Annotated in this window: 58 protein-coding genes and 1 pseudogene; 22 read left to right on the top strand and 37 right to left on the bottom strand. The window is 69.6% G+C overall.

Annotation, left to right across the window (positions count from 1 at the left end; all coding sequences use genetic code 11):
- The coding region (locus tag AB0O34_RS18685) for a glycoside hydrolase family 15 protein (protein WP_363916793.1) at window positions 1–561 on the top strand (561 nt) is incomplete at its 5' end.
- On the opposite strand, the gene AB0O34_RS18690 is transcribed toward AB0O34_RS18685, so the two are convergent.
- On the bottom strand, window positions 558–1,463 hold the full coding sequence (locus AB0O34_RS18690) for a hypothetical protein (protein WP_363916795.1): 906 nt from the start codon (window positions 1,461–1,463) through the stop codon (window positions 558–560). The two genes, AB0O34_RS18685 and AB0O34_RS18690, sit on opposite strands and share 4 nt — an antisense overlap.
- Window positions 1,464–1,504: 41 nt before the next feature.
- Window positions 1,505–2,431, bottom strand: coding sequence for an LD-carboxypeptidase (locus tag AB0O34_RS18695; RefSeq protein ID WP_363916797.1), 927 nt, complete (start codon window positions 2,429–2,431; stop codon window positions 1,505–1,507).
- Between the two features lie 185 nt (window positions 2,432–2,616).
- Here AB0O34_RS18695 and AB0O34_RS18700 point away from each other — a divergent pair, with 185 nt between their 5' ends.
- The gene (locus AB0O34_RS18700) at window positions 2,617–3,501 is read left to right on the top strand and encodes a sulfotransferase (protein WP_363916799.1); all 885 of its coding nucleotides are present in this window, start codon (window positions 2,617–2,619) and stop codon (window positions 3,499–3,501) included.
- A 13-nt stretch (window positions 3,502–3,514) separates the two neighbouring features.
- Here AB0O34_RS18700 and AB0O34_RS18705 read toward each other — a convergent pair whose 3' ends face one another.
- From AB0O34_RS18705 to AB0O34_RS18720, 4 genes are all read right to left on the bottom strand, one after another.
- A complete protein-coding gene (locus AB0O34_RS18705) occupies window positions 3,515–5,392 on the bottom strand; it encodes an ABC transporter ATP-binding protein (RefSeq protein ID WP_363916801.1) in 1,878 nt (625 codons plus the stop codon).
- Window positions 5,393–5,604: 212 nt separating this feature from the next.
- Complete coding sequence (locus AB0O34_RS18710) at window positions 5,605–6,522, bottom strand: enoyl-CoA hydratase/isomerase family protein (RefSeq protein ID WP_363916803.1); 918 nt, start codon at window positions 6,520–6,522, stop codon at window positions 5,605–5,607.
- Window positions 6,523–6,662: 140 nt separating this feature from the next.
- A complete protein-coding gene (locus AB0O34_RS18715) occupies window positions 6,663–6,878 on the bottom strand; it encodes a helix-turn-helix domain-containing protein (protein WP_093173121.1) in 216 nt (71 codons plus the stop codon).
- A gap of 114 nt (window positions 6,879–6,992) precedes the next feature.
- A complete protein-coding gene (locus AB0O34_RS18720; RefSeq protein WP_363916805.1) occupies window positions 6,993–8,591 on the bottom strand; it encodes an ABC-F family ATP-binding cassette domain-containing protein in 1,599 nt (532 codons plus the stop codon).
- Between the two features lie 198 nt (window positions 8,592–8,789).
- On the opposite strand from AB0O34_RS18720, the gene AB0O34_RS18725 reads away from it, so the two are divergent.
- Both AB0O34_RS18725 and AB0O34_RS18730 read left to right on the top strand, forming a co-directional pair.
- Entirely contained in the window at window positions 8,790–9,200 is a 411-nt protein-coding gene (locus tag AB0O34_RS18725) for a metalloregulator ArsR/SmtB family transcription factor (RefSeq protein ID WP_363916807.1), read from the top strand.
- The gene (locus tag AB0O34_RS18730; protein ID WP_363916809.1) at window positions 9,197–9,577 is read left to right on the top strand and encodes a VOC family protein; all 381 of its coding nucleotides are present in this window, start codon (window positions 9,197–9,199) and stop codon (window positions 9,575–9,577) included. The genes AB0O34_RS18725 and AB0O34_RS18730 overlap by 4 nt, the downstream gene beginning before the upstream one ends.
- A gap of 100 nt (window positions 9,578–9,677) precedes the next feature.
- Here AB0O34_RS18730 and AB0O34_RS18735 read toward each other — a convergent pair whose 3' ends face one another.
- The gene (locus tag AB0O34_RS18735; RefSeq protein ID WP_363916811.1) at window positions 9,678–10,337 is read right to left on the bottom strand and encodes an acVLRF1 family peptidyl-tRNA hydrolase; all 660 of its coding nucleotides are present in this window, start codon (window positions 10,335–10,337) and stop codon (window positions 9,678–9,680) included.
- A gap of 274 nt (window positions 10,338–10,611) precedes the next feature.
- Between AB0O34_RS18735 and AB0O34_RS18740 the strand changes: the two genes are divergently transcribed.
- On the top strand, window positions 10,612–11,805 hold the full coding sequence (locus tag AB0O34_RS18740) for an EAL domain-containing protein (protein ID WP_363916813.1): 1,194 nt from the start codon (window positions 10,612–10,614) through the stop codon (window positions 11,803–11,805).
- A 703-nt stretch (window positions 11,806–12,508) separates the two neighbouring features.
- A complete protein-coding gene (locus tag AB0O34_RS18745; protein ID WP_363916815.1) occupies window positions 12,509–13,162 on the top strand; it encodes a hypothetical protein in 654 nt (217 codons plus the stop codon).
- Between the two features lie 196 nt (window positions 13,163–13,358).
- On the opposite strand, the gene AB0O34_RS18750 is transcribed toward AB0O34_RS18745, so the two are convergent.
- The 5 genes from AB0O34_RS18750 to AB0O34_RS18770 form a co-directional block, all read right to left on the bottom strand.
- Complete coding sequence (locus AB0O34_RS18750; protein WP_363916817.1) at window positions 13,359–13,775, bottom strand: NUDIX domain-containing protein; 417 nt, start codon at window positions 13,773–13,775, stop codon at window positions 13,359–13,361.
- Window positions 13,776–13,914: 139 nt separating this feature from the next.
- Window positions 13,915–14,745 (bottom strand): SDR family oxidoreductase, encoded by an 831-nt coding sequence (locus AB0O34_RS18755; RefSeq protein ID WP_363916819.1) that lies wholly within the window; start codon window positions 14,743–14,745, stop codon window positions 13,915–13,917.
- 256 nt (window positions 14,746–15,001) lie between these two features.
- Window positions 15,002–15,457: a hypothetical protein gene (locus tag AB0O34_RS18760; protein ID WP_363916821.1), complete on the bottom strand. Its 456-nt coding sequence runs from the start codon at window positions 15,455–15,457 to the stop codon at window positions 15,002–15,004.
- A 99-nt stretch (window positions 15,458–15,556) separates the two neighbouring features.
- A complete protein-coding gene (locus tag AB0O34_RS18765; RefSeq protein ID WP_363916823.1) occupies window positions 15,557–16,030 on the bottom strand; it encodes a hypothetical protein in 474 nt (157 codons plus the stop codon).
- Between the two features lie 63 nt (window positions 16,031–16,093).
- Complete coding sequence (locus tag AB0O34_RS18770) at window positions 16,094–16,531, bottom strand: ATP-binding protein (protein WP_363916825.1); 438 nt, start codon at window positions 16,529–16,531, stop codon at window positions 16,094–16,096.
- A 227-nt stretch (window positions 16,532–16,758) separates the two neighbouring features.
- On the opposite strand from AB0O34_RS18770, the gene AB0O34_RS18775 reads away from it, so the two are divergent.
- Complete coding sequence (locus AB0O34_RS18775) at window positions 16,759–17,586, top strand: helix-turn-helix transcriptional regulator (protein WP_363916827.1); 828 nt, start codon at window positions 16,759–16,761, stop codon at window positions 17,584–17,586.
- The gene (locus tag AB0O34_RS18780) at window positions 17,577–17,777 is read left to right on the top strand and encodes a DUF397 domain-containing protein (protein ID WP_363916829.1); all 201 of its coding nucleotides are present in this window, start codon (window positions 17,577–17,579) and stop codon (window positions 17,775–17,777) included. The genes AB0O34_RS18775 and AB0O34_RS18780 overlap by 10 nt, the downstream gene beginning before the upstream one ends.
- 212 nt (window positions 17,778–17,989) lie before the next feature.
- Here AB0O34_RS18780 and AB0O34_RS18785 read toward each other — a convergent pair.
- The 8 genes and pseudogenes from AB0O34_RS18785 to AB0O34_RS18820 form a co-directional block, all read right to left on the bottom strand.
- Window positions 17,990–18,247: pseudogene (locus AB0O34_RS18785) on the bottom strand (hypothetical protein); the annotation flags it as partial.
- Window positions 18,216–18,821: a response regulator transcription factor gene (locus tag AB0O34_RS18790; RefSeq protein WP_363916831.1), complete on the bottom strand. Its 606-nt coding sequence runs from the start codon at window positions 18,819–18,821 to the stop codon at window positions 18,216–18,218. The gene AB0O34_RS18790 and the pseudogene AB0O34_RS18785, both read right to left, overlap by 32 nt.
- 32 nt (window positions 18,822–18,853) lie before the next feature.
- Entirely contained in the window at window positions 18,854–19,999 is a 1,146-nt protein-coding gene (locus AB0O34_RS18795) for a sensor histidine kinase (protein WP_363916833.1), read from the bottom strand.
- A 2-nt stretch (window positions 20,000–20,001) separates the two neighbouring features.
- Window positions 20,002–20,739 carry an ABC transporter permease gene (locus tag AB0O34_RS18800; protein WP_363916835.1) on the bottom strand — a complete coding sequence of 246 codons (738 nt, stop codon included), beginning with the start codon at window positions 20,737–20,739 and terminating at the stop codon, window positions 20,002–20,004.
- 3 nt (window positions 20,740–20,742) lie between these two features.
- The gene (locus AB0O34_RS18805) at window positions 20,743–21,579 is read right to left on the bottom strand and encodes an ABC transporter ATP-binding protein (RefSeq protein ID WP_363916837.1); all 837 of its coding nucleotides are present in this window, start codon (window positions 21,577–21,579) and stop codon (window positions 20,743–20,745) included.
- Between the two features lie 490 nt (window positions 21,580–22,069).
- The gene (gene hisG, locus AB0O34_RS18810) at window positions 22,070–22,915 is read right to left on the bottom strand and encodes an ATP phosphoribosyltransferase (protein WP_363916839.1); all 846 of its coding nucleotides are present in this window, start codon (window positions 22,913–22,915) and stop codon (window positions 22,070–22,072) included.
- 63 nt (window positions 22,916–22,978) lie between these two features.
- Window positions 22,979–23,242 carry a phosphoribosyl-ATP diphosphatase gene (locus AB0O34_RS18815; RefSeq protein ID WP_248961442.1) on the bottom strand — a complete coding sequence of 88 codons (264 nt, stop codon included), beginning with the start codon at window positions 23,240–23,242 and terminating at the stop codon, window positions 22,979–22,981.
- Window positions 23,243–23,372: 130 nt separating this feature from the next.
- Window positions 23,373–24,047: a helix-turn-helix domain-containing protein gene (locus tag AB0O34_RS18820; protein WP_363916841.1), complete on the bottom strand. Its 675-nt coding sequence runs from the start codon at window positions 24,045–24,047 to the stop codon at window positions 23,373–23,375.
- Between AB0O34_RS18820 and AB0O34_RS18825 the strand changes: the two genes are divergently transcribed.
- From AB0O34_RS18825 to AB0O34_RS18835, 3 genes are all read left to right on the top strand, one after another.
- Entirely contained in the window at window positions 24,020–24,370 is a 351-nt protein-coding gene (locus AB0O34_RS18825) for an SDR family NAD(P)-dependent oxidoreductase (RefSeq protein WP_363916843.1), read from the top strand. The two genes, AB0O34_RS18820 and AB0O34_RS18825, sit on opposite strands and share 28 nt — an antisense overlap.
- A gap of 95 nt (window positions 24,371–24,465) precedes the next feature.
- The gene (locus tag AB0O34_RS18830) at window positions 24,466–24,651 is read left to right on the top strand and encodes a hypothetical protein (RefSeq protein WP_363916845.1); all 186 of its coding nucleotides are present in this window, start codon (window positions 24,466–24,468) and stop codon (window positions 24,649–24,651) included.
- Window positions 24,652–24,870: 219 nt separating this feature from the next.
- On the top strand, window positions 24,871–25,125 hold the full coding sequence (locus AB0O34_RS18835; protein ID WP_363916847.1) for a hypothetical protein: 255 nt from the start codon (window positions 24,871–24,873) through the stop codon (window positions 25,123–25,125).
- A gap of 282 nt (window positions 25,126–25,407) precedes the next feature.
- Here the strand turns inward: AB0O34_RS18835 and AB0O34_RS18840 are convergent, their stop codons facing one another.
- Both AB0O34_RS18840 and AB0O34_RS18845 read right to left on the bottom strand, forming a co-directional pair.
- Window positions 25,408–25,629 carry a helix-turn-helix transcriptional regulator gene (locus tag AB0O34_RS18840; RefSeq protein WP_046086987.1) on the bottom strand — a complete coding sequence of 74 codons (222 nt, stop codon included), beginning with the start codon at window positions 25,627–25,629 and terminating at the stop codon, window positions 25,408–25,410.
- Complete coding sequence (locus tag AB0O34_RS18845; protein WP_363916850.1) at window positions 25,629–26,114, bottom strand: DUF2975 domain-containing protein; 486 nt, start codon at window positions 26,112–26,114, stop codon at window positions 25,629–25,631. Before AB0O34_RS18845 ends, AB0O34_RS18840 begins: the two co-directional genes overlap by 1 nt.
- A 641-nt stretch (window positions 26,115–26,755) precedes the next feature.
- Here AB0O34_RS18845 and sigK point away from each other — a divergent pair.
- From sigK to AB0O34_RS18865, 4 genes are all read left to right on the top strand, one after another.
- Window positions 26,756–27,346, top strand: a complete 591-nt coding sequence (sigK, locus tag AB0O34_RS18850) for an ECF RNA polymerase sigma factor SigK (protein ID WP_363916852.1) — start codon at window positions 26,756–26,758, stop codon at window positions 27,344–27,346.
- Window positions 27,343–28,110, top strand: a complete 768-nt coding sequence (locus AB0O34_RS18855; RefSeq protein ID WP_363916854.1) for an anti-sigma factor — start codon at window positions 27,343–27,345, stop codon at window positions 28,108–28,110. Before sigK ends, AB0O34_RS18855 begins: the two co-directional genes overlap by 4 nt.
- Before the next feature lie 61 nt (window positions 28,111–28,171).
- Window positions 28,172–29,782, top strand: a complete 1,611-nt coding sequence (locus tag AB0O34_RS18860) for a molybdopterin-dependent oxidoreductase (RefSeq protein WP_363916856.1) — start codon at window positions 28,172–28,174, stop codon at window positions 29,780–29,782.
- Between the two features lie 286 nt (window positions 29,783–30,068).
- Entirely contained in the window at window positions 30,069–30,710 is a 642-nt protein-coding gene (locus AB0O34_RS18865; protein WP_363916858.1) for a fasciclin domain-containing protein, read from the top strand.
- 173 nt (window positions 30,711–30,883) lie between these two features.
- Here the strand turns inward: AB0O34_RS18865 and AB0O34_RS18870 are convergent, their stop codons facing one another.
- The gene (locus AB0O34_RS18870; RefSeq protein WP_363916900.1) at window positions 30,884–33,367 is read right to left on the bottom strand and encodes a glycoside hydrolase family 2 protein; all 2,484 of its coding nucleotides are present in this window, start codon (window positions 33,365–33,367) and stop codon (window positions 30,884–30,886) included.
- Between the two features lie 350 nt (window positions 33,368–33,717).
- Between AB0O34_RS18870 and AB0O34_RS18875 the strand changes: the two genes are divergently transcribed.
- On the top strand, window positions 33,718–34,734 hold the full coding sequence (locus AB0O34_RS18875) for a LacI family DNA-binding transcriptional regulator (RefSeq protein ID WP_363916860.1): 1,017 nt from the start codon (window positions 33,718–33,720) through the stop codon (window positions 34,732–34,734).
- A gap of 140 nt (window positions 34,735–34,874) precedes the next feature.
- Here AB0O34_RS18875 and AB0O34_RS18880 read toward each other — a convergent pair whose 3' ends face one another.
- The 11 genes from AB0O34_RS18880 to AB0O34_RS18930 all read right to left on the bottom strand — a co-directional run bounded on the left by AB0O34_RS18880 (window position 34,875) and on the right by AB0O34_RS18930 (window position 45,857).
- Entirely contained in the window at window positions 34,875–36,545 is a 1,671-nt protein-coding gene (locus tag AB0O34_RS18880) for a DEAD/DEAH box helicase (RefSeq protein ID WP_363916862.1), read from the bottom strand.
- A gap of 342 nt (window positions 36,546–36,887) precedes the next feature.
- Window positions 36,888–37,250, bottom strand: coding sequence for a metal-sulfur cluster assembly factor (locus tag AB0O34_RS18885; RefSeq protein ID WP_358552435.1), 363 nt, complete (start codon window positions 37,248–37,250; stop codon window positions 36,888–36,890).
- A gap of 88 nt (window positions 37,251–37,338) precedes the next feature.
- Window positions 37,339–37,776 carry a Fe-S cluster assembly sulfur transfer protein SufU gene (gene sufU, locus AB0O34_RS18890; protein WP_358552437.1) on the bottom strand — a complete coding sequence of 146 codons (438 nt, stop codon included), beginning with the start codon at window positions 37,774–37,776 and terminating at the stop codon, window positions 37,339–37,341.
- A 3-nt stretch (window positions 37,777–37,779) separates the two neighbouring features.
- Window positions 37,780–39,042, bottom strand: coding sequence for a cysteine desulfurase (locus tag AB0O34_RS18895; protein ID WP_363916865.1), 1,263 nt, complete (start codon window positions 39,040–39,042; stop codon window positions 37,780–37,782).
- A complete protein-coding gene (gene sufC / locus AB0O34_RS18900; protein WP_363916867.1) occupies window positions 39,039–39,785 on the bottom strand; it encodes a Fe-S cluster assembly ATPase SufC in 747 nt (248 codons plus the stop codon). Before sufC ends, AB0O34_RS18895 begins: the two co-directional genes overlap by 4 nt.
- The gene (locus AB0O34_RS18905) at window positions 39,786–40,124 is read right to left on the bottom strand and encodes a non-heme iron oxygenase ferredoxin subunit (protein WP_363916869.1); all 339 of its coding nucleotides are present in this window, start codon (window positions 40,122–40,124) and stop codon (window positions 39,786–39,788) included.
- Window positions 40,121–41,242, bottom strand: a complete 1,122-nt coding sequence (sufD, locus tag AB0O34_RS18910) for a Fe-S cluster assembly protein SufD (RefSeq protein WP_363916871.1) — start codon at window positions 41,240–41,242, stop codon at window positions 40,121–40,123. The genes AB0O34_RS18905 and sufD overlap by 4 nt, the downstream gene beginning before the upstream one ends.
- Window positions 41,243–41,244: 2 nt before the next feature.
- Window positions 41,245–42,657 (bottom strand): Fe-S cluster assembly protein SufB, encoded by a 1,413-nt coding sequence (gene sufB / locus AB0O34_RS18915; protein WP_363916873.1) that lies wholly within the window; start codon window positions 42,655–42,657, stop codon window positions 41,245–41,247.
- Window positions 42,654–43,430, bottom strand: a complete 777-nt coding sequence (locus tag AB0O34_RS18920; RefSeq protein ID WP_363916875.1) for a winged helix-turn-helix transcriptional regulator — start codon at window positions 43,428–43,430, stop codon at window positions 42,654–42,656. The genes sufB and AB0O34_RS18920 overlap by 4 nt, the downstream gene beginning before the upstream one ends.
- A 104-nt stretch (window positions 43,431–43,534) precedes the next feature.
- Window positions 43,535–44,896 carry a multidrug effflux MFS transporter gene (locus tag AB0O34_RS18925; RefSeq protein ID WP_363916877.1) on the bottom strand — a complete coding sequence of 454 codons (1,362 nt, stop codon included), beginning with the start codon at window positions 44,894–44,896 and terminating at the stop codon, window positions 43,535–43,537.
- A gap of 181 nt (window positions 44,897–45,077) precedes the next feature.
- The gene (locus tag AB0O34_RS18930; protein ID WP_363916879.1) at window positions 45,078–45,857 is read right to left on the bottom strand and encodes a VOC family protein; all 780 of its coding nucleotides are present in this window, start codon (window positions 45,855–45,857) and stop codon (window positions 45,078–45,080) included.
- 264 nt (window positions 45,858–46,121) lie between these two features.
- Between AB0O34_RS18930 and AB0O34_RS18935 the strand changes: the two genes are divergently transcribed.
- The 3 genes from AB0O34_RS18935 to AB0O34_RS18945 all read left to right on the top strand — a co-directional run bounded on the left by AB0O34_RS18935 (window position 46,122) and on the right by AB0O34_RS18945 (window position 48,861).
- Window positions 46,122–47,036, top strand: coding sequence for an ABC transporter ATP-binding protein (locus tag AB0O34_RS18935; RefSeq protein ID WP_363916881.1), 915 nt, complete (start codon window positions 46,122–46,124; stop codon window positions 47,034–47,036).
- Between the two features lie 70 nt (window positions 47,037–47,106).
- A complete protein-coding gene (locus AB0O34_RS18940; RefSeq protein WP_363916883.1) occupies window positions 47,107–47,874 on the top strand; it encodes an ABC transporter permease in 768 nt (255 codons plus the stop codon).
- Window positions 47,875–47,949: 75 nt separating this feature from the next.
- Window positions 47,950–48,861 carry an EamA family transporter gene (locus AB0O34_RS18945; RefSeq protein ID WP_363916885.1) on the top strand — a complete coding sequence of 304 codons (912 nt, stop codon included), beginning with the start codon at window positions 47,950–47,952 and terminating at the stop codon, window positions 48,859–48,861.
- Here the strand turns inward: AB0O34_RS18945 and AB0O34_RS18950 are convergent, their stop codons facing one another.
- The gene (locus AB0O34_RS18950; RefSeq protein WP_363916887.1) at window positions 48,862–50,751 is read right to left on the bottom strand and encodes a DUF4118 domain-containing protein; all 1,890 of its coding nucleotides are present in this window, start codon (window positions 50,749–50,751) and stop codon (window positions 48,862–48,864) included.
- Window positions 50,752–50,943: 192 nt separating this feature from the next.
- Here AB0O34_RS18950 and AB0O34_RS18955 point away from each other — a divergent pair, with 192 nt between their 5' ends.
- Window positions 50,944–51,588 (top strand): response regulator transcription factor, encoded by a 645-nt coding sequence (locus tag AB0O34_RS18955; protein WP_363916889.1) that lies wholly within the window; start codon window positions 50,944–50,946, stop codon window positions 51,586–51,588.
- A 7-nt stretch (window positions 51,589–51,595) separates the two neighbouring features.
- Here the strand turns inward: AB0O34_RS18955 and AB0O34_RS18960 are convergent, their stop codons facing one another.
- Complete coding sequence (locus tag AB0O34_RS18960; protein WP_363916891.1) at window positions 51,596–51,988, bottom strand: response regulator; 393 nt, start codon at window positions 51,986–51,988, stop codon at window positions 51,596–51,598.
- Window positions 51,989–52,159: 171 nt separating this feature from the next.
- On the opposite strand from AB0O34_RS18960, the gene AB0O34_RS18965 reads away from it, so the two are divergent.
- On the top strand, window positions 52,160–52,675 hold the full coding sequence (locus tag AB0O34_RS18965) for an ATP-binding protein (RefSeq protein ID WP_363916894.1): 516 nt from the start codon (window positions 52,160–52,162) through the stop codon (window positions 52,673–52,675).
- A 337-nt stretch (window positions 52,676–53,012) separates the two neighbouring features.
- Here AB0O34_RS18965 and AB0O34_RS18970 read toward each other — a convergent pair whose 3' ends face one another.
- Window positions 53,013–53,507 carry a carbonic anhydrase gene (locus AB0O34_RS18970; protein ID WP_363916896.1) on the bottom strand — a complete coding sequence of 165 codons (495 nt, stop codon included), beginning with the start codon at window positions 53,505–53,507 and terminating at the stop codon, window positions 53,013–53,015.
- Window positions 53,508–53,649: 142 nt separating this feature from the next.
- Between AB0O34_RS18970 and AB0O34_RS18975 the strand changes: the two genes are divergently transcribed.
- The gene (locus AB0O34_RS18975) at window positions 53,650–54,537 is read left to right on the top strand and encodes a TIGR03854 family LLM class F420-dependent oxidoreductase (protein ID WP_363916898.1); all 888 of its coding nucleotides are present in this window, start codon (window positions 53,650–53,652) and stop codon (window positions 54,535–54,537) included.
- Window positions 54,538–54,591 lie beyond the last annotated feature (54 nt).

Below are 54,591 nucleotides of genomic sequence, written 5' to 3' on the forward strand. Positions count from 1 at the left end.
GAGGTGGACCACGCCGAAGACCGCCGGGAGATAGACGATCGTCGTGACGGCGGAGTCATCCACGCCGAGGTGATGGAGAAGGGCTTCGACCCGGTCAGGAACACCTTCACCCAGTCGTACGGCTCGCGCGAGCTGGACGCCTCCCTGCTGCTGATCCCGCAGACCGGCTTCCTGCCCGCCACCGACCCCCGTGTGGTCGGCACCATCGACGCCATCGAGCGCGAGCTGATGTCCGACGACTTCGTGCTGCGTTACCCGATCGCGCAGACCAACTCCGTCGACGGCCTCGTGGGCGGGGAGGGCGCGTTCCTGGCGTGCAGCTTCTGGCTGGCCGAGGCGCGGGCCATGGTGGGCAGGCGGCCGGAGGCGGTCGAGCTGTTCGAGAAGCTGCTGTCGCTGCGCAACGACGTCGGCCTGCTGGCCGAGGAGTACGACCCGCGCTACGGCCGCCTGGTGGGCAACTTCCCGCAGGCCTTCAGCCACGTCCCGCTCATCCACACCGCCCACACGCTGTCGCGGGCAAGCTGCATCCCCCGCTACGCCGAGCTTCTCGGCGACTAGCGTCCCTGGGCGAGGTCGGCGAGCAGTCGGGCGAACTCGGGGGGCGGGGCGACGACGAGGCGGCGCTGGCCGTCCTGGATGACCAGGTCGGCCTGGATGCGGGTCAGCCGCCCGTGGTTCCACCAGTAGACGTGCGGGCTGAGGCCGTCCTCACGCGAGCGGTACTCCCGGTGGGCGAGCATCCACAGCCGTTCGATGGCGCGCATCACCGAGAGCCCGTCTATGGGGTGCACGACCATCTCCCCGGGGTGGGGGAAGGCGACCATGAGGCCGTCGGGCGAGACCAGCAGATAGTCCTGGATCCGGCGCAGGTGCACGGCCGCGCTCACCGTCGACCCCGTCATGATCCAGGCCGGGGTGCCGTCGAGGTCGGCGCGCTCGGCGGACAGCTTCTCGTCCGCCAGCACGTTCTCCGCCCCGAGGTCCAGCGCCTCGGCCGGTGTGACCGGCCAGCAGAAGGCCTCCTCGGGCCGCACGGGACGGCCGGACACCGTGAGGACCTCGACCAGGTCGGAGCCGACGTGGCGGCCGATCAGCCGGGACGGGTCGTCCTCCAGGCTGTCGGCGAGCACGACGCGCGTGCGGAGCAGCGGGCGGATCTGGGCGAGGTCGCACACGTCGGGCAGGTCGTCGCCGCGGGCGATCGTACGGGCGAGGTGGTCGGACACCAGCGTGGGCCAGTCCTCGCGGGAGCGCCGCCTGGCCTCGCGGCGCAGCCCGGTGAGCCGCACCGTGATGTCCCGGGGCCCCGACAGGAGCAGGGCCGAACCGTCGGCCTCGAACGCGTGGTCGTAGCCGAGGCTGTCGGCCACGAGCGCCAGAAGCGAGTCGAGGTCCACGTCTTCGATCGGGCGCCGTTGCGCGTCGGCCCGCCGGTTCCGGTATCGCCTGAACAAGCCCACGCAAGGCTCCCTACTGACAGCTGTCTTCCCCCGGACCAGCGCTACAGTGCCGTAGCAGGGTCGCGGAACAGGCAAGTCAAAGAGCACGATTCGGTATCAATGACCGCGTCTGCTCCCATCCATGCGGTGAACTGTGGGGTTCCGTGGCCGATGGGCACCCCGGCGATCATCGGGACCTCCAGCGGCGCCAGCCGCTCGATCAGCACGCCCGTCGGGTCCCCGCAGTCGACCCACGAGGCGAGGACGATGCCGAGGGCGCCCTTCAGGCATCCGGCCTGGAGCAGCTGGGTGAGCATGCGGTCGATGCGGTACGGCGCCTCGCCGACGTCCTCCAGCAGCACGATGTGCCCCTCGGCCCGCAGGGCGTACGGGGTGCCGCACAGGGCCGCGAGCAGCGACAGGTTGCCCCCGGTGAGCGGGCCCTCGGCGTGGCCGGGCACGATCACCTGGTCGCCGGCGACCGGGGCGGGCATCTCCGTCTCGAACAGCGACGAGACCAGGTGGGCGAGCGAGGCCTTCTCGGGCCCTTCGTCGTCGCTCAGCGTCTGGCAGGCCGGCATCGGCCCGAAGCAGCTCGCCACGCCCAGCCGTACGGCGAACGCCTGGTGCAGGGCGGTGACGTCGCTGGACCCGAGCAGGATCTTGGGTCGGGCGGCCTCCATGGCGGCCCAGTCGAGCAGGCCGAGCAGGCGGGTGGCGCCGTAGCCGCCGCGCGCGCAGATCACCGCCCGCACGTCCGGGTCGCACCACGCCTCCTGCAGGTCGGCAGCCCTGCCCGCGTCGGAGCCCGCGAGGTAACCCCGCCGGTTGAGCACCCTCGGCATGACGACGACGTCCAGCCCCATCTCGGTGAGGACCTGGCGTCCCCGTGCCAGGCGCACCGGGTCGACCGGCCCCGAGGGCGCGACGACGGCCACCCGGTCGCCGCGGCGCAACCGGGACGGGATCCAGAGCCGGTGGCTGGTCATCGGGACGCTCCGCGAAGGCCGGCCGGCGAGTGGCGCGGCCCCGGTTTACGGACGGCGAAAATCCCCGAATCGGATGAAACACCTGCCGCGATGAGTAGTCTTACCCAGGTGACGCCATGTGCCACCGACGGGCGGGGCGTGGCCGATTCGTTCACCTCGCAAAGGGTGTCAGACTGTCCTCACTTATGCGACCCCCGACCCACATTCTCGTGGTCAACGGCATCAAGGTCCGTAGGCCGGTGTTCGTGCTCGGCGCCCCGCACTCCGGCGCGGACCTTCTCGCGCGTGCCCTCAAACGCTCCCCCGGCTTCCATCTGACCATGGGCAGGGCTGCGGTCGCGCACGTCGTGTACGCGTTCGCGCGCCGGCCCTCGATCATGCGCAGGAAGGGCGGCGGCGCCGTCCGGGTGCTCCGCGACGCGCTCGCCGAGGCCTGGCAGATCGTCCCCGGCGCCTGCGCCGAGTGCCCGGCCGCGTGCCGGGAGGCCGGCGCCGTCACCGGGCCGGGCCCGTGCGCCTCCCCCGGCACCGTCGTCAGGTTCGGCGACGCCAACCCCGACCTGCTGTACAGCGCGCCGGTGCTGCTCCAGGCGTTCCCCGACGCCCGGTTCGTCCAGCTCATCCGCGACGGCAGGGACGTCGCCGCCGACATGCTGGCCGACCGCGCCTCCATGAGCTGGTCGCGCCCGAGCATGCTCAGCGACGAGACCGAGTTCCCCAACCCGTTCCTCGGGGTCAACTCGAGCGAGCACCGCGACAAGTGGACGGTGATGGAGCCCGCAGGCAAGTGCGCCCTGCGCTGGCGCAGCGCCGTCCGCCTCAGCGCGGCCCTCCGCCAGGAGATCCCCCGCGACCAGCTCCTCACCGTGCGCTACGAGGACATGGCCGCCTCCCCCGGCGAGACGATCGCGGCGATCTCCGGCTTCCTGGAGACCCGGGTCTCCAAGGTGGCCCTGTACGGCACGACCGCCCCCAAGGTGGGCGCGTGGCGTGCCCGTCTCAGGCCGGACGACGCCACGCTGGTGGAGAAGATCGCCAAGGACGAGCTGACCCGGCTGGGCTACATCTGAGGCCCGCCCGGGGTCACCTCTGCTGCTGCTCGAACTGCGTGCGGTAGAGCTCGGCGTAGGCGCCCCTGGCGGCGAGCAGCTCGTCGTGGCCGCCGCGCTCGACCACGTGCCCGTCCTGCACGACCAGGATCGTGTCGGCCTCGCGGATCGTGGAGAGCCGGTGGGCGATCACCAGTGAGGTTCTGCCCGCGAGCGCGGTCTTGAGCGCCCGCTGGACGGCGGCCTCCGACTCGGAGTCCAGGTGCGCGGTCGCCTCGTCGAGCACGACGACGTGCGGCGCCTTCAAAAGCAGCCGCGCGAGCGCGACCCGCTGCTTCTCTCCCCCCGACAACCGGTAGCCGCGGTCGCCGACGACCGTGTCCAGGCCGTCGGGCAGCGCCTCGATCATCTCGCCGATCTGCGCGGCGCGCAGCGCCTCCCAGATCTCCTCGTCGGTCGCCTCCGGCCGGGCATAGCGGAGGTTGGCGCCGATCGTGTCGTGGAACAGGTGGGCGTCCTGCATCACCACGCCCACGGTGTCGCGCAGGGACGCCAGGGTGGCGTCGCGCACGTCCACGCCGTTGATCCGCACCGCGCCGCCGGTCACGTCGTACAGGCGGGAGACCAGCGAGGTGATGGTGGTCTTGCCCGCACCCGAATGCCCCACCAGCGCGATGAGCTCGCCGGGCCGGGCGGTGAAGGTGATGCCCTTCAGCACCTCCTGGCTCGGGCCGGTGTCGGGCCGCGCCACCGACTCCAGGGAGGCGAGCGAGACCTCGTCGGCGCCCGGGTAGCGGAACTGGACGTCGTCGAACTCGATGGTGACCGGCCCGCTCGGCAGCGGCTCGGCGTCCGGGCTCTCGGCGACCATCGGCTTGAGGTCGAGGACCTCGAAGACCCGGTCGAAGCTCACCAGGGCGGTCATGACGTCCACGTGGACGTTGGACAGGCTGGTCAGCGGGCCGTACAGGCGCATGAGCATCGCGGCGAGGGCGACCAGGGTGCCGATCTCGAAGGCGCCGTTGACGACCAGCACGCCGCCCGCGCCGTACACGAAGGCGGTCGCGAGCGCCGCTACCAGGCCGAGCGCGACCCGGAAGACCGTGCCGTACATGCCCACCGTGATGCCCACGTCGCGCACCCGGCCGGCGCGGTCGCCGAAGTTGACCGCCTCGTCCCTCGGGCGGCCGTACAGCTTGGCGACCATGGCGCCGGCCACGTTGAAGCGCTCGGTCATCACCGAGCTCATCTCGGCGTCGAGCTGCATCTGCTCGCGGGTCAGCTTGGACATGCGCCGGCCGACCAGCCGGGCGGGGAAGATGAAGATCGGCAGCAGGACGAGGGCGGCCAGCGTGACCTGCCACGAAAGGATCAGCATCGCGCCGAGCACCATCACCAGGCTCACCACGTTGGACACCACGGCCGAAAGCGTGCTGGTGATGGCGCGCTGCGCGCCGATGACGTCGCTGTTCAGCCGGGAGACCAGCGCGCCGGTCTGGGCGCGCATGAAGAAGGCCACGGGCATGCGCTGCACGTGGTCGAACACCTCGGTGCGCAGGTCGTAGATCAGCCCCTCACCGATGCGCGAGGAGAACCAGCGCTGGGCCAGCCCGAGCCCGGCGTCCACCAGGGCCAGGCCCGCGATCACCAGGGAGAGCGTCATGACCACGTCGGTGCGGCGCGGGATGATGCCCTGGTCGATGATCGACTTCAGCAGCAGCGGGTTGGCGATCACGATGGTCGCGTCGAGCACGACCAGCGCGAGGAACGCGGAGATCTGCCAGCGGTACGGCTTGGCGTACCTGGCGATGCGCGGCACCGTGCCCGGCGTGAGCCGCTCCTTGGTCACCGAGCTGTCACGCCGCAGGGACCGCATCACCTGCGGCCCGTATCCCCCGCCCATCATCGACATGTTCGTCCTTCGCCGGTCCTCTCCCCGTGTGTCCGGTACGGGCGCGCCTGCCCCCGTCTCCTCCGGGCGAAGCGTGAGAAACGGTTGCCTGATTCCCGCGTCAGCTCAGGGCGAACGATCACTCTCGCTGGCGCCCGTGGCCCGTCTGACTGTCTCCGCAGGTCAGGCCCGCTTGCTCGCCCGCGGTAGCGCTTGATCGCCCGCGGTGGCGCTTATTGGACCGCGGTGGCCCCGCCGCCGAAGAGCTTCCTGATGCGTACGGTCTGCTCCGCGCGCTCGGCGGCGCTCTGTTCCTCAAGGGTGCGGGCAGGTGCGCCCTGGAGCAGCCGCTTGGTGGCCACCGCCGCGTCCCTGTCGGTCGAGAGCAGGGCGCCGGCGAGCCTCCGGGTCGCCGTCTCGAGATCGTCTCTGGGGACCACCTGCTCGGCGAGACCGAGCCTCAGTGCCTCACCGGCCTCGACGACGCGGGCCGTCAGGCAGATCTCCACGGCCCTGGCCACGCCGACGAGATCGACCAGCGGCTTGGTGCCGGTCAGGTCGGGAACGAGCCCGAGCGCGGGCTCTTTCATGCAGAACTTGGCGTCTTCGGCCAGAATCCGCAGGTCGCAGGACAGGGCTAGTTGGAATCCGGCCCCGATCGCATGTCCCTGAACCGCCGCGATCGACACGATGTCCGGGCGGCGCAACCACAGGAAGCCCTTCTGGGCCTCTGTGATCCGCTCCTCGAACGTATCGCCGTCGAGCGCGGCCGCGGACGCGAACGAGCCCTGCCCGGGCACTCCGTCCGGAGTGAACATTCGTAGATCGATACCCGCTGAGAAGGACGGCCCCTCGCCTCGGACCACGACGACGCGCACCTGCTCCGGCAGCTCTCTGCCGATCTGAGCAAGGGCCGACCAGGTGGCGAACGTCTGCGCGTTCCGCTTATCCGGCCGGTCCAGTGTGATCGTCGCGATCTCGCCATCCACCTCGAAGCGCAGACCGATCTCCGCGAGATCGTCGCCGCCGAGGGTCCTGTCAGCCACGCCGCGCACCCCTCCGGCACGCGTCAGCGCGCCTTCTGTGCCCGGCTCGGCACCCTCGCCCGTCGAGATCGCCGCCGCACTCCCCCCAAGCGTCGCTTCCGGCATCGCCCGCTCCGTCCGTGATGTCGCTGTCCCGTCACGCCCGAACCCAGTGAGGTTCCAGAATCAGATTCTACCGGCGCGGGCGGGACGGGTTTCGACTGAACGGGACGAGCGGCTGCGGTCGCGCGTTTCCGAGGCGGCCCTTAGCGCTTCGACTTGCCTCGGGTGGCTCCGCCGCGCCCGCGCAGAGTCACGCCGGACTCGCTGAGGATGCGGTGGATGAACCCGTATGACCTGCCGGTCGAAGCGGCCAGCGCGCGGATGCTCTCACCCGCGGCATAGCGCTTCTTAAGGTCGGCGGCCAGTTTTTCACGGTCGGCCCCGGTCACCCGGGTGCCCTTCTTCAGAGTCTCGGCCACGAGTACCTCCTGTAGTGCCAGACTTCCGCAGCGTTACTCACGCCATGATCAGTCATTTCAGCCGGATCGGCTACCTACTCCATGGGAAAAGATCCGTACCCGCTCAAATTAAGATCAGGCGAGTGCCACAAGATCGGAAAATTCATCGCTCCAAGCGTCTTCCACTCCGTCTGGTAGCAAGATCACCCTATCCGGTCGTAGAGCGTGCACGGCACCCTCATCATGTGTAACGAGGACAATTGCCCCAGAATAGGACCTCAACGCTGAAAGTACTTGATCGCGGCTGATCGGGTCCAAGTTGTTCGTAGGCTCGTCGAGCAGCAGGACGTTGGCGCTCGAAAGCACCAGTGTGGCCAGGGCAAGACGCGTCTTCTCTCCTCCGGAGAGGACGGACGCGGGCTTGTCGGCGTCGTCCCCCGAGAACAGGAACGAGCCGAGCACTTTTCGCAGGGTCACGTCGGGCACGTCGGGCCCCGCGGAGCGCATGTTCTCGAGCACGCTGCGCCCGGCGTCCAGGGTCTCGTGCTCCTGGGCGTAGTACCCCAGCTTGAGGCCGTGACCGGGCTTGACCTCGCCGGAGTCGGGCTTTTCGATGCCGCCGAGCATGCGCAGCAGCGTCGTCTTGCCGGCACCGTTGAGGCCCAGGACGACCACCCGGCTCCCCCGGTCGACGGCCGCGTCGACGTCGGTGAAGACCTCCAGCGAGCCGTAGGACTTCGACAGGGCGGTAGCGGTCAGCGGGGTGCGCCCGCACGGGGCCGGATCCGGGAAGCGGAGCTTGGCCACCTTGTCGCTGCGCCGCTCCTCCTCGACGCCCGCCAGGAGGCGCTTCGCGCGACGCTCCATGTCCTGCGCCGCCTTGGCTTTGGTGGCTTTGGCGCGCATTCGGTCGGCCTGCGAGAGCAACTGCGAGGCCTGCCGCTCGGCGTTGGCCCGCTCGCGCTTCCTGCGGCGCTCGTCGGTCTCTCTCTGGGCCAGGTAAGTGGTCCATCCGACGTTGTAAGTGTCGATGACACAGCGGTTCGCGTCGAGGTGCAGGACTTTGTTGACCGTGGCTTCGAGAAGTCCGACATCGTGGCTAATAATGATCAAGCCGCCCTGGTGGGATCGTAAAAAGTCACGAAGCCACCCGATTGAGTCTGCATCGAGGTGGTTTGTCGGCTCGTCAAGCAGGAGAGTCTCCGCTCCGCTGAACAGAATCCGGGCCAGCTCGACCCGTCGCCGCTGACCGCCGGAGAGCGTCTGGAGAGGCTGCTTGAGCACCCGGTCGGGCAGCCCGAGGCTGGAGGCGATCGACGCCGCCTCGGCCTCCGCGGCGTACCCGCCGAGGACGTGGAGCCGGTCCTCCAGGCGGCCGTACGCGCGGACGGCGCGGTCGCGGACGCGGTCGTCGTCGGAGGCCATGCCGAACTCGGCCTCGCGCAGCTCGCGCAGCACCTCGTCGAGGCCGCGCGCCGACAGGATGCGGTCGCTGGCGAGCACGGTGAGGTCGCCGGTGCGCGGGTCCTGGGGCAGGTAGCCGACGTTGCCGGTGCTGGTGACGGTGCCGGCCGCGGGCAGGCCCTCACCCGCGAGGACCCTGGTGAGGGTGGTCTTGCCGGCGCCGTTGCGGCCCACCAGGCCGATGCGGTCGCCGGGGTTCACGCGGAACGACGCCCCCTCGATGAGCAGGCGGGAACCGGCGCGCAGTTCGATGTCAGACGCAATGATCATGGTGAGGGAACACTCCCAGAGCGGGGAACGAGGTCGAAGGACGTGCTGTCGGAAGACACCGGAGTGTCGCAGGGCAGCCACATGGCTCGGCCCGCTTCCATGAGTGCGCCGGTCAATCGGGAGTGCGCATACGCCTAGTGTACGGCCAGTCTCCTGACGGAGCTTGACGGTTAAGAAAAAACTAATACGATTCTCCGTATGAGCGGGAAGATCGGACGCCCCCGGCTGGCGCAGGACCGCCCCGACGCCTTCACGGCGCTCGCCGACCTGACGCGACGGCATCTGCTGCAGAGGCTGACCGCGGGCGAGTGCTCGGTCTCCGAGCTCATGGCCGACCTGGCGATCACCCAGGCCGCCGTCTCCCAGCATCTGAAGGTGCTGCGAGACGCGGGCCTGGTCGAGGTGAGGCCGGCCGGAAGGCACCGTCTCTACCGGCTGCGGCCCGAAGGCCTCGCCGAGCCGCGCGAGTGGCTGGCGGAGCTGGAGCGCTTCTGGAAGCAACGCCTCAAGACCCTCGGGACCGTGCTCGACGAGATCGACGCCGGCCCCGAACCCGGCGGCCCCGCGGCTCTCGCGCCCGCCACCGACCCGAAAGGACAGACCCTGTGACCCTGCGATCGATCAGCGTCATCTCGATTCCCGTCTCCGACCAGGACCGGTCCGCCGAGTTCTACACCCGGAAGCTGGGGTTCACCCTGGTCGCCGACGACCCCATGGGCGACCGGCGCTGGGTGCAGCTCGCCCCTCCTGGCGGCGGCGCCACGATCACGCTCGTCACCTGGTTCCCCTCCATGCCTCCGGGCAGCGTCAGCGGCCTGGTCATCGAGTGCGACGAGGTGGCGGCGACCCTGGAGCGGCTCCGCGCCGAGGGCGTCGCCGTCCACCAGGACGACGTGGAGAAGGCTCCCTGGGGTGCCTTCTTCACCTTCGAGGATCCCGACGGCAACGGGTGGGTGGCCCAGGAGTCCCGCCTCGGCAGAGGCTGAGGGCGGCGCACAGCCGCAGGTCAGGCGGCACGGGCGGGAAGGACCGTAAGGCCGTGCCTGCCTGAAACAGGCTCACATTCGATCACATTTCAGGCAACGGTCATGCCTCCGGGTCGATCACGCGGATCCGGACGGCGCGGAAGCGCGCGGGCGTCTCCTGGAGCACCGCGAGCCGGGGATCGGGGACGTCCAGGAAGGGGCCGGTCTCCAGGGCGAAGACGGCCTCGATGCGGCGGTCCTCGCGCAGCGCGTCGATCGCCCTGCGGTCTCCTCCGAGCACGACGGCGTCCAGGGTGCCGGCGTGCGGGACGAGCACCCGTACGGCCACGTCGGCCGCCGCCTGCGACGCCTCGCTCGCCTGCTTCTCCCTGCGGCGGGCGAAACGGTGCTGGGACCAGCCCCCGGCCGCGCTGCGCCCGTGGACGAGCCGTGAGCCGACCTTGGAGACGACCAGCCGCTCCCCCTCGAACACCCCGGCAGCGTGACCGCCCAGGCGTACCAGAAGCACCCCGACCCGGCGCTCCACCTTCGAATGGCGCACCAGCGCGGGGAGCAGGTCGTCTCCGGCGGGTGCGAGCGGGGGAAACGGCACGTGGCATTCGGCCACGGACCCGTCCTCGGCGCTCAGCCGTACGACGTCCTCCTCCAGGACGGCCTCAACCGAGCCGTGCCGCTCGGCGAACCTCCGCAGCCAGCCCTCGATGCGGTCCGGGCCGACCGACACCCATCGGCCCCCGCCCGCCGCCGGTCGTGACGTCATGACCCGCGACAGTACCGGACCCCCTGGTCCTTCTCGTCCGGACGCGGTGCGGGCGGCCGACGGCACTCGGCCGTGCGAGGGTCACCGCCCTTCCGGACGCGTGCGTGCCGGGGCCGATCGCACGCCCAGAGAGCGGCCGGAAACTTGATCACGATCGGTTACGGTGTTTGCAGAATCCCGTAAAGAAGGATCCCGATCCAACAGATGCGGAAATGTCGGTGAATTCCGCTTCACGTGGCCGCTGTCGCCGCAGAAACCGCAGGACAATCCGAGGGTGACGGTCCCCCGATCCACCATTCCGGCCGCCTCACCCCCGGCTCCCGCCACTGCCGTGCCCGGGGCCTTCGGAGCCCACCAGGCCTCCGGCGGCGCCGCGACCTTCCTGCCCATCGTCGACCTCGACACCGGCGGCGTGATCGCCGTGGAGGCCACCGCCGAGGTCTCCCCGACCGGCGTCTCCCGCGACATCTCGCCCACGATCGCCTCGGCGTACGCCGCCGCGCGCGAGGAGGCGCTGCTGCCGCTCGTGCTCACCGTTGCCTCCGGGGCTGTGATCGAGGGCTCCGCCGCCCTCGCTCCGCTGCACGAGGCGATGCGGGCGACGAAGCGGCGCCCTCGCGAGGTGATACTGGTCATCTCCGGCGACTTCGCGGCCGAGGACCGCCGGGCGCTGCTGGTCGGCATCGACGGGCTGCGCACCATCGGCTACCTGGTGGCCGTGGGCGGCGTCGGCACCTCGCACGTTCCCCTCGACCTGATCGCCGACGCCTCGCCGTACGCCGCGGTCCTGTCTCCCGACCTCGTCGACCGCATCCCGCGCGACGTACGGCGCAACGCGCTGGGCGAGGCCGTCGCCCGCATGGCCAAGGGCATGGGCATCCACGTGCTGGCCCCGCAGGTGCGGGACGAGGCGCAGCTCGCCGCGCTGCGCGGCTGGGGCATCGGGCTGGCTCAGGGACCGCTGCTCGCCCCGCCGGACTGGCGTCCCTCGCACGGACGGGTGCACGTCCCCCTGCCCGTCCCCGCGCCGGACCCGGAGCCCTCGGTGATCGAGCTGGGCCCGCGCGTCCAGGAGTTCCTCATGCCCGCGGTGACCCTCGACATGGGGGCGACCGCCGAGCACGTGGTGGACGCCCTCGGCACCGAGCCCTCCATCACCAGCGTCATCCTGGTGGACGAGTACCAGCGGCCTCGGGGCAGCGTGGAGCGCAGCCGCTTCCTGCTGTCCATCGCCGGGCCGTACGGCCACGCCCTGCACGCCAAGAAGCCCGCGCACCGCCTCGCCGACCCGCCGCGCGTCGTCCCGAAGACCACCCCGGCGATCGCCGCCATGCAGCTCGCGGGGAAGGACGCCGCCCGCGTGTACGACGACTTGGTCGTGGTGGACGAGGTGGGCCGCTGCATGGGGGTAGTCCACGTCGGCGACCTGATCCGCCACGTCGCCGACATCCAGCCGATCCCGCGCTGACCCCACCGACCTTTGTGCAAGCGCGCGGGTGCGCTGGCACGTCCCCGTCGGTGGCGAACTGGTCGCACACCAGTCGCCGGGCCACGCTGCAACCGCTGAGTCTGCCAGTGGCGGACTCGCAAGCTGCCTACGCCCTTATCTCTGCAGGCTTCTGGCGTTACGAGCGATAGGCGACTTTCTGAGTGATTCTAATCACACTGTCGGACAAGATCACCGAATGGTTTGATCACTAAGATCGATACCCCCCCGATCAAGGAGTTCAGTGAATCTGTCAGAACGATCGGACCTCGCCCCCAGGAATTGGCGCCCACGCCGCTGGACCGCGCTTTCAAGTGCGTCCACGATGGTGACCTCGCTACTGATCGACACAGGTGCCATCCCGGCCAAAGCAAAACGGCGGCCGAAATGTCTCACTAGCGGAATGGCGTAACCATCCGCAGGAATACTTCGAGTGTGTCTGGGCCTCGGTGGCGCGCTTCCGGGGCTACCGCCCCCATCCGCGAGATAGGATTAACCTGTGTCCGATGACCTGATTCACTTGTCAGACCTCGGTTGATGCTTGGCGCTTCCGCCCCGCCTGATGCTTTACATGATCGCCACGTGGCTATCGACTCAAACCCTGCGCGGACTGGCCACCATGTCGCCCGCGACACTTCCGCTCATGCCGAGAAGCGGATGTCCTGGTTTCTGTGAAAGTGGAGACATGCAGGGATCACATGGACGGTCGAGGTCAGCCTGGTTCAGTTCTGTCATTGACCGTATCGACCAGGCTCTGGCTGAGCTTGGAGAGATCAGATCGCATACGGATCTTTACCGGCGACGGTTGTATGACGCACAGTGTGGTGCGGGGGAAATCTCGCTGAAGGACGTCGTTGTCGATGTCGCTGCTGAACTCTACTCCCGGGACGTCCGCACCGGGGTCGAGCTCCTTGAGATCACCGATGGCGCGTTCGACGTGCTGTTCGATCTGGCCGCGGAACGAACAGTGCTGATGCATGGGTTGTCTCGACGGATTCCTCCCAACAGCCGAGATGTCAATTATCACCGTGGGTTTCCCTCGGTCGCCGGCTACGACAAGGGTCATGCGATGTCACACGCCCAGGGCGGCCTTGAAGGTGGCCCGAACTATTTCGCGCAGGCGCCATGGGTGAACCGGAGGTTGTCACCGGTCGGGAAGCTCTGGCGTGATATCGAGGACTACCTAGCCCGTAACGAGGGTGTGTTCTCGTTCGTTCGGTTGATCTACTCGCCCGACGACCTGTCACAGATTCCCCTGGAGGCTGAGTATGGGCTCGCGGCCGAGGGACAGCTCCGGGTAGTCGTCTTTCCCAACCGCCGGGAACTCGAATCCGGATGACCGTTGTCTCGGATTCCATGGAACTCCTGCACAGGATCTGCTGAACTATTCGTAGATCATCCTGGCCGCGGATCGGCGAAGTGAATCCTGGCAGCCAGCGCTGCGAGCAGTCCTTGAGGGTCGCACCAACGCCCTCTCATGCCGCTGACCGCGCGCTCTTGCCGATGAGCGCGCACCACTGGCTTCCGGAGCGACGTCACCGGACGAGCACGGCGGTGAGCATCGAAAGATACGACTCGTGGGCGAGACGCAGGCTGTCAAGGTCGGACGTCTCGAACCACGCCACAGCATCGTGCTCGTCCGGCGCGGCGTTGACGGGTGTTCCGGTCCACCTGTCGACCAACCAGATCTGCATGTCGAACGTCGCGGTCCGAATCTCATGCTTCGGCGGGCTGGACGGCTCCGATGCCGTGATTCCCAACTCCTCCCGAAGCTCGCGGACAAGGCTCTCTTTCGGATCCTCCCCCTCCTCAACATGACCGCCCGGCAGGTCCCACACGTCGGGATACCAACGCCGTCCGGCGCTTCGATGACACAGCAACACCCGATCGCCGTCGCGAAGAACGGCCGTCACAATCCGGACCGGACCGGAGTCGTCAGCGGAGATCGTCATCGGCACATTCTGACCCATGCGGATCTGCCGCTGAGCCGATGCTGCGGCTCACGTCGATCGTCACGGTCCGTACGCCGCTCAGCAGGCCATTGATCACAAGTCTGGCGAGCGCGCCACATGGCGACGATCCTGGCTCGGCTTACGCCACCAGCTCCTCGCTGAGGGTCCATAGACGCGCGGCCGCCTCGGGGTCGCGGGCCAGGGAGCTCGGCTCGATCTGCTTGCCGCGGAAGAAGTAGCCTCCGGTGACCTCGGCCGCCTCTGGGGCGCTGGCCAGGTGGACCGGGGTGGCCGCGCCGGTCTGGACGGTACCCATGAAGGGCTTGGCGGCCGCGACGAGGAGCTTCGCGACGCCGCGGACCTCGCGGCCCAACTGGGTGCGGATGAGGCCCGGGTGCAGGCAGTTGGCGACCACGCCGGTGCCGGTCAGGCGCTTGGCCAGCTCGGCTGTGAACAGGATGTTCGCCAGTTTCGACAGCGGGTAGCTCGGCTCGCCGCGGGCCAGTTCGTCCCAGGGAATCTGCTTGGCCGAGCGATGCACATTGGACGAAACCGTGATCACGCGGGCCGGCGCGCTGCCTACCAGCCGTTCCCGCAGCAGGCTGGTCAGCAGGAACGGCGCCAGATGGTTGACGGCGAACATGGTCTCGTAACCGTCGACCGTGAACTGCTGCTTGAGCATGATCACACCGGCGTTGTTGTCGAGCACGTCGAGCCGGTGGTACTTCTCCAGCACCTCGGCGGCCAGCCGGCGCACTTCGGCCAGGCTCGACATGTCGGCCGTCAGGAGGTCCACCTCGGCGCTGGGCGCCCGATGCCGGATCTCCTTGACGGCCGCTCGCCCTCGCTCGACGTCGCGCCCGACGACTCCCACGGTGGCCCCCAGCTCGGCCAGCCGGGCCGCCGTCTCCCGGCCAATCCCGCTGGTCCCGCCGGTCACCAGACACACCTTGCCGGACATTGTGGTCATCGACCCTCCCGGATGTACTTGCCTCAGCGCCATTCTCTCCACGGCGACGCCTCGGGTACCAGGTGTGGCTCGACGCCGTCAGCAGACGTGCCCAAGACACACGAGCGCGACGAGCAATCCCTCCGTCGAGCGAACGCGTCTGCCCTCGTACATGTGGCAAACGCCTGAAGACGTGCCAGCCTTCAGGGATCTCTGATTTCCGTGCCCGACGCACTCATTTGCCGCGCAGCGCGCTTGCCCGAAGGGCTGATCCTCGTCAGGTAACCGACTGCTGCCACCACACGGCGATGTCCACATCGTTGCCCAGGGCATCGTCATGGCTCCGGTGAAGTGCGAGGTCGACGATCCGATCGTCGTTCGGACGGTAGGGCTTGCGAGGATCCGGCGTGCCAAGTACCGGGCCTAAGGCATCAATGGCCGGTTTCCAGAGCGTTGACCAGTTGCGCCTGCGGGACACGGCGAATCGGATGCCCATCGCCAGCGGGCCATCGGGCAACGGGGCGCCGACGACGGCGCTGCAGGCATCACGAATCTCCCGCTTCCACGCCGGCGACTGACTGGAGCTGGTTGTACGTAGCCGCAGCTGCGGCTCGCCGGGCAAACCGTCCAGGTGGACGGCCACAGAAACGGCGATGGTCGAGGTAGCCGCGTGTTGCTTACGGGCGAACACCGCATCAAGGCGCCCGGCGCCGATCCGCCGGTACTCCGCCAACCCAAGTCTTGCTATGGCCAACGAATCGCGGGTGTTGTCGATCCGCCATTTCCAACTCGTCGAAGACGCGGCCTCTCCCGCCGAGGCACAGGGCGACGGCTAGGCGGCGGATGCGGGGCACCGCTTGGCCGTCACGAACTGCATGATCTTGTCGAGGCGTCCCTGCTCGGTCCGAGGCTGCTTCGCCAGGGCCCTGACGTCATCGGTGAGACCGAGGGCGGCCAGCCCCGCCTTGATCTCGTCCGCGCCCGCGCTGAAAACGACACAGAGCGGGCCCCACTCGCTCTTCACCTTGGCCTCGAAACCCCGCACATCGGCCTGCACGGCGGGGAGCACCTGGTCGACCGTCGTCTGCGCCATGTCGCCGCACGTCGCGTCCAGCCTTCCGGTCGTACCGGCGGGCACCTTGCCGGCGAGGTCGGCAGGCGCCGAACCGGTGGTGCTGACCGTGGCCGTACAGGGAACCCGCGCCCCGGCATGAGCGGCCGACACGGTGAACGCGGCGGGCGAGCCGAGCGCGCCCGTCACCATGGCGGCCACGATGAGACCCCGGACCGGCAGAGCAGTGGACATGACGACCTCCGAGACAGCCCACAGACAGAATGATCTCACTCAACGTACACGAATGATCACTCGTCACACCGGAACCCGAAGGGTGCACCAGACGACCTTCCCGCCGGTGACGGGCCGGCGATAGCCCCAGTTCTCCGCAAGGGCGTCCACCAGACGCAGGCCGCGCCCGCCCTCGTCGTCCGGCGCGGCGGCCCTGGGCACGGGCGGGGTCCGACCGGCGTCCCAGACTTCCAGCACAACGACATCCGCCGCCCGGTAGACGTCGATCCAGATGTGTTCAGGGGCATCACACGGCGCTTCCCTTCCGTCCGACGCGCCACCGCCCGCCATCGCCTTGACCGCGTTCGCCACCAGTTCCGAGGCGATGAGTTCGGCGGTGTCCAGGAGCGCTTCCAGCCGCCATTCGACGAGCACTCGCCTGACGTGCTTACGCGCGTAGAACGCGGCCTCCGGCCGGGCCGGAATCTCCAGGTACTGCGCCCGCGTTCTGACGCCGGCCATCGACCGCCTCCGTGATCCATCGGTGTTCTCCTCCGCGGGCGTCAGGCACGTCATATACGTCGTCGCGACGTTTATCGGCCGCCCACCCGATGCGGAATTCGCCTCACCATCGTGTACACGATCGACTACGTTCGGTAGTTGATTGTTCCCACGGAAGTGCACTGTCCCGGTGGGTCATCGGTGGGCTGGTGGGGTCCGATTTCAGCCGGCGTAGGCGAGGAGATCAGATGGGCAAAATGGTCGACATCGACCCTGACGAGTCAGCGGCGGCACGGTTCGCGTACGAGCTACGCCGGCACCGTCTCGCCGCGAGGCTGACCCAGGCACAGGTCGGCCGGAGGATCGGATTCTCCGAGAGCATGATCGGCATGGTCGAGACGTTGAAGCGCGATCCCACAGAGGGCTTCGCACGGCTGTGTGACCAGGCCTTCCGCCTCGACGGCGTCTTGCTGGGGCTCTACATGGAAGCCTGGCCGCCACCGCCACCGGTCCCTGAGCATTTCCGCGACTGGGCGGCCGAGGAATTGCGCGCCACCGCCCTCCGCCTGTGGGATCCCCTGCTCATCCCCGGCCTCTTCCAGACCGAGGCGTACGCGCGCTGGATCATCGAGTGCGCCCCCGGGATCACCACCGAGGAGGTCGATCAACGCGTATCCGCCAGAATGCAGCGCAAGAGAACACTGTCGCGCGATGACCCGCCAATGGTGTGGGCCGTCATCGATGAGGGAGTGTTGTGCCGACCTGTCGGATGCCCCTCTGTGATACGCGAGCAACTCGAATACCTCGTAGAGATGGCACGGCACCCCAAGGTCACCATTCAGATAGTTCCGTACGGCGCCAAAGCAGGTGCGGGGCTACTCGGGGCATTCGGTATAGCGGAAATGCGAGGTGTCCCTTATACGGTGTATGTGGAGGGTCAGCCGCACGGCCGTACGGTAGACGAAAGAAGCCTGATCGCGAAGCTCGTCAACCGTTACGACGCCATCCGAGGCGAGGCCCACTCCCAATCCCTGTCCCTGAAGGTGATCGAGGAAGCGGTGCGGAGATGGATCTGAGCCAGGCCAAATGGCGCAAATCAAGCCGGTCGGGGGACGACGGAGGCATGTGCGTCGAGGTGGCGACCAATCTGCCGGACGTGGTCGCGGTGCGCGACTCCAAAGACCCCCAAGGAACCGCACTCATCTTCCCCCCCGGTGAATGGACCACCTTCCTCAACGACGTGAAGACCCACCGGATCCCGAACTGACCGGACGGCCTGGCGGTCCGCCGGGGACCCATGTCTTCGGCGGACCGCCGGACCCCACCCCTCCTCGAATCACCGTGTACGGGCCGGGCGGGCATGGCTCCATGCCGCAGGACACCATCGACCCGGTGGTGCTCGCCGCCATGCGGCGGACACCGTAGTGCCGGGCCGCCACCGGAAGGCAAGCTGGCGCCTACGTCCGGAACCACGGGAGGTCAGTCACGGGTCAGCGACTCCGCGTAGGTGGCGGGCGTGATGTTGCGGCCGGACAGCACGACGACGAGGCGTCCGCTGATCCGTATCTTGCCGGCCAGCACTGCGGCGATTCCGCAGGCTCCGGCGCCCTCGGCGACCAGCCCGTGCGCGGTGAACAGCCAGCGCAGGGCCGCGCGGATCTCGGAGTCCGTCACCGAGGTCAGCTCGACCGGCCCCGCGACGCGGTCAGAGCCAGCCCTGGGACTGGGCGCGTTGGACGGCCTCGATGCGGTTGCGGGCGTGGGTCTTCTGGATGGCCGAGGAGAGGTAGTTGCGGACGGTGCCCTCCGACAGGTGGAGGCGCAGGGCGATGTCGCCGATCGTGGAGCCGTCGGCGGCGGCGCCGAGGACATCGCGCTCGCGCTGGGACAGGGGGTTCGGCCCGGCGCTCAGCGCTGCGGCGGCGAGGACCGGATCGATCACCCGCTCCCCCGCGAGCACGCGCCTGATGGCGGCGGCCAGCTCCCTCGCGGGACTGTCCTTGACCATGAAGGCCGCGGCGCCCGCCTCCATGGCCCTGCGGAGGTAGCCGGGCCTGCCGAAGGTCGTGAGGATCATGACGCGGCAGCCGGGAACCGCCCGGCAGATCCGCGCCGCCGCCTCGATGCCGTCCATCACGGGCATCTCGATGTCGAGCAGGGCGATGTCGGGCCGGGCCGAGAGCGCGACCGCCACGGCCTCCTCGCCGTTGGCGGCCTCGCCGACGACCTCGATGTCGGGCTCCAGGCCGAGCAGGGAGGCCAGCGCCCCCCGGACCATCGCCTGGTCTTCGGCGAGCATGACCCTGATCATCAAAGCTCCTGAGATGTCGCGAAGGCCGGACGTCAAGCCCGTGAGTCTACGGCGACGGGCACCAGAACCCGCAGGCGGAACCCGCCGTCCGGATGCGACGCGGCGTCCACGGAGCCGCTCACGGCCTCGACGCGCTCGGTCAGCCCGCACAGCCCGCTTCCGGCCTCGTACGGCCCGGCGTGGGGCCCGTTGTCGACGATCTCCAGGGTCGCCGCGCCGCCCTCGTACGCGACGATGATCTCGCACCTGCTCGCCCGGGCGTGCCGTACGACGTTGGTGACGCCCTCGCGCACGGCCCAGCCGAACAGGCCGTCGAGGGCGTCGGGCAGCGGTGTGCCCGCCATGCGGACGGTGACGGCCACGCTCGCGGCGTCCAGCGCGGCGCGGGCGTTGTCGAGCTCCTCCGACAGCCCGCGCTGGCGGTAACCGGTGACGGCCTCGCGCACCTCCTGCAGGGCGAGCCGGGCCACGGACTCGATGTCACGGATCTCGTCGGCCGCCCTGGGCGAGCCCTGGTCGGAGAGCCGTCCGGCCAGCTCGCTCTTGAGCACGATCAGCGACAGGCTGTGCCCGAGCAGGTCGTGCAGGTCGCGAGCGATGCGTAGGCGTTCCTCGCCGGCCGCGAGCCGCGCCACCTCCCCCTGGGCCTGATGGAGCTTCATCACAAGGGTCCGCGTGTTGCGCACGCTCATGAACAGGACCCCGAGCGTGACCACCTGGAGCAGCAGAAGCGAGATGGTGGCGCCGTCGGCCCGGGTGAGGAGCCCGTCGACGATCACGACGGCGACCATCGCCAGCATCCCGGCCAGCGCCGGCCACATGGGCAGGGCCATGCTGATCACGACGGTGACGTAGATCGGCAGCGCCAGCCATCCTCCCCCGAACAGGATCGGGAACACGATCGCCATCAGCGCCGTCAGGCAGAGCAGCGGGAGCGTCCACCGTCCCGGCCGGCCGTAGTTCTTCGGGCTCATCACGGTGGCGACGTAGAACCCGACGAAGGCCAGCAGCGCGGCGACCTCCGCGTACGCCTTGAAGCCGGTGACGTTCCCCGAGGTCAGGTCGGTGATCGGATAGAACAGGTAGACCAGCCCGAAGGACATGCCCATCAGACGCCTCCAGCGGGACGGCTTGTCCTCCGTCCCGCCGAAGGTGAAGACGTCGCCCAGACGGCTCACGGTCAGCCCCGCACCGTCGCCCTGCGGTAGGCGTAGACCGCCAGGCCGCACAGCACGACCGCCCAGCCGAGGATGCCGGCGACCGCCGACGCCGGCGGCGCGTGGCCGGCGACGATCTCCCAGCCGATGTCGGCGTAGTCGTACGACGGGAGCGCGTGGGCGATGGTCCGCATGGTCTCGGGCAGCATGTCGACGGGGAACCACAGGCCGCCGAGCAGCGCCAGGCCGAACATCCCGATGATCGCCAGCGGCTGCGCGGTGTCAGGCGGTACGAGCGAGCCGATGATGAGGCCGAGCGCGGCGAACGGGATCGTCCCCACCCACATGATCGGGATCAGCGCGGCCCACTGCCCCGCGGACAGCGAGACGTGCTGGGTGATCACCGCGGCCAAGACCACAAGGAGCAGCGCGGGCAGCACCAGCAGCAGCGACGAGATCAGCTTGGTCACGATGATCATCCAGTTGGGCAGCGGGGTGATCTGCAACTGGCGCAGCCAGCCGCTTTGCCGCTCCTGCGACCACGGCACGGCGGTCGACATGATCGAGGCGGCGAGCGCGCCGTAGGCGGCCATCGACACCATGAGGATCACGCTGGCCTTCACCCCGGTCGCCTCGTCGACCTGGCCTCCCCAGAGGTTGGAGTAGAGCAGGTAGAAGCCGACGGGGAACGCGACGACGAAGATGATGTAGCGCTTGTTGCGCAGCATCCGGGTGGCTTCGACCTTGATGTAGTTCAGCATCGCTCAGGCCTCCGCGGACTGGGTGAGAGCGAGGAAGGCGTCCTCCAGATCGACCCCGTTGATCTGGAGATCGCGCACGTCCAGGGTGGTCTTACGGTAGAGCGCGGACACGGTCGCGTCGACGTCGGACGTGCGCAGCGTCACCGTACCCGAGGTGATCTCGACGCCGGTGACCCCCGGCAGCGCGTCGAGACCGGCCGCCGACTGGCCGCCGAGGGAGAACCCGACCACGCTCCCGCCGACACCGGCCTTGATCTGCGCGGCCGTACCGTCGGCGACGACCTTCCCCCGGGCGACGACGACCACGCGGTCGGAGTTCTCGTCGGCCTCTTCGAGGTAGTGGGTGGCGAACAGGACCGTACGGCCCTGCGCCGCGTAGTTCCGCATGCTCCCCCAGAAGGCGCGGCGCGACTCCACGTCCATCGCGGCGGTCGGCTCGTCGAGGATGAGCAGCTTGGGCGCCCCCGCGATGGCCAGGGCGAACCGCACGCGCTGGCTCTGCCCGCCGGACAGCTTGCCGGCACGCCGGGAGGCCAGGTCGGTCAGATCGGCCATCTGGAGCACCTGGTCCAGGGGCAGCGGGTTCGGATACAGGCGGCGGATGAAGTCGATCAGCTCGCGCACGGTCAACTCGGGGATCAGCGTGCCCTCCTGAAGCATCGCGCCGATCTCCCCGCGCGCGACCGCCTCTTCCGGGGTGTGGCCGAAGATCTGGATCTCCCCCGCCGTCGGCCGGATGAGCCCGAGCAACATGTTGATCGTTGTCGACTTGCCCGCCCCGTTCGGGCCGAGGAGGGCGACGGTGCGCCCTGCCTCCATGGTGAGACTCAGGCCGTTCACGGCCAGCACCTCACCGTAACTCTTGCTCACATCGGCAAGCGCTATGGCGTTCATGTCCCCAACGGTAGGCAAACCCCCCCAAGATCCTCAGTGCCGCTCATCCGGCCTTGGCGATGACATTTGTCATCCGCCGCGACGCTGGGTGGGCGGCAAGCGGATGACGATGCGGCCGTTCAGGCCGACCGGATGCGGGTCGGGGGACGATCCGGCTGCTGCACGCGCGGCGGGATGCGGCTGCTGGGCATCCAGGCTCGCTGGACCTGACCGGTGCCCGGCTGACCCGGCCCGGGACCAACTGGAGTCAGCCCGGGGCCGGCTCACTCGTCGCCGCGCAGGGCGTGGTCGTCGACAGCGCGGTCGACCTGCGCGGCGTGAAGGCCACCGGTGGCAGGCTGAGGTTCCGCTCCGCGACGATCGGCGGCATCCTGGACCGCCCACCGCGCCGAATCTGGTTGCCATCTGAGGTTCCAGCCGCCAGGCGGCGGGGAGGTCAGATGCGGCAGGCGAAGATGGCGGTCGCGAGGACCGCCTTGGCGCCGATCTCCCAGAGTTGGTCCATGACCTGCTGGTGGCCCTTGCGGGGGACCATGGCGCGGACGGCGACCCAGCCCTCGCGGTGCAGCGGGGAGACCGTGGGGCCCTCCATGCCAGGCGTGATCGCGATGGCCTCGTCGATGCGCTCGGCGCGGATGTCGTAGTCGATCATGACGTAGTCGCGGGCGACCAGGACGCCCTGCAACCGGCGGATCAGCTGCTGGACCCCGTTGGTCTCCACGGCGCCCACCTGCTTGATCAGAGCGGCCTGGGAGTGGGCGATCGGCTCGCCGAAGACCTCCAGGCCGACGTTGCGCAGCGTGGTGCCGGTCTCCACTACATCGGCCACGGCGTCGGCGACGCCGAGGCGGATCGCGGTCTCCACCGCGCCGTCGAGCTTGATCACCCTGGCCTCGACGCCCATCTCGGCGAGGTACTTGCCGAGCAGGCCCGCGTAGGAGGTGGCGATGCGCATGCCCTCAAGGTCCTTGACCGTGGAGAACCTGCCTACGCCCGCGGCGAAGCGGAAGGTGGAGACGCCGAACCCCAGCGGCATGATCTCCTCGGCGGGGGCGCCGGAGTCGAAGAGCATGTCTAGCCCGGTGATGCCGACGTCGAGCGTGCCCTCGCCGACGTAGACGGCGATGTCGCGGGGACGCAGGAAGAACAGCTCGCAGGAGTTGTCGGGGTCGACGACCACGAGCTCCTTGGAGTCCTTGCGCGGGCGGTAGCCCGCTTCCTTGAGTATGGTCTGGGCGGACTCCGTGAGGGCGCCCTTGTTGGGTACGGCTAGGCGGAGCATGGCTTTGAGGAATCCTTCGGATCGGAGGGGACGAGGTCGGTCGCGCAGGCCGGTGGGACCGGCCTACAGATGCTTGTAGACCTCGTCGAGCCCGATGCCTCGGGCGATCATGAGAACCTGCACGTGGTAAAGGAGCTGGGAGATCTCCTCCGCCGCCCGGTCGGTGGACTCGTGCTCGGCCGCCATCCAGCTCTCGGCGGCCTCCTCCACGACCTTCTTGCCGATGGCATGGACGCCGGCGTCCAGGGCCGCGACGGTGCCCGACCCCGCGGGGCGGGTGCGCGCCTTGTCGGAAAGCTCGGCGAACAGCTCTTCGAAGGTCTTCATGATCTCTCTCACGTCGGTGTGCCTGCCCCGTCAAGAGTAGTCGTCCACGGGTGGAAGACGTGCTAACCCCCGCTTCGCCCGATCAGGGCAGGGCCTTCGGGCGTGGCTCCGCGCGGGAGTCTGCCCGGCCCTACTGGTGGACGTAGACGTCTTGGGTGGCCCACCAGGTGCGGAAGGGGTCGCTGCGCATGGACAGCTTGCCGATGAGATTGACCAGGTGCTGGTCGTGGGGGTTGCGGGCGGCGGCGATACGCAGCGCGGCGACTGCTGAGCGTGCGACCTGTGCCCAGTCGGGGTAGAAGGCCTGGGCGTGGGGGTTGAGGAAGGTAAACCGCATCGAGTTCACCGGCAAGACCTCACCGGCGGCGAACATGGGCTCGTACAGGGCCATGGCGAGGGGGTTGGCGGCCAGGATGTCGAAGCGGTGGTCGCGGACGAGCGCGGGCAGCCCGGTCATCGCCTCCAGGACCAGGCGGACCGGCGCCCGCACCCCGGGTGCCTTGACGCGGCGGGTACGGGCGGGCGGGGTGGCGGCGGCGCGGGCCAGGTGGTGCAGATGCGTCTCGGTGTCGTCCAGGCGCAGGGCGCGGGCGATGGCGTCCAGGACGCTGTCGGAGGCGCCGGCGAGGTTCCCGTGCTCCAGCCGCGTGTAGTACTCGACGCTGACCCCGGCCAGCGCGGCGACCTCGCCGCGCCGCAGACCCTCCACCCGGCGGCGGCCGTGGGAGGGGATCCCGGCCTGCTGCGGGCTGACCTTGGCCCGGCGTGAGGTGAGGAATGCCCGGACCTCGCTGCGGTTGTCCATATTCCCAGGTTAGATTAGGCGGCGTCGACATCCTGGTCCACACGCTCGGCGGCTCGGCCGCGCCCGCCAGCGGCTTCGAGGTCCTCACCGAGGACATCTGGCAGCAGGAGCTCAACCAGAACCTGCTCGCCGCAGTCTGCCTGGACCGGGCGCTGATCCCCGGCATGCTCGCGCAGGGCCGCAGGGCCGTCGTGTACGTCTCCTCCATCCAGCGCCGCCTGCCGCTGTGGGACGGCACCCTGGGCTATTCGGCGGCCAAGGCCGCGCTGAGCACCTACAGCAAGGGCCTCGCCAACCAGGCCGCACCCCATGGCGTGCGGTGAGCAGTTCGCCACCGGACGATTCCCCGACGTGGACGGGTTGCTGTACCAGCGACCTTTACCGGGAGGCCGCCGCACTGGGAAACGAACTCCTGGGAGTGCGCGTTTCCGCAGCCGGCGGCTTCGATACCGAGAGCTGGCGGTCAACCGGGATCACCTACACCGTCGACGTCAACTCCACCGCTCCAGCCGAGAGCATCGCCCACCTGATCGACATCGTGGACTCCATCGCCGAGATCCCCCGCGCCATCCGGCAGGGTGCCACCGTGCAGAGGATCAGCTAACCGACCATCCAGGAACACAACCAACGAGGACTTCCGCACCGCTTCGGCGGCATGAGGACGCGGTCGGCGGCAAAGTAGTGCGTCGCATCTGAGTGGTCGAAGCGACGCTTGGTTGCGGGCCGCGAGTACATTTCGCACGCGTTGTCGATCGGGGTCGGGTCGTTCGTGTAGCTGGTGACGGGCCGGCGATAGGTTGGCCCTGCACGCAGGGAGAGCGCGATGGGCAAGCTCATTGTGGTTGAGAACGTGACGCTCGACGGGGTCATGCAGGCACCGGGCGGGGCCGACGAGGACGCGCGGGGAGGCTTCCCGCACGGCGGCTGGGCCCACCCGTATGCCGACCACGTCATGGCCGAGACGATGGGCAAGGGCAGGCGTCGGCAGGCACGGTCTTCCAGTCGGACTACGGGGCGGCGAGAAACTCGTGATCGTGAAAGCCCGTACCTGTCACGTTCCCAGAACCCGTCGACCTGACGGATCGTCACGAATCGGGTGTAAAGCGACTACGGCGAAGCCCTGGCTGCCCGCCCAGCGACAAATCCCGCCCTTCCACGCTGGAAGGACGGGGGATTTCGGTGGAGAGGTCACGTTCGCAGGTCGCGGTCGTCGACCAAGACGGTGCGGTGCAAGTCAACCGGAATCTATCCAACGGGGTCGGGACGGTGCTGCGAGAAATCGGCGATCCACGTCGATGCGGTCGACGGGCCGTGTCACGGGCCGGTGGGCCAGGCGTTTTCACGCCCGCTCTGGGGCACGTCATCCGCCCGCGGCGTCCTCGGCCTCCCAGCGCAGCAGGTCGCCCGGCTGGCACTTGAGCACCTCGCAGAGCGCGGCGAGCGTCGCGAAGCGCACCGCCTTGGCGCGGCCGTTTTTGAGTACCGCCAGGTTGGCGGGCGTGATCCCTACGCGGTCCGCGAGGTCGCCCACGGACATCTTCCGTCTGGCTAGCATCACGTCGATGTCGACGACGATCGGCATCAGATCACCTCGTCCAGTTCGGCCTGCATCTGCGCCGCTTCGACGTCGCGCGCGACGGCCTGGGCGAGCAGCATCCGCAGCACGAGCACGATGAGCGCGACCCCCAGGATGGCCAGGCCAACCCCGCCCATGATGACGGTGACGCCCGGGTCGGCCCGCTGGCCCGGCGCATTGAGGGCCGTGACCGCGAACCACAGGAGGGCAGCCGCCACGATCGCGCCGATCACGGCGTCCACGTACCGGAAGGCGGCGTGGGAGAACACGGTTCCGCGTCGCACCATCGTCACCAGCCGCCATACGCTGACCAGGGCGACCTGGCCCGACACCATGCCCAGGATCGTGATCACGCGCAGCGGGGTCAGCGGGAGCGACCCGTCCTCCGGGTCGGTGGCCAACGCCCACACCATCCCTGCCTGTACGAACACGGTGCCGGCGAGCACCACCACGAGCACGGCGCGAAGCGCACGCACTGCCAGCTTTCCCATGACCCACCCCTTCATCGATTTGCGATGGAAATCTATCGAATTTCGATAGGTGAAGCAAGAGGTGGGACGGAGGGTTGGCGGCGGCGTCGCACCGTACCGGGACGCCGTCGCCCCCTCCCATGACATGGCGTTCGCGCGAACCGTCTTGATCTTGTCGAAAGTCGGCCTTGCTTGAGCGCTGATCGCGCCAGCCTGCCATCTCGCGTGCGGTGACCGCCGAGACGCGCTCGTGCCCGAACCCGGCGGTGATCCAGGCGCGCAGCCGCGCCAGATGCCGGCTGATCTTCGCGGCCACCTCCGCCGAGCGCACTCCGCGCACCGCGAGATCGAGGTAGCGCTCGATCCACACCCCAAGATCGTCGTTGACCGGGTCGAGCTCCCCGGACAGCCCAACAACCTTTCGTCAAGTGATTCTGCGGCGATCCTGCCCTTCCGCCGAAACGGCCGAGCTGGGCGTCTGTGAGATCATGCCGCCATTTACTTCACTTCACGGAAGGGCCTTTTCCTGAAGTGACTTGGCAGTCGTCGCGGCTGGGCCGTCGCACAACGGTCAGCGGGGGTGTATACCAACCCATCCGGTACGCGGATGGCTCCGAAGCTCTTGTGGCGGGTGCTGTGCCGGCCGGGGCAGGAGGATCTGCATGGGAGCGTGTGACCAGTTGCCGGTTGGTGAGGACCGCGGTTCCCCGCCGGGATTGGAGGAGTCGCTGGAGGCGGTCGGCAAGGGTGATCGCGGGGCGTTCGAGCGGCTGTATGAGGCGCTGGCGCCACGGGTGTACGGGCTGGTGCTGCGGGTGCTGCGGGATCGGGCGCACACCGAGGAGGTGACTCAGGAGGTGCTGGTCGAGGTGTGGCGCAGCGCCTCCCGTTACGAGCCGGGCAAGGGGTCGGTGATGGCGTGGGTGCTGACCATCGCGCACCGGCGGGCGATCGATCGGGTGCGTTCGGCGCAGGCGGGCACGGACCGGGAGGAGCGGGCCGCGCGGCTGGAGCCGCATCGCTCCTTCGATGAGGTGTCGGAGCTGGTGGTGGGTCGGCTGGAAGGCGAGCGGCTGCGCCGCTGCCTGGAGAACCTGACGGAGCTGCAGCGCGAGTCGGTCACCTTCGCTTACTACGGCGGCTACTCCTACCGGGAGGTCGCCGAGCTGGTCAAGGCGCCGTTGGGGACGGTCAAGACACGGATGCGCGATGGGCTGATCCGGCTGCGCGATTGCCTGGGGGTGGACCGATGAGGGCAAGAGAGGGCGGGTTCGACCCGCACACCCTGGCGGGAGCCTATGCGCTGGATGCCATCGACGATGAGGGCGAGCGGCGTCGTTTCGAGCAGCATCTGGCTGCGTGTGCCGAGTGCGCGCAAGAAATCGCTACGCTGACCGAGACGGCCGCGTGGCTCGGTGTGGCCGTGGTGGCCGAGCCGCCGCCCGGCCTGCGGGTGCGGGTGCTAGCCGAGATCGAGCAGGTGCGTCAGCTGCCACCAGCGGTCGCACCGGCGTCTCGTGCCAGGCGGGTGTGGATGGTCAGGTGGCGGCCCTGGCTGGCAGGCGTGGGCGCGGCGGCGGCGTTGGCCGTGGTGGCTGGGCTTGGCGTGACGACCTTCCAGGCAAGTCACGAGCTGGAGCAGGCCCGACGTGCCGAGCAGCAGATCGCCGCGGTGCTGACGGCGGTTGACGCGCGGACGGTGACCGCCCCGGCCGCTGAGGCAGAGCGGGGTGGGCGTGGCACGGTGGTGGTGTCACACTCGCGGGGCGCGATGGTGTTCTGGGCGGCCGGGCTGGGTGATCCGCCCGCGGGCCGCGTCTACCAGCTGTGGCGGCTCGCGCCCGGGCGTATCACGTCTGTCGGCCTGCTCGCCTCCAGCGGCTCCGGAGGTACCGTGCCGGTGCTGAGCACCGTCGAAGCCGATGTGGGTCAGGTAGGGGTGACAGTGGAGCCGACCGGTGGTTCACAGCAGCCGACCACTGCGCCGTTGCTGCTGGTGAACGTGCCCGCCGCCTGACCTTCCCGCTGTCGGGGAAAGTGGCACCCATCCGTTTCAGCGGTGGCTCCGAAGCCCTGATGTGACTGCTGAGAAACCGGCCCGCATCGTGGTGGCCCCCGTATCGACGCTCGTGTCGGCGGCCCTCGGCGTGGTGGCTGCGGCGCTGGCGCTGGGGGTGGCGGAGCTGGCCGCCGCGCTGATGGGACGGCCCGAGGCCGGCCCGCTGCTGGCGCTGGGGTCGGTGTTCATCGATCTGAGCCCGGCGTGGCTGAAGGACCTCGCCATCCGCACCTTCGGAGCCCAGGACAAGCTGGTCCTGCTCTTGGCGCTGGCAGCCGTGATCGCGGTCGCGTCCGCGGCCATCGGAACTGCTGCGCCCCGGCGGCCGCTCCTGGCCATCGCGGTCCTTGTAGCGCTCGCGGCGGTCGCCGGGGCCGCGGCGCTGTCACGGCCGGGCGCCTACCCGGTGGATGTCCTGCCCGCCGCGGTGGGGGCGGCGTGCGGGACGTTCGCCCTGCTGTACGCCCGTCGCCAATTGCGGCCCAGGTCTGGTGGCCGCATCACGCTGGGCGATCTCGCGCGCCACGGCGTCACCGCCCAGCCGCCGGCACCTGTGGGAGGAGGGGCCGATCGGCGATCACTGCTCACGCGAGGGGCCGCGATGCTGGGTGTGGCCGTCCTGAGCGGCGGCGCGGGCCAGGTGATCACCTTGGCGCGCCAGGCGTCCGCCGACGGCCGCGCCCTGGTGCTGCCCCGCCCCGCCGACCCCGCCAGACCGCTTCCCGCGGGGGTGGTACTGGACGTGCCAGGGCTCGGCCCGTTCACCACGCCCAACGACGCCTTCTACCGGGTCGACACCGCACTGATCGTCCCGCGCGTGCCGCACCAGGAGTGGACGCTTCGAGTGCACGGCCTGGTCGACCGCCCGGTCGAACTCACCTTCGCCGACCTGCTGGCCCGGCCACTGACCGAGCGCGACATCACCCTGACCTGCGTGTCCAACGAAGTCGGCGGCCCTTATGCCGGGCACGCCCGCTGGCTCGGCGTGAACCTGGCAGCCCTGCTGCGCGAGGCCGGCATCCAGGCCGGAGCCGATCAGATCCTGTCCCGCTCCGCGGACGGCTGGACCGCCTCCACCGCCCTGGAGCCGGTGCTCGACGGGCGTGACGCGCTGCTGGCCATCGCGATGAACGGCCGGCCGCTGCCGCCCGCCCACGGTTTCCCTGCGCGGATGATCGTGCCGGGTCTGTACGGCTACGTCTCGGCCACCAAATGGGTCACCGAACTCAAGCTCACCCGCTTCGCCGACGAGCGCGCCTACTGGACCGAGCGAGGCTGGGCCGAACAAGCGCCGATCAAGACCGCCTCCCGCATCGAGGTGCCCAAACCCTTCGCCGAGATACCCGCGGGCCCCGTCACTGTCGCCGGGACCGCGTGGGCGCAGCACCGCGGCGTCGCGGCCGTGGAGGTCCGCGTCGACGGCGGCCCCTGGCGCCAGGCCGACCTGGCCGCCTCCGCCGGGCCCGACACCTGGCGGCAATGGCGCACGACCTGGCAGGCCATTCCCGGACAGCACCGTCTGGAGGTCCGCGCCACCGACGCCACCGGTCATACCCAGCCCGCCGAACGGGTGCCGCCGATCCCGGACGGCGCCACCGGCTGGCACACGGTCCTGGTGACCGTCACCTGAACTCCCCCATTCACCTCACCAGCAAAGGAATCACCATCATGAACATCCGTCATGTTGCCGCCGGGCTGCCCATCCTGGCAGTGGTCGTCTCGATGACCGGCACCGGCGCGCTCACCTCCACTCCGCACGCCACGGCCGCCGCAGGGGCAGTGGCCGCGCCGGCCGCGGCGCAACCCATGGCGGCCCGGACCGCCTCCATCGCCTCGGACACCGGGCGGCCGGCACCTGACCCGCTTATCCCTTCACCTGTCCGCACACAGACAAGGAACCAACAAAAGAGATGACCATGAACAAGCGTCTTACCGCCGCTGTGCCCCTGCTGGCCCTGGCCGTGTGCCTGACCGCGTGTGGCGGCAATGGCAACACCAGCGCCGACACGGGCGCGGCCCCATCCAGCAGCAGTACCGCCCCAGCCCCCAGCAGTAGCGCGCCGATGGCCACCGAGTCCGCCACCGACGGGCCGTTCGGTACGGCCTGCTCCGCGGTGCCCGCCTCCGGCGAAGGTAGCTTCACCGGCATGGCCGACGACCCGGTCGCCACCGCCGCCTCCAACAACCCGGTCCTGTCCACCCTGGTCACCGCCGTCAAGAAGGCCGGCCTGGCCGACACACTCAACTCCGCCGACGGCATCACCGTGTTCGCACCGACCAACGACGCCTTCGCCAAGATCGACAAAAAGACGCTGGACAAGGTGCTGGCCGACAAGAAGACGCTCACCGACATCCTCACCTACCACGTCGTCCAGGGCCGCAAAACCCCCGCCGACCTGGAGAGCGGCTCGTTCACCACCCTGCAGGGCGGCAAGGTCACCACCACCGGTTCCGGCGAGGACTACACGGTGGGCGACGCCGGCGTGGTGTGCGGCAACGTGCATACCCGCAACGCCACCGTCTACATCATCGACACCGTGCTGATGCCCAAAAAGTAACCCCTCGGGCCTGGCTCGCCGCACGCCTGCGGCGAGCCCGGCCACCCCTTGCCGAAGGAGAATCCCCCGTGACCAGGAGATCCGGTGGGATCCGGGAGATCGTGAAACGCCTTGCTTAATCGGTTCAGCGGGTCATGTCGGAGCAGATGGGGCGCTGCAGGGGTGGATGCCGTTCACCGCGTCTCTCGCCTCGGGGCCTCGTTGACGCAGCGCAGCACCGGGTAGGAGGTCAGCGCGGCCGGGTCCAGCTCCCCGGGGGACCGTACGACGAACGTGGCGGCGGACCCCGGGAGCAGCGTGACCAGCATGTCGTCGACCTCGGCGGCCGGGTCGAGCCGGTCGGGGAACAGCGCCAGCTCCCGCACCAGCGTCCGCGCGGTCACGGTCACCCGCACCCCGCCGGGCACCGGCTCGGTCGCCACGTCGAACTCCGCCTCGGGGAAGGCCACCTCCGGGTCCTCGGCGAAGAACCGCAGGGCGCTCTGGTCGCCGAGCCGGGCCGTCAGCACCTCCTTGGCGGGGTCGGCGGCGGTCGTGAGCGCCTCGGGCAGTGGTACGGGCAGGGTGCCGCGCGCGGGGACGGTCACCGGGAACGCCTCCTCGGCCAGCGGCTTCCCGGTCAGGTCGCTCCTGACCACCGACAGCTCCCCCGTCCACTCCTCCGCGCCGTCGTTGACCACGACCACCGACAGCTCGCCCGCCCGCTCCTCCGCGCCGTCGTTGACCACGACCACCGAGGAGTCCTGGATGGTCAGCAGCCGGTCGGCGTAGACGCGGCGCAGCGCGTACCACAGGGGTTTGCGGCGCGCGTCGCCGTCGACCGCCGCCCACGAGACCCCCGGCCAGCAGTCGTTGAGCTGCCAGACGATCGTGCCCATGCAGTACGGTGCGAGCGAGCGGAAGCGCTCGATGCCGAAGGCCATGGCGCGGGCCTGGTTGAGCTGCGTCAGGTAGTGCCAGTCGTCGAACGTCGCCGGGACGGGCAGGTGGTCGCCGAGGCCGCGCAGCAGCTTGGCGTTGCCGTCGATGGCCTTCTGGTGGTGCAGCACGCCGGGAGAGTCCGGGGTCAGCGGCTCGTCGCCGAGCGCGCGGCGCAGCGTGGCGTAGGCGGGCGGCCCCTGGAAGCCGAACTCCGCGACGAACCGCGGCTTGTACGCCCCGTAGCGCAGGTAGTCCTCACGGTTCCACACGTCCCAGATGTGGACGGTGCCACGGGCGGGGTCGTTGGGGGGCAGGTCAGGCTCGCCGGAGTACGGGCTGCCCGCCCAGTAGGGCCGGGTCGGGTCCAGCTCGGCGACCACCCGGGGCAGCAGGTCGTAGTAGTACCCGGCGCCCCACGTCCGGCCGTCGAGCTTGTCGCGCCAGCCCCAGTCGGAGAAGCCCTCGATGTTCTCGTTGTTGCCGTTCCACAGCACCAGGCTCGGGTGGGGCGCGAGGCGCACGATCGCGTCACGCGCCTCGGCCTCGACCTCGGAGGCGAACGGCTCCTCCTCGGGGTAGGCCGCGCAGGCGAAGGGAAAGTCCTGCCCGACCAGCAGGCCGAGCCGGTCGCACAGGTCGTAGAAGTCCGTGCTCTCGTAGAGGCCGCCGCCCCAGATCCGCAGCAGGTTGAGGTTGGCGTCGCATGCCTGCCCGAGCCGCCGGGCGAGGCGCTCAGGGGTGATCCGCGTGGGGAAGCAGTCGTCGGGGATCCAGTTCGCGCCCCTGACGAACACGGGCGCGTCGTTGACGACGATCGTGAAGGCGTCGTCCTCGCGGTCGAGCCGGACCGACCGGAAGCCGATGTCCCTGGTCCACTCGTCCAGAACCTCGGCGTCGCCAGGGGCCTCGCTCAGGCGCACGGTCAGCGGGTACAGCGGCTGCCCGCCGTACCCGCGGGGCCACCACAGGTGCGGCTCCGGCACGGTCAGCTCCAGTACGGCTTCGCGCTCGCCCGGCGCGAGCCGCACCTCGGCGGCCGTGCCCGCCACCGACGCGGTCACGACAAGGGGAACCTCGGCCGAGCGCTCCACCGTGACGTGCGCCCGCACGCGGCCGTCGCGGCCGTCGAGTGTCACCAGCGGGCGCACGGCGGACAGGCGGGCGCCGCTCCAGGCGTGCAGGCCGATCGGCCGCCAGATGCCCGAGGTGACCAGGGTCGGCCCCCAGTCCCAGCCGAAGTTGCAGGCCATCTTGCGGATGAACTGGTAGGGCTCGTCGTAGGCGCCGGGCAGGTCGCCGATCTCCTCCCGCAGCCGCGCGGTGTAGTCGTACGGCGAGCCGAACCGCACCTGGAGCGTGTTGCCGCCCTCGCGCAGCAAGTCACGCACGGGGAAGCGGTAGAACCGGTGCATGTTGGCCGTGGCCGCCACCTCGGTGCCGTTGAGGACCACGGTCGCCACGGTGTCCAGACCATCGCAGACCAGGTCGATCCGTCCGTTCTCGCCGCCCGGGTCGCCCTCGTCCGCGTGCCAGATGAAGGACGTCTCGTACGCCCAGGTGGTGCGGCCGATCCAGGTGAGCCGGTTCTCGTTGTCGTCCAGGTAGGGATCGTCGATGAGCCCGGCGGCGAGCAGGTCGGTGTGCACGCAGCCGGGGACGGTGGCCGGGATGCCGGCGATGTCCACCTCGTCCGATACGGCGGTCAGGGCCCAGCCGTCGTGCAGCGGACGGTACATGCTCACGTGTTTCTCCTTCGGGGTCAGCCCTTGGGGCCGGACAGCGCGATGCTGAGGTGCTTTCTGGAATTGGTGGCCGCCGCGACCGCCGGTCTGTCGTTCACACTTGACCCTCCCGCGGAGAGGCGCTGAACCGGATAAGTAACGTGAAACTATGGCTGGTATGTCAAAGGTGTCAACGGGGCGTTGACGTCGTGCCCGATCCTTGACTCAGCGTCCTGCGTCGGTTCAGCTCCGTGCGCGGCCCTGCCCTGGCTGCGCGGGGCGGCTTGAGGAATTACTCCGGCACGGCGGCATAGTAAGGTACGGACAGTCGCGCTTGGTCTAGACCGGTTCAGCGAGGGGGCCCTGTGAAACGACCGACGATCGCTGACATCGCCAGGCAGGCGGGCGTCTCCAAGGGCGCGGTCTCGTACGCCCTGAACGGCCAGCCCGGGGTCTCGGCGTCCACGCGCGCCCGCATCCTGGCCATCGCCGAGGAGATCGGCTGGCGGCCCAACAGCGCCGCCCGGGCGCTGAACGGCGCCAGGGCCGACACCGTGGGCCTCGCCCTGTGCCGCCCCGCCCGCTTCCTCGGCGTCGAGCCGTTCTTCATGGAGCTGATCAGCGGCATCGAGGGCGAGCTCTCCGCCCGGTCGTACGCCCTGATGATCCAGGTGGTCGCCGACCACGAGGAGGAGATGTCGGTCTACCGCCGCTGGTGGGGCGAGGGCCGTGTCGACGGCGGGATCCTGGTCGACCTGCACTTCTCCGACCCGCGCGTGAGCGAGATGGAGACGCTCGGCATGCCGGTGGTGGTGCTCGGCCACCCCTCTGAGTCGGGGTCGCTGGTGCCCGTCTGGTCCGACGACGGCGCGGCCGTCCGCGAGACCGTCCAGTACCTCACGGCGCTCGGCCACCGCCGCATCGCCCGGGTGGCCGGCCTGCCGAAGCTCGTGCACACCGTGCTCCGCGACCAGGCCTTCAGCGCGGTCTGCGCCGACCTCGGCCTCCCTGAGTCCGTCACCGTGCACACCGACTACACCGGCGAGGAGGGGGCCAGGGCGACCAGGAGGCTGCTCAGCTCGGCCTCCCGGCCCACCGCCGTGGTCTACGACAACGACATCATGGCGGTGGCAGGGCTGTCGGTCGCCCAGGAGATGCGGCTCGACGTGCCCGGCGACCTGTCGATCGTCGCCTGGGACGACTCGCCGCTGTCGCAGGTGGTCCGCCCGCCGCTGACCGCCCTGACCCGCGACATCCCGGCGTATGGGGCGCACGCCGCCCAGCGGCTGCTGTCACTGATCGAGGGCGGCCTGGTGGCGGGGTTCGAGGACCAGGCGGCCCGCCTGACCCCGCGCGGCAGCACCGCTCCCCCACCGGCCTAGATCATCGCTTGTGCTGACAACATGATCACATGACGAAGGCCCAGGCCGGCGATATGCCGTCCTGGGCCCTTGTCACAGATCAGCCGGTCTCAGGCGACCGTCCAGAAGGTCGGCGGCCCTAGCCGCGACCGTATGGGAGGTCAGCGACCGTAGCCGCGCCCGCCGGAGCGGTCGGGCGAGCCCGTGCCCGAGCGCCCGCCGCGGAAGCCCGAGCCGCGCGTGCCCGGCGCGCCGCGGAACTCGCCGCGGTTCTCCGGACGACGCTCGGGACGGCCGTCGCCGCGGGGCTCGCCACCGCGCGTTCCGGAGCGGTAGCCCTCGGCCGGACGCTGGCCCTGCAGGCCGCCGTCACGACGCTCGCCGTCCTCGCGGGGACGGTCGTGGAAGCGGCGCGGGCGGCGGTCGCCGCCGCCGTGCCCGCCGCCCTCGCGGCGGGGGCGCTTCGCGGCCGGGGCGGAGGGCTCCCACACGGGGATCTCCACGCCGCTCGGCTGCTGGGCGCCGGCGACCTCGGCCAGGCGCGGGTGGCCCGGCGTGGCCTTGAGGCGGAACGGCTCGACGCCAGCCCTGCGGGTCATCGACTCGGTGGAGCGGCGCTCGTTCGGCAGCACGAGGGTCATGACCGTGCCGCGCTCCCCGGCGCGGGCCGTGCGGCCGCCCCGGTGCAGGTAGCTCTTGTGGTCCATGGGCGGGTCGACGTGCAGCACCAGGCTGACGTCGTCCACGTGGATGCCGCGGGCGGCGACGTCGGTGCAGACCAGCACGCCGATGGTGCCCTCGCGGAACTCCGCCAGGATGCGGGTGCGCTGGTTCTGCCGCTTGCCGCCGTGCAGGCCGCCGGCGCGGACGCCGACCCGGGCCAGCTGCTTCACCAGGCGGTCGACACCGTGCTGGGTGCGCACGAACATGATCGTGCGGCCCTCGCGGTTGGCGATCTCGGCGGTGATGGCGAACTTGTCGTCGCGGGTCACCTGGAGCACGTGGTGCTCCATCGTGATGACCGAGGAGGTGGCCGGCTCCAGCGAGTGCGTCACCGGGTCCTTGAGGAAGCGGCGGACGAGCTTGTCGACGTCGCCGTCGAGGGTCGCGGAGAACAGCAGGCGCTGGCTGTCGGACGGGGTCTGCTCGAGCAGCGCGCTGACCACGGGGAAGAAGCCGAGGTCGCACATGTGGTCGGCCTCGTCGATCACGGTCACCCGCACGTCCTCCAGCGAGCACTCGCCCTGCTGGATGAGGTCGGTGAGCCGCCCAGGGGTGGCCACGACGATCTCGACGCCGCGGCGCAGGGCCTCGATCTGCCTGCCCATGGACATGCCGCCCACGACGGTCTTCATACGCAGGTACAGGCCACGGCCGAGGGGCTCGAGGGCGTCGGTCACCTGCATGGCGAGCTCGCGGGTGGGGACCAGGACGACGGCGAGCGGACGGCGCGGGGCCGCCTTGGTGCCGGCGACGAGCGTCATGGTCGGCAGGCCGAACGCCAGGGTCTTGCCCGAGCCGGTCTGGCCCCGGCCGAGCACGTGGCGGCCCGACAGGATGTCGGGGATGGTGGCCCGCTGGATGGGGAAGGGGGCGGCGATGCCCTGGCGGGCGAGGCCCGTCACCAGGGGCTTGGGAAGGCCCAGAAGAGTGAACTCCGACGGGCCGGCGGGGATCTCACCCATGGTCGCCTCGGCGGAGCCGGCGGGAACCGTGGTCACGGGGCCCGTCTTGCCGGACACCGCCTGGTCCGGCAGCGCGGTCGGCGCCGCCTCGTCGTGCCCGGCGCCGGTAAGGGCGTCGGCGGGCATGGCGGCGTTAATGCTGGTCACGATTTGTCGTGCCTTTCGATCGAAGAGACATGGCACGTCACTTCTGCGAAAGGACGAGCCGGGGCGTACGGCATGCGCCGTACTCGAACACATGGGCGTCCGGGGGGACGCCGAGTGGTGCGTTTCATCGCGACACGCGAGCACCACTCATCATGGGCGACAAGGAGTCTAACCCAACCTGGTCGGGCCGTGATCAAGCAGGTGCGGCCGCCGTCTGGCGTTCAAGCGTCGGACGTGGCCGTACCACTGTCGAGCAAGGGCCGGGAGAGACGCCCGTTGAACGTCACGCGCAGAACCCGGCGAGTGGAACATCGTCCCGGCGTTGACCGGGACGATCGATGATCAGACGTTGAAGCCGAGCATGCGAAGCTGCTCGCGCCCCTCATCAGTGATCTTGTCAGGCCCCCACGGGGGAAGCCAAACCCAATTGATCTTTACGTCGGAGACCATGCCCTCCAGAGCGGAATGCGCCTGCTCCTCGATGACATCGGTCAGCGGGCAGGCCGCACTGGTCAGCGTCATGTCGAGGGTCGCGACCGGCGCCGCGCCAGAATCTCCGGCGTCAAGATTCACACCATACACCAAGCCGAGGTCAACCACGTTGATTCCCAGCTCCGGGTCGACGACGTCCTTGAGGGCTTCAAGGACCTCTTCCAGCGTCGTATCACCATCGAACCCGGTGGGGGTCTCCACAGGCTTGCTCACGCCGCCTCCTCGCGTCTCGCCACTCCGGCCGTCCGCCGGCTTCCGTCTTCGCCGACTCTGTGATCGTCGACCGGCTCGCCACGCTCGCTCACGCTGAGCTCCTCACCACCGCGTCCTTGTAGGCCATCCACGCCAGCAGGGCGCACTTGACCCTGGCCGGATACTTGGCCACACCGGCGAACGCCACAGCGTCCCCCAGCACGTCCTCATCGGCCTCCACCTGGCCGCGGCCCTGCATGAGCCGGGTGAACTCGTCAACGACCGCGAGGGAGTCCTCGACGGTCGAGCCTGTGGTCAGCTCGTGAAGCACCGACGCGGCGGCCTGGCTGATCGAACAGCCTTGGCCATCGTAGGAGACGTCCTCGACCTTACCGCCATCGCCCAGTTTCACCCGCATCGTGACCTCGTCACCGCACGTGGGGTTCACGTGGTGGACCTCGGCGTCGTACGGCTCACGCAGGCCACGGCCCTGCGGGTGCTTGTAGTGTTCCAGGATCAGCTCCTGGTACAGCGACTCGGCGATCATGTGTTACCCGAACACCTTCTGGACGTGGTGGAGGCCTCGGACCAGCGCGTCGATCTCGTCCGTGGTGTTGTACAAGTAGAAAGACGCCCGCGTGGTCGCCGGTATTCCGAAGCGCAGGTGCAGTGGGCGTGCGCAGTGGTGCCCGACCCGCACGGCGACGCCGAACTGGTCGTCGAGGATCTGCCCCACATCATGGGGGTGTATGCCGGGGATCGTGAACGAAAGAGTCCCACCGCGCTCCTCGGACGTCGTGGGGCCGATGACGCGCAGCCCCGGGAAGCCGCCCAGAGCCTCCAGCCCGTACTCGGTGAGCTCGTGCTCGTGGCGCTGGATCTCGTCCATGCCGATGCCCGTGAGGTAGTCGACGGCGGCGCCGAGCCCTATCGCCTCGACGATCGGCGGCGTGCCTGCCTCGAACTTGTGCGGCACGGGCGCGAACGTCGAGTGGTCCATCCAGACCGCCTCGATCATCTCGCCCCCGCCGAGGAACGGCGGCATGGCGTCGAGCAGCTCGTGCCGGCCCCAAAGGACGCCGATGCCGGACGGGCCGGCCATCTTGTGCCCGGTGAACGCCACGAAGTCGACCCCGAGCGCCGCGACGTCGACGGCCCGGTGGGGCACCGACTGCGAGGCGTCCAGCATCATCAGCGCGCCCACCTCGCGAGCCCGCGCGAGGACGTCGGCGACGGGGTTGACCGTGCCGAGGACGTTGGACTGGTGGACGATCGAAACGATCTTCGTACGCTCGTTGACCAGGTCGTTGAGCCCGGAGAGGTCGAGACGGCCCTCGTCGGTGACGGGGAACCAGCGCAGCGCCGCGCCCGTGCGCTGCGCCAGCAGCTGCCACGGCACGATGTTGGAGTGGTGCTCCATCTCGGAGATGACGATCTCGTCGCCGGGGCCGAGCTTGAACCGCTCGTCGGTGTTGGCCGGGTTGCCGAAGGAGTACGCCACAAGGTTGAGCGCCTCTGAGGCGTTCTTGGTGAAGATGACCTCGTCGCGGGCCGGCGCGCCGATGAAGGCGGCCACCTTGTCGCGCGCGCCCTCGTACGCCTCGGTCGACTCGCTGCCCAGCACGTGCAGGGCCCTGCCGACGTTGCTGTAGTGCTGCTCCAGGTGGTCACGCATGGTGTTGATGACCTGCGCGGGCTTCTGCGATGAGTTACCCGAGTCAAGATAGACCAGCGGCCGTCCGCCGGGCAGCTCGCGGGAGAGGATCGGGAAGTCCTTCCTGATCCTCTCCACATCGAACATGCTGTCGGTCATGCATTCGCCTTCGTGTAGTGCTCGTAGCCTTCGGCCTCGAGCTTGTCGGCGAGCTCGGGCCCGCCCTCTTCGACGATCCGCCCGGCCGAGAAGACGTGGACGTAGTCCGGCTTCACGTAGCGCAGGATGCGGGTGTAGTGCGTGATCAGCAGCACGCCGGTGTCGCCGGCCGCGCCGAAGCGGTTGACCCCCTCGGAGACGACGCGCAGGGCGTCGACGTCGAGACCCGAGTCGGTCTCGTCGAGAATGGCGATCTTCGGCTTGAGCAGCTCCAGCTGGAGGATCTCGTGGCGCTTCTTCTCGCCGCCGGAGAAGCCCTCGTTGAGGTTGCGCTGGGCGAAGGCGCTGTCGATGGACAGGGCGTCCATGCCGGCCTTCAGCTCCTTGGTGAAGACGCGCAGCTTCGGCGCCTCACCGCGCACGGCCGTCACGGCGCTGCGCAGGAAGTTGGACACCGAGACGCCGGGCACCTCGACGGGGTACTGCATGGCCAGGAACAGGCCCGCGCGGGCGCGCTCGTCGACCGTCATGGACAGCACGTCCTCGCCGTCGAGGGTCACCGCGCCTGAGGTGATGGTGTACTTCGGGTGACCGGCGATCGCGTAGGCGAGCGTCGACTTGCCGGAGCCGTTCGGGCCCATGAGGGCATGGGTCTCCCCCGAGCGGACGGTCAGGTTGACTCCGCGCAGGATCTCCTTGTCCTCCACGGCGACATGCAGGTCACGAATTTCCAGGGTGGACACTTAAGACTCCCCATTTTCGTCATTGTCAGCGCCGTCGAGCGAGACGAGCACGTCGTCGCCCTCCAGCTTCACTCGGTAGACAGGGACCGGCCGCGTCGCGGGCGGGCCGGTGGGCTTGCCGGAGCGGATGTCGAAGCACGAGCCGTGCAGCCAGCACTCCAGCGTGTCGTCGTACACCTCGCCCTCGCTCAGCCTCACCTCGGCGTGCGAGCACACGTCGTGCAGGGCGAAGACCTCGCCGTCCTTGCGGACCAGCGCGACGGGCTTGCCCTCCACCTCGACGCCGACGACGCCGCCGTCGGGGATGTCGGACAGGGAGCAGACCTTCACGAAAGTCATCGCGCGAGCTCCGCCTCCACGGCGGCGAGCACGCGCTCGCGGATCTCCTCGACCTCGATCTTCTCGATCAGCTGGGCGAAGTATCCGCTGATGACCAGGCGGCGTGCCTCGTCGTACGGGATGCCCCGCGCCTGGAGATAGAAGATGTGCTCGTCGTCCATGCGGCCCGACGCCGAGGCGTGGCCCGCCCCCGCGACCTCTCCGGTGAGGATCTCGAGGTTCGGCACCGAGTCGGCGCGGGCGCCGTCGGTGAGGATGAGGTTGCGGTTGAGCTCGTAGGTGTCGGTGCCGGTGGCCTCGACGCGAATGATCACGTCGCCGATCCACACGGCGTGCGCCTCGTCGCCCTGGAGCGCGCCACGGTAGTCGACGTTGCTCCGGCAGTCGGGGACGCTGTGGTCGACCAGCAGGCGGTGCTCGATGTGCTGGCCGGCGTCCACGAAGTACAGGCCGTTCAGTTCGGCGTCGCCGCCGCGCCCGGTGTAGGCCACCGACGGCGACAGGCGTACGAGGTCGCCGCCCATGGTGACGACGAAGCTCCTGAACGTCGCGTCCCTGCCGAGGTGGGCGTGGTGCTGCGAGACGTGCACCGCGTCGGGCGCCCAGTCCTGCAGGCTGACGATCTTGAGGGTCGCGCCGTCGCCGACGACGAACTCGACGTTGTCGGCGTAGACCGCGCTGCCCTGGTGGTCGAGCACGATCACCGCCTCGGCGAGCGGCTCGACGACGATCACGATGTGGCCGTAGGCGGCGCCGCCGCCCTCGCCACGAAGGCTGATCACGGTCGCCTTGGAGGTCACGGCCTCCTTCGGCACCGTGATCACGGTCGCTTTCTCGAACGACGTGAAGGCCTGGACGCTCACCCGGTCGGTCGGCACGTAGGCCTTGCCGATGCGGGCGTCGTCACGGCCGACGGTCTCGACAGAGACCTCCGGCGCGGCCTCCACGTGGACCACGACGTTGCCGGAGACCGGCGCCGTGCCGTCGTGCAGCCCGCGCAGGCGGGAGAGCGGCGTGAACCGCCACATCTCCTCGCGGCCCGTCGGGACGGGGAAGTCCTCCAGGTCGTACGAGGACTTCCCGTGCAAAGTGGAGAGAGGCTTGGAGTCGAGGCCCATGGTCAGCCCACCGCTCCTTCCATCTGCAGCTCGATCAGGCGGTTGAGCTCCAGGGCGTACTCCATCGGCAGCTCACGCGCGATCGGCTCGACGAAGCCGCGCACGATCATCGCCATGGCCTCGTCCTCGTTGAGCCCTCGGCTCATGAGGTAGAACAGCTGGTCGTCGGAGACCTTCGAGACCGTGGCCTCGTGTCCCATGGAGACGTCGTCCTCGCGGACGTCGACGTAGGGGTAGGTGTCCGAGCGGCTGATCTGGTCGATGAGCAGCGCGTCGCACTTGACGGTGGACGCCGAGCCGGCCGCGCCCTCCTCGATCTGCACGAGACCGCGGTAGGAGGTGCGGCCGCCGCCACGAGCGACCGACTTGGAGATGATCGTCGAGGAGGTCTTGGGCGCGAGGTGCACCATCTTGGCGCCCGCGTCCTGGTGCTGGCCCTCGCCGGCGAACGCGACGCTCAGCGTCTCGCCCTTGGCGTGCTCGCCCATGAGGTAGACGGCGGGGTACTTCATCGTGACCTTGGAGCCGATGTTGCCGTCGATCCACTCCATGGTCGCGCCCTCGTACGCCACGGCGCGCTTGGTGACCAGGTTGTAGACGTTGTTCGACCAGTTCTGGATGGTCGTGTAACGGCAGCGGGCGTTCTTCTTCACGATGATCTCCACGACCGCGCTGTGCAGCGAGTCGGAGGAGTAGATCGGCGCCGTGCAGCCCTCGACGTAGTGGACGTAAGAGCCCTCGTCGACGATGATCAGCGTTCGCTCGAACTGGCCCATGTTCTCGGTGTTGATCCGGAAGTAGGCCTGGAGCGGGATCTCGACCTGCACGTTCGGCGGCACGTAGATGAACGAGCCACCCGACCACACCGCGCTGTTGAGCGAGGCGAACTTGTTGTCGCCCACCGGGATGACCGAACCGAAGTACTCCTTGAAGAGCTCGGGGTGCTCCTTGAGAGCGGTGTCGGTGTCGAGGAAGATCACGCCCTTCTCCTCAAGGTCCTCACGGATCTTGTGGTAGACGACCTCGGACTCGTACTGCGCGGCGACGCCGGCGATCAGGCGCTGCTTCTCGGCCTCGGGGATGCCGAGCCTGTCGTAGGTGTTCTTGATGTCCGCCGGGAGCTCGTCCCAGGTGGCCGCCTGCTTCTCGGTGGAGCGGACGAAGTACTTGATCTTATCGAAGTCGATGCCGGAGAGGTCGGATCCCCAGCTCGGCATGGGCTTCTTGCCGAAGAGCCGAAGGCCCTTCAGGCGAAGGTCGAGCATCCACTCGGGCTCACTCTTCAGAGCCGAGATGTTGCGCACGACGTCCTCGGACAGGCCTCGGCGCGCCGTGGCGCCCGCCACGTCGGAGTCGGCCCAGCCGAACTTGTAATTCCCGAGGCCTTCAAGCTCCGGGCGGTCGGTGACAGTCACCTTCCGGTCTCCTTGCTCTCAATCGCTTTTCGCGAAGTGCTTATGGTCACGTCGGAGCCGTCTGACGTGTCTACGCTCGCGCTCCGCCGGGGGTTCACCGGCGCGTTCCGCTGTGACGCGAGGGCGCGCGGACTCACATGGGTCGTGCACACCCCGTCGCCGTGGGCGATGGTCGCCAGGCGCTGCACAGGCGTGCCGAGCAGTTCTCCGAACGCCTCGGTCTCGGCCTCGCACAGCTGCGGGAACTCCGCCGCCACGTGCGCGACCGGGCAATGATGCTGGCACAGCTGCTCGCCACCGGACTTGGCCTGGGTGGCCGAGGCGGCGTAGCCGTCCGCCGTCAGGGCCTCGGCCAGCATGCGCACCCTCTGGTCGGGGGGCACCTCACGCATCACCGGCTCGAGCCTTCCGACCAGACCGCTCATCTGGGATCTGGCGAAGTCGGCCACGGCCTCCTCGCCCACGCGCTCCGCCAGGAAGCGCAGCGCGCTCCCCGCGAGGCCGTCATAGGCGTGCTCGAAAGCGCTGCGCCCCGCATCGGTGATCACGAACAGCTTGGCGGGGCGCCCGCGCCCCCGCTGCCCGCGAGGCCGTGTCATACGAGGCTCTATCATGCCTTCGGCGAGCAACGCGTCGAGATGACGACGCACAGCCGCCGGCGTCAGCCCGAGCCGCTCGCCCAGCGCGGCGGCGTTGATCGGGCCGTGCTCCAGGATCAGCCGAGCGACGCGAGCGCGCGTGCCGCGCTCTGCGCCCTTTTCGGCGTGCGTCATCCCGGTCACGTTTTTCACAACATCAGTGTGCCGTAATTCCTTCCCGACACACAACCTGATGTCCAGGTTGCCCGGATGGACTATGTCACGCAGGTAAGGCTTACCTAACCTGCGGAAACGTCCACCGGCCGCTTGCCCTGCAAGTCTCCGGGGAGCTCCGAGGGGAGCCCGTCCCCCACCACCGCGGGGACGACCGGGGCGGTCTGGATATTCCGGACGGCGGGGACGGTCCTGCCGCGGCTGAGCACCAGGAAGGCCACCAGGGCCGCCCCGGTCAGCCCGGCCATGACCAGGGCCATGGGGAGCGCCGAACCTGATCCGCCGAGACCCACCAGCGGAGCGGCGACGGCCCCGAGCGAGAACTGCAGCACTCCGAGCAGCGCCGAGGCGCTGCCCGCGACCTGCGGAGGCTGGCCGGCCAGCGCCAGCGCGCCCGACCCCGGCAGCGACAGGCCCACGCCGCACATCAGGACGAACAGCGACACGATCACCGCGACCAGCCCGAGGCCGGTGGCCACACCCGCCACCAGACCGGCGGCGCCCGCGAGGCTCACCAGCAGGCCGATGACCACCAGGCGCGCCGGGGGCACCCGCCCGGCGAGCCGCCCGCCCACCTGGGCCATCAAAGTGAGGCCCAGCGCGTTGAGGCCGAAGATCAGGGAGAAGCCGGTGGGCGTCACCCCGTAGATCTCCTGGAGCACGAACGGCGAGCCGGAGACATAAGCGAACATGCCGGCGAAGCCGAGCCCCGCGGCCAGGGCGCCGGCCATGAACGACCGGTCGCGGATCAGGTGGCCGAAGGTCGAGACGGTGTGCCGCAGGCCGCCGCCGTCCCGGCGCTCGGCGGGGAGGGTCTCCCGTACGCCCAGCAGCACGGCGAGCAGGAGGAGCAGCCCGGCCACGCTGAGGGAGACGAACACGCCCCGCCAGGAGGTCACCACCAGCAGCTGCGCGCCCGCGACCGGTGCCACGATGGGGGCCAGGCCGCTGACCAGCATCAGCGTGGCGAAGATCCGGGTGATGGCGGGACCGTCGTACAGGTCGCGGACGACTGCACGCACGATCACCAGCGCCGCGCCGCCCGCGATGCCCTGGAGCAGGCGCAGCGCGATCAGCGCGTTCACCGAGGGGGCGAAGGCGCACAGCAGCGAGGTCAGCGCGTAGGCGGCGACGCCCACGAGCAGCGGCACGCGCCGCCCGCGCACGTCGCTCAGCGGCCCGGCGATGACCTGGCCCACCGAGACGCCGATCAGGCACGCGGTCAGCGTGAGCTGGACCTGGGCGGCCCCGGTGAGCATCTCCCCCCGGATGGCGGGCAGCGCGGGCAGGTACATGTCGATGGACAGGGGACCGATCGCCGACAGCGCGCCGAGGATCAGCAGGAGCAGACCCCGTCGCCGCCCCTTACCCGCCTTCCCGTCACCGGAGGCCGCGACGGCCTCGTCCTGCTGGATGGTCACGGTCATGCGGTCCCCTTCAGGCGTCTGATCCTCGAACAGCCCATGGGGGCCAAGGGGACATGAACCAGATTAAAGGCGACTTAATTCCCCACGAAAATATTTTTGGGCATTAGTGCAGACGACGCCACGCGGCGTACGGAGGGCAGCACGGAAGAGGGTTTGGCCGTGACCTGCCCCGATGTACGGGCTAGTGGGCGGGTTTGAGGGTTATGGCGGCGAAGACGGCGCCCTGGGGGTCGGCGAGGATGGCATAGCGTCCCGCCGGAAGGTCCTGAGGGCGCTGGAGGATCCTGCCGCCGTGATCCTCGGCGAGGGCGGCGATGACGTCGCAGTCGGCGACGGCGAAGAAGACCAGCCACTGCGCCTGGACCTCGGGAGGGAACCTGTCGCCGATCGGCATCATGCCGGCGACCGGTCTTCCGTCCGCCAGCCACTCGGTGTACTCCAGGCCCGCCGCGTCGGTGGCGCTGCGCGAGCCCCAGCCGAAGACGGCCGGGTAGAACGCCTTGGCCCCCACGACGTCACGGCAGTCGAGCTCGTTCCAGCAGTGCGCGACCGGCTCGTTGACCAACTGGGCGCCGTAGTGCCTGCCCGGCTGCCAGATCATGAACGAGGCCCCGGCCGGATCCTGGAAAACCGCCGTCCAGCCCTCGTCGAAGACCTGGACGGGACCTATCCTGACGCGCCCTCCCGCCTCCTTGACCCTCTCCGCGACGGACTCGGCGTCGTCGGTGGCTATGTAGGTGTTCCACACCGGCGGAACGCCCTCGCGGAACGTCGGCCCGATGCCCGCCACGAGCTTCCCTGCCTGCGTGAACCTGCCGTATCCCCCCGCGTCAGGGTGGGGATCGAACTCGGCCCGCCATCCGAACAGCCCCTCGTAGAAGGCCACAGAGGCACTGAGGTCGGTGCTCGAAAGGTCCACCCAGCAGGGCACGCCGGGCTTGTAACCGGTACGCGTGGGCATGCCTGGCCTCCTTGCCGACCGATCTCACGTCGCTCGCCCCTCCCCGACCGCATCCGCTCACGTGGCTCACGGGTGCTTCCGGTACTCGCGAACGCCGCCTCGCGGTCGCGGCACGGGACACGGCCAGCGTCACATGGGACGACACGCCCGGAAGGGGCCGACGACACGCCTTGGCGGGAGGAGCCCACAACCTTTACCGCGACGCGGCACGGAGGCCGTGGTCCGCCGAAGGAACCACACGACGCGGTCCCTAAACTCGTCACCATGGACTCCCCAGCCGTCGCGCTCACCGATCTGGTCAAGCGATACGGCCGCACTGTCGCGATCGACGGTCTGACCCTCAACGCCGAGCGAGGCGCGGTCACCGCGATCCTCGGCCCCAACGGCGCCGGGAAGACCTCCACGGTCGAGATCTGCGAGGGGTTCAGGAAGGCCGACGGCGGCACGGTCCGCGTCCTCGGCCTCGACCCGATACGCCAGGCCGCCGAGCTGAAACCGCGCATCGGCGTGATGCTCCAGTCCGGCGGCGTGCCCCCGGCCGTACGGGCCGGCGAGTGGCTGCGGCTGGTGTCCCGGTTCCACGCCCATCCCCTCGACCCCGGCGCCCTCCTCGAACGGCTCGGCCTGACCGAGCACGCCCGCACGCCGTACCGCCGCCTGTCCGGGGGGCAGCAGCAGCGGCTGTCGCTCGCCGCCGCCGTCATCGGCCGCCCGGAGCTGGTCTTCCTCGACGAGCCGACCGCCGGGCTAGACCCGCAGGCCAGGCACGCCTGCTGGGACGTGGTCGGCGAGCTGCGCGCCCGGGGCGTGTCGACGGTGCTGACCACCCACCACATGGACGAGGCCGAGAAGCTCGCCGACAAGGTCGTCATCATCGACCGGGGCACGGTGGTGTCCGAGGGGAGCCCGCAGACGCTCACGGGCGCCGAACGGCAACTGCGCTTCCGCGCGCGGCCCGGCCTTGATCTCGACGAGCTGCTCACCGCGCTGCCCGCCGGCAGCACGGCCAAGGAGTCGCCGAGCGGCCACTACGTCATCGAGGGTCACCTGGGCCCCGAGCTGCTCGGCACCGTCACCGCCTGGTGCGCCGCCGAGGGCGTCACCGCCGACGACCTCAGCGTGGAGCGCCGCACCCTGGAGGACGTCTTCCTTGAGCTCACCGGAAGGGAACTGCGGTGACCGCCGCCCCCAGTGCTTCATGGAAGACCGCCGTCCCCTGCCGTACGGGGACGGGGAACGGAGAACCGCGATGACCGCCGCCCTCGATTTCACGCCCTCACCCGGGGCCGCCCCCCTGCCCCGTATGGTGCTCGCCCAGGCCGGCGCCGAGGTTCGGGCGGTGCTGCGCAACGGAGAGCAGCTCCTGCTCACGCTGATCATCCCGATCCTGGTGCTGGTCGGGTTCTCGGCCGCGCCGCTGCTGGAGGTGCCGGGCAGGCGCATCGACTTCGTGGCCCCCGGCGTGCTCGCGCTCGCGATCATGTCCACGGCCTTCACGGGCCAGGCGATCGGCACGGGGTTCGAGCGGCGGTACGGGGTGCTGAAGCGCCTCGGGGCCACTCCCCTGTCGCGGCCGGGCCTGATGCTGGCCAAGACGCTCGCGGTGATCACCGTGGAGGTGCTCCAGATCGTCGTCATCGCCGCCGTGGCGCTGGCGATGGGCTGGCACCCCCAGGGCGACCCGCTGTGGGCGCTTCTGCTGATCCTCGCCGGCACCGCGGCCTTCAGCGGGCTGGCGCTGCTCATGGCGGGAACGCTGCGCGCGGAGGCCACGCTCGCCGCCGCGAACCTCGTCTACCTGGTGCTGCTCGGGCTCGGCGGCGTGGTCGTCCCGGTCACCGCGTTTCCGCACGCCGTACGTGCCGTCGTGGAACTGCTGCCGATCACCGCGCTGACCGGCGGGCTGCGATCGGTGCTCGCCCACGGCGGCGGGCTCCCCATCAGGGACCTGCTCGTGCTGCTGGTCTGGGCGGCCGTTACCCTCGGACTCGCCTCTCGCACCTTCCGCTGGGAATGACCCGGCCGGATGTGACGTAGAGCCCCGGCATCCCCCCGACCGCACCGGCGCGTGCGAGGAACGCGAGAAGAACCGATGACGCTGCCGTCGATCTCCGCGTCCGCCGGGCCGTACCGCCCGGACCGCGTCCGGCCAGGAGCCTTCGTGCGGACGGCCGCGGGCGCGGTGCCCCCGTCCGGGCTGGTGATGCTGGGGATCCTGTCGGTTCAGATCGGCGCGGGCCTGGCCAAGAACCTGTTCACGGCGCTGCCGCCCAGCGCCGTGGTGTTCCTGCGGATCGCGGCGGGAGCGGTGATCCTCGGGGTCGTGGCCAAGCCCCGGCTGCGCGGCCTGACCCGGCGTGACCTCGCCGTCGGCGTGGCGTTCGGCGTGACGCTGGGCCTGATGAACCTCTCGTTCTACGAGGGGCTCGCCCGGCTGCCGATGGCCATCTGCGTGACCATCGAGTTCCTCGGCCCGCTCGGGGTGGCGGTCGCGGCCTCGCGCCGCCGGCTGGACCTGCTGTGGGTGGTGCTGGCCGCCGCCGGCATCCTCCTGCTGGCGCCCTGGGGCGACAGCGGCGGCCTCAGCTGGGTCGGCATCGGCTTCGCCGCGCTGGCGGGCGCCTGCTGGGCCGGTTACATCCTGCTGTCGGCCGCCGCCGGAGGACGGTTCCCCGGAACGACCGGGCTGTCCTTCGCCATGATCGTCGCGGTCGTGGTCATCGCGCCGGTCGGGGTGGCGACCGGCGGCACCGGGCTGCTCAGCCCGGAGCTGATCCTGCTGGGCGCGGGGGTCGGCCTGCTCTCCTCGGTGATCCCCTACAGCCTGGAGCTGGAGGCGCTGCGCCGGATGCCCAAGCGCGTCTTCGGCATCCTGATGAGCCTGGAACCGGCGGCGGCGGCCCTGGTCGGCCTGGTCGTCCTCGGGGAGTTCCTGGAGGTGCGCGAGTGGGCGGCCATCGGCTGCGTGATCATCGCTTCTGTGGGCGCCACCCGGACATCCTGACTACGGCCCTCCGGCGACACCACTGGACGACGGCGGTCGTACGGCGTCGACCGGAATCTCTACCAGCAACGACGTGCCACGTCCCACCGGGCTCACGATCTCCATGCTGCCACCGAGCGCCTCGACGCGGTCGCTGAGACCGATGAGCCCCGACCCGCGGGCAGGATCGGCCCCTCCGATTCCGTCATCGCGGATGGAGAGCCGGATGGTCGTCTCCTCCACCGTGACTTCGGCGTACGCCGCCGTTGCGTGCGCGTGCTTGGCGATGTTCGTCAGCGCCTCGGACACGATGTAGTAGATGGCCACCTCGACACGCTCGGTCAGGGGCCGGACGGCGTGTACGTTCAGCTCGACCGGGATGGCGGAACGGCGCGCGAGCATCTTCAGCGCGGGTCCGAGGCCCCCCTTCGACAAGATCGCCGGGTGAAGGCCACGCGAGAGCTCCCGCAGATCCTCCAGTACACCTCCCAGAGACTCGACCGTTCTGGACAGCTGCCCTCTGAGCTCCTTCAACTCCGGCGGCGCGGTGGCCTCCGCCGCACGCAACTCGAGTCCGAGCGAGACGAGGCGCTGTTGGGTTCCATCGTGCAGATCGCGCTCGATGCGGCGCCGGGTGTCGTCGGCCGCCGCCACGACGCGAGCGCGGGAGGCCGCGAGCTGCGCACGGGCCTGTGCGTTCGCGAGCGCGGTCGCGACGAGCTCCGTGAAGTCCGCCATGCGGCTCTCCGCGTTTTCGGGCGGCCGATTCTGGCCGGACGAGAAAGCGATCACCACGCCCCACATCCGGCCCTCGACGACCACGGGGCTGCCGATCGAAGAGGTGACCCCTCGTGTCCGGGCCCATGCGGAGAGCTCGCCGGAAGCCAAGAAGTCGTCCCTCCGCGCGGAGCGCCCGGTCTGCCGCACCAGCGCGGCGACGCTCGGCTCCTCGACCGGCCAGCGCGATCCGAGGGGCAGCATCGACTCCGGACCGCTGAGGCTCCACGAGCCCACCACCACCACCCCGTGGCCGGGGTCGTAGCGTGTTATCGCCGTGGTCTCCACCCCCAGGAGGCGGCCCATCTCGCTCGCGACCGCGCTGAACAACACCTGCGGCGAGACTCCGCGCGCGACCAGCGTCGCGACACGCCGCAGCGAGGCCTGTTCATCCCCGATCCGGTGGAGCTCGTCCCGGCTCGCTTCCAAGGAGCTGCCGATTTCCGCACGATCGCGTGCCGCGCGCAACAGGGCCGCCAGCGAGGGCATCACTCTGCTGTGCAGGCGTCTCCGCATCGCCTCGGGCAGGTCGGCGGGGACGACCAGCGTGCCGAGGGACTCGGCCCCCTCTTGCAGCGGCAACGCTGTGTGGTGCTCATCGGTGGCCACCGCCCCAAGCTCGATCGCCAGGTACGGCATCTCCAGTTCCTCCGCCAGACGGTATGAAGCCGTCCGTAGCGCCGCGCGCAGATCCTCCGCACCGAGCAGGAGGCGGGCCAGCTGAGCGGCGAGGTCGGCCTCTCGCCGGCGTTCCTCGGCCTGGACGGCCAGCAACCGCGCCAGCGCGGAGACCGCGCCGGCCCCCAGGGCGACGGCGAGGAAGACGGGAAACGCCACCCACTCTTGGATGTCGCCGAAGTTGAAGGAGAACTGGGGCAGGAGGGTGAAGTACTCGAAGGCGAAACCGCTGGCCAGCGCGGTCGCCACCCCCAGTCCCAGTCCCCACACGGTCGAGACCACCGGAACGCCGAGAAGGTAGACTAAGCCGAGGGAATTAGGGGGAGTGATCCTCTCCAGCAGAAAGGCCAAAAAGGTCTCGACTACGACGAACGAGACGGCGACGACGATTCCCAGCGTGAGGGGCGGGCGCCTCGGGCGAGAAAGCAACGGTAGTAACCGCGCGTACACACCCATCAATATACGCTCGCGTAGCTGGGACGATGCCGGAGGCCGTCCGGGATCGCCGAGCCCCGGCCCGCGTCGCGTCGCCGGCGTGTGGAGGGCGATGGTCGTGAAGCGCGATGTTCTCCGGCATACGCCTGATCGGTAGCTCCAAGGATGTCGACAAGATCATCGCACGACGGCGGAGATGCGAGCGCAACCCGGTTGCGAATAGCGCTGGCCGACGACGACGTCCTGCTGCGCGAAGGGCTGGCGAGCCTGCTCGAGCGATCCGGGTTCGAGATCGTCGGCCAGGCCGGGGATGCGCAGCAACTCCTGGCCCTCGTCCGCGAGCACGGGCCCGATCTCGTCATCGTCGACATCCGCATGCCGCCGGCCCACGCGACCGAGGGGCTCGACGCGGCCCAGGTGATCCGCCGGGAGTTGCCCGAGACGGGGATCCTCCTGCTGTCGGCGCACGTCGAGGTCGATCAGGCGATGGAGTTGCTCGCCGCCGGGCACCGGGTGGGTTACCTGCTCAAGAGCCGGGTGCTCGCTGTCACCGACTTCATCGAGACGGTCCGGCGGATCTCGCAAGGCGGTTCGGTCATCGATCCCAGCCTCGTTCAGGAACTCGTCACGGCCCGCCACAAGGGCGAACCGCTGGCGCTCCTCACGCAGCGGGAACGGGAGGTTCTCTCCCTGATGGCGGAAGGACGCTCCAACGCCGGCATCGCCCACCAGCTCTGGATCACCGAAGGCACCGTGGAGAAACATGTGCGCAGCATCATGTTGCGGATGCAGCTGCCGGAGGCGGAAGACGACCACCGGCGGGTCCTGGCGGTCCTCACCTTCCTCCAAGCCCACTAGCCCACCACTAGCCCGAGCCGAGGCGATCACCATGCCCGGCCTCCTGGAGAACCTCCCGGATCGCTCTTCCTGAAAGCTCCGACTTCGATATGAACGCGAGGGCGGGGCTGTCGGTGATCATGTCCGCGAAGTCCCTCTCGGCGTATGTCGAGATCAGGATGACCCTCGACGGCTCGCCGCCTCCGATCTGAGCCAGCCGCGACGCCAGATCGAATCCGCTCTCCTCGCCGAGGTCGATGTCGACCAGCGCGACGTCCGGCCGGAGCTCATCGAAGCGCCGGACGGCGTCGGCACTTGTCGATGACATGCCGACGACGACGATCCCCTCTCGTTCGAGCAGCCGGCCGGCGACCCGGAGAAAGTGATCGTTGTCATCGACGATGAGGCAACGCAGATTCACCCCTCCAGGATCGCAGGCGGGGTCCGGGCGCGCATTGCAGCTAACGGGAATACCCGTGGTTCCGCTGGCATGGGTCCAGGATGGGTGCTGCCATCGAAGACGCCGAGCGTCCGGTGCGAGATCGTGGACAAGGTAACAGCACGTTCCAATTGAGCAGTTTGAGATGAAGTCATGTTGACCATCACCAAGACCTCGCCAACGGCCGCGGACGCTCCCGATCACGAGGCAGCCGATCTCCTGCGGCGCCGGCTCGAAGGGAGCATGGACGACGTCGACGAACTCATCGCCCGCACCGCCCGGCCGGTCCAGACTTGGCGGGCATCGTGGGTTCTCCCGAACGACGATTCCTCAGTGCCCAGGGCACGGCATCTGGTCCGCGCCCAGCTGGCCGAATGGGGATTCCGCGAGCAGAGCGACACCACCGAACTGCTCGCCACCGAACTGGTCACCAACGCGCTGCGCCACGCCTGGGGCGAGCCGGTCCTCACCCTCTTGGCCGAGGACGGCACGCTCCGTTGCGAGGTGGAGGACGACAACCCCGACCTCCCCCGCATCATCCAGCCTGACGAGTACGACGAGACAGGCCGCGGACTGTACCTGGTCGGCATGCTCTCCTGCCGATGGGGCTTCGACCCCCGGCGCACGGGCAAAGTCGTCTGGTTCGAGGTGCCCGTGCACCAGAACTGACCCGTGGACGACCGTACGTGGACGACCACCGGATCCGAAATGGACAGCAGCCCATGAACACCGGTCAGCCGAGGACAGGAGCCGACACAATGCGACGGATTCGCGTCCGAAATCCGGCAAGACGCGCCACGGCGGTCCCCCTGGACCTGCGAACCCCTGCGGGCCGGCGGCTGCCCTACTGATCGGAGTGGGCGATCCACCTCACCATCGTGATCGGCTGCATTCGGGGCGGTCGGCCCAGCTGCGGCGAATGTGTTGGATGTGGTGGTCCATGATGGTTCTGGCGGCGTCGATTCCGTACGTCTTGACGTCCCGGCGCCCGTCGACAGCCGGGGTGTCAGGCCTTGACCTCGCGCAGGCGGCCGGTCTCCACCTCGTAGACGAAGCCCCGCACGGACTCCTTGTGCGGGATGGAGGGATCGGCCTTGATGCGGCTGATCGACTGGATGACGTCCTCCTCGGGGTCGGTGAACGCCTCGGCCGACCAGTCGGGCTTGATCCCCGTCTCCGCCTCGATCGCGCCCTTGAAGCCGTCGTCGGTGAAGGTGACCATGCCGCAGTCGGTGTGGTGGATGAGGATGATCTCCCGGGTGCCGAGCAGCCGCTGGCTGATGGCGAGGCTGCGGCGCTCGTCGGCGGTGACCACGCCTCCGGCGTTGCGGATCACGTGCGCGTCGCCCTCCGACAGGCCGAGGACCCCGTATACGTTGAGGCGGGCGTCCATGCAGGCCAGGACGGCGACTCCCTTGGCCGGAGGCAGCGGGAGGTGTCCCTTGTCGAAGGTGGCCGCGTAGCGCTCGGCGTTGGCGAGAAGTTCATCGGTGACGCTCATGCGAGCCTCCGGAGTCGTTGGACGGTTCACCTGTGACGTACTCGACCAGATTTCCCCTCACTACCTACCGAGTCAATAGGATTAGAGAAGTAAACCGGTGGGCGGCCTGAGTTCGCTGAATGGACTGTGGTCGAATGGGCGCATGAAGGTACGTATCGGGATCGCTCCCTCACCCGGCGGCGGCGCCGGCCGGTTCGCCGAGACGGTCGACCGCGCTGAAGCCGCGGGCGTGGACTCGCTGTGGCTGTCCGAGATCGTCTTCGGCTCGTCGGTCGAGCCCTTCGTCGGGATGGGCTACGCGCTGGCGCGCACGCGGCGGCTGAAGGTCGGCACCGGCGTCGCCATCCTGCCGGGACGCAATCCCGTGCTCGTCGCCAAGCAGCTCGCGTCGCTGGCCGCGCTGGCGCCCAAGCGGGTCCTGCCCGCCTTCGGTCTCCAGCCCGCCCGGCCGGAGGAGAAGGCTCTCTTCCCCGTACCCGGCGGCTCCCGCGGCGCGGTGTTCGACGAGTCGATGGAGCTGCTCAGGCTCCTGCTGCGCCAGGAGGGCCCGGTCACCTTCAAGGGCCGCTTCCACAGCGTCGAGGACGCCGAGATCGGCCCGCGCCCGGCCAAGCCGCTGGACATCTGGCTCGGCGGCAGCGGCCCGGTGGCCCTGCGGCGCGTCGGGCGGCTCGCGGACGGCTGGCTGGCCAGCTTCCTCACTCCTGAGGAGGCCGGGGCGGGCCGGGAGACGATCGAGGCCCACGCCGCCGAGGCCGGACGCGAGATCGAGCCCGACCACTTCGGGATCAGCGTGCCCGTGGCCGCCACCGCCATCCCGGACGACATGGCCGCCGCCCTGCTGCGCCGCCGCCCCGGCACCGACCCCGCCACGATCGTCCCCGTGGGCTGGGACGCCGCCCGCGACCTCATCCAGCGGTACGTCGCCGCCGGCATCACCAAGTTCGTCGTACGCCCCGCCGAGGGCCCAGTGGACATCGGCCCATGGCTCGACGACTTCACCCGCGAACTGCTCCCCCTGCAGAACTGATCGCGACCGTGCCGGCGGACCGCTCGCTTCGGCTCACCCCCACGTGGGGGTGAG

The organism is Sphaerisporangium sp. NPDC088356 (genome assembly GCF_040685555.1).
Taxonomy (GTDB): Bacteria; Actinomycetota; Actinomycetes; order Streptosporangiales; family Streptosporangiaceae; genus Sphaerisporangium.

Excerpts from the sequence above, each read along its gene's own strand:
- AB0O34_RS18695 (WP_363916797.1), bottom strand. The coding sequence starts at position 2,431 with ATGACCAGCCACCGGCTCTGGATCCCGTCCCGGTTGCGCCGCGGCGAC.
- AB0O34_RS18700 (WP_363916799.1), top strand. The coding sequence starts at position 2,617 with ATGCGACCCCCGACCCACATTCTCGTGGTCAACGGCATCAAGGTCCGT.
- AB0O34_RS18705 (WP_363916801.1), bottom strand. The coding sequence starts at position 5,392 with ATGTCGATGATGGGCGGGGGATACGGGCCGCAGGTGATGCGGTCCCTG.
- AB0O34_RS18710 (WP_363916803.1), bottom strand. The coding sequence starts at position 6,522 with ATGCCGGAAGCGACGCTTGGGGGGAGTGCGGCGGCGATCTCGACGGGC.
- AB0O34_RS18720 (WP_363916805.1), bottom strand. The coding sequence starts at position 8,591 with ATGATCATTGCGTCTGACATCGAACTGCGCGCCGGTTCCCGCCTGCTC.
- AB0O34_RS18725 (WP_363916807.1), top strand. The coding sequence starts at position 8,790 with ATGAGCGGGAAGATCGGACGCCCCCGGCTGGCGCAGGACCGCCCCGAC.
- AB0O34_RS18735 (WP_363916811.1), bottom strand. The coding sequence starts at position 10,337 with ATGACGTCACGACCGGCGGCGGGCGGGGGCCGATGGGTGTCGGTCGGC.
- AB0O34_RS18745 (WP_363916815.1), top strand. The coding sequence starts at position 12,509 with ATGCAGGGATCACATGGACGGTCGAGGTCAGCCTGGTTCAGTTCTGTC.
- AB0O34_RS18750 (WP_363916817.1), bottom strand. The coding sequence starts at position 13,775 with ATGACGATCTCCGCTGACGACTCCGGTCCGGTCCGGATTGTGACGGCC.
- AB0O34_RS18755 (WP_363916819.1), bottom strand. The coding sequence starts at position 14,745 with ATGACCACAATGTCCGGCAAGGTGTGTCTGGTGACCGGCGGGACCAGC.
- AB0O34_RS18765 (WP_363916823.1), bottom strand. The coding sequence starts at position 16,030 with ATGTCCACTGCTCTGCCGGTCCGGGGTCTCATCGTGGCCGCCATGGTG.
- AB0O34_RS18770 (WP_363916825.1), bottom strand. The coding sequence starts at position 16,531 with ATGGCCGGCGTCAGAACGCGGGCGCAGTACCTGGAGATTCCGGCCCGG.
- AB0O34_RS18775 (WP_363916827.1), top strand. The coding sequence starts at position 16,759 with ATGGGCAAAATGGTCGACATCGACCCTGACGAGTCAGCGGCGGCACGG.
- AB0O34_RS18780 (WP_363916829.1), top strand. The coding sequence starts at position 17,577 with ATGGATCTGAGCCAGGCCAAATGGCGCAAATCAAGCCGGTCGGGGGAC.
- AB0O34_RS18790 (WP_363916831.1), bottom strand. The coding sequence starts at position 18,821 with ATGATCAGGGTCATGCTCGCCGAAGACCAGGCGATGGTCCGGGGGGCG.
- AB0O34_RS18800 (WP_363916835.1), bottom strand. The coding sequence starts at position 20,739 with ATGCTGAACTACATCAAGGTCGAAGCCACCCGGATGCTGCGCAACAAG.
- hisG (WP_363916839.1), bottom strand. The coding sequence starts at position 22,915 with ATGCTCCGCCTAGCCGTACCCAACAAGGGCGCCCTCACGGAGTCCGCC.
- AB0O34_RS18815 (WP_248961442.1), bottom strand. The coding sequence starts at position 23,242 with ATGAAGACCTTCGAAGAGCTGTTCGCCGAGCTTTCCGACAAGGCGCGC.
- AB0O34_RS18825 (WP_363916843.1), top strand. The coding sequence starts at position 24,020 with ATGCCCGGACCTCGCTGCGGTTGTCCATATTCCCAGGTTAGATTAGGC.
- AB0O34_RS18820 (WP_363916841.1), bottom strand. The coding sequence starts at position 24,047 with ATGGACAACCGCAGCGAGGTCCGGGCATTCCTCACCTCACGCCGGGCC.
- AB0O34_RS18835 (WP_363916847.1), top strand. The coding sequence starts at position 24,871 with ATGGGCAAGCTCATTGTGGTTGAGAACGTGACGCTCGACGGGGTCATG.
- AB0O34_RS18840 (WP_046086987.1), bottom strand. The coding sequence starts at position 25,629 with ATGCCGATCGTCGTCGACATCGACGTGATGCTAGCCAGACGGAAGATG.
- AB0O34_RS18845 (WP_363916850.1), bottom strand. The coding sequence starts at position 26,114 with ATGGGAAAGCTGGCAGTGCGTGCGCTTCGCGCCGTGCTCGTGGTGGTG.
- sigK (WP_363916852.1), top strand. The coding sequence starts at position 26,756 with ATGGGAGCGTGTGACCAGTTGCCGGTTGGTGAGGACCGCGGTTCCCCG.
- AB0O34_RS18855 (WP_363916854.1), top strand. The coding sequence starts at position 27,343 with ATGAGGGCAAGAGAGGGCGGGTTCGACCCGCACACCCTGGCGGGAGCC.
- AB0O34_RS18865 (WP_363916858.1), top strand. The coding sequence starts at position 30,069 with ATGAACAAGCGTCTTACCGCCGCTGTGCCCCTGCTGGCCCTGGCCGTG.
- AB0O34_RS18870 (WP_363916900.1), bottom strand. The coding sequence starts at position 33,367 with ATGTACCGTCCGCTGCACGACGGCTGGGCCCTGACCGCCGTATCGGAC.
- sufU (WP_358552437.1), bottom strand. The coding sequence starts at position 37,776 with ATGATCGCCGAGTCGCTGTACCAGGAGCTGATCCTGGAACACTACAAG.
- AB0O34_RS18895 (WP_363916865.1), bottom strand. The coding sequence starts at position 39,042 with ATGACCGACAGCATGTTCGATGTGGAGAGGATCAGGAAGGACTTCCCG.
- AB0O34_RS18905 (WP_363916869.1), bottom strand. The coding sequence starts at position 40,124 with ATGACTTTCGTGAAGGTCTGCTCCCTGTCCGACATCCCCGACGGCGGC.
- sufD (WP_363916871.1), bottom strand. The coding sequence starts at position 41,242 with ATGGGCCTCGACTCCAAGCCTCTCTCCACTTTGCACGGGAAGTCCTCG.
- AB0O34_RS18920 (WP_363916875.1), bottom strand. The coding sequence starts at position 43,430 with ATGACGCACGCCGAAAAGGGCGCAGAGCGCGGCACGCGCGCTCGCGTC.
- AB0O34_RS18925 (WP_363916877.1), bottom strand. The coding sequence starts at position 44,896 with ATGACCGTGACCATCCAGCAGGACGAGGCCGTCGCGGCCTCCGGTGAC.
- AB0O34_RS18930 (WP_363916879.1), bottom strand. The coding sequence starts at position 45,857 with ATGCCCACGCGTACCGGTTACAAGCCCGGCGTGCCCTGCTGGGTGGAC.
- AB0O34_RS18935 (WP_363916881.1), top strand. The coding sequence starts at position 46,122 with ATGGACTCCCCAGCCGTCGCGCTCACCGATCTGGTCAAGCGATACGGC.
- AB0O34_RS18940 (WP_363916883.1), top strand. The coding sequence starts at position 47,107 with ATGACCGCCGCCCTCGATTTCACGCCCTCACCCGGGGCCGCCCCCCTG.
- AB0O34_RS18945 (WP_363916885.1), top strand. The coding sequence starts at position 47,950 with ATGACGCTGCCGTCGATCTCCGCGTCCGCCGGGCCGTACCGCCCGGAC.
- AB0O34_RS18950 (WP_363916887.1), bottom strand. The coding sequence starts at position 50,751 with ATGGGTGTGTACGCGCGGTTACTACCGTTGCTTTCTCGCCCGAGGCGC.
- AB0O34_RS18965 (WP_363916894.1), top strand. The coding sequence starts at position 52,160 with ATGTTGACCATCACCAAGACCTCGCCAACGGCCGCGGACGCTCCCGAT.
- AB0O34_RS18970 (WP_363916896.1), bottom strand. The coding sequence starts at position 53,507 with ATGAGCGTCACCGATGAACTTCTCGCCAACGCCGAGCGCTACGCGGCC.
- AB0O34_RS18975 (WP_363916898.1), top strand. The coding sequence starts at position 53,650 with ATGAAGGTACGTATCGGGATCGCTCCCTCACCCGGCGGCGGCGCCGGC.